Source organism: Novosphingobium sp. Chol11 (genome assembly GCF_900218065.1).
In the GTDB taxonomy this organism is placed as follows: domain Bacteria; phylum Pseudomonadota; class Alphaproteobacteria; order Sphingomonadales; family Sphingomonadaceae; genus Sphingobium; species Sphingobium agri.
On the sequence record NZ_OBMU01000002.1, the window covers coordinates 264232 to 321902 of the forward strand.

The 57671-nt window shown below is 62.1% G+C and carries 49 protein-coding genes (1 of these 49 running past the window's edge); 25 read left to right on the forward strand and 24 right to left on the reverse strand.

Features of this window, described 5'->3' with window-relative positions; genetic code table 11:
• Positions 1-188 precede the first annotated feature (188 nt).
• Both NCHOL11_RS13840 and NCHOL11_RS13845 read right to left on the reverse strand, forming a co-directional pair.
• The gene (locus NCHOL11_RS13840) at positions 189-1208 is read right to left on the reverse strand and encodes a zinc-dependent alcohol dehydrogenase (RefSeq protein WP_097093326.1); all 1020 of its coding nucleotides are present in this window, start codon (positions 1206-1208) and stop codon (positions 189-191) included.
• Positions 1209-1494: 286 nt separating this feature from the next.
• Positions 1495-2265: a TetR/AcrR family transcriptional regulator gene (locus tag NCHOL11_RS13845; protein ID WP_369680251.1), complete on the reverse strand. Its 771-nt coding sequence runs from the start codon at positions 2263-2265 to the stop codon at positions 1495-1497.
• Here NCHOL11_RS13845 and NCHOL11_RS13850 point away from each other — a divergent pair.
• Complete coding sequence (locus tag NCHOL11_RS13850) at positions 2159-3421, forward strand: amidohydrolase family protein (protein ID WP_097093327.1); 1263 nt, start codon at positions 2159-2161, stop codon at positions 3419-3421. The genes NCHOL11_RS13845 and NCHOL11_RS13850 overlap by 107 nt on opposite strands.
• Before the next feature lie 80 nt (positions 3422-3501).
• Here NCHOL11_RS13850 and NCHOL11_RS13855 read toward each other — a convergent pair whose 3' ends face one another.
• Positions 3502-4257: a TetR/AcrR family transcriptional regulator C-terminal domain-containing protein gene (locus NCHOL11_RS13855; RefSeq protein WP_176502284.1), complete on the reverse strand. Its 756-nt coding sequence runs from the start codon at positions 4255-4257 to the stop codon at positions 3502-3504.
• A gap of 503 nt (positions 4258-4760) precedes the next feature.
• Here NCHOL11_RS13855 and NCHOL11_RS13865 point away from each other — a divergent pair.
• From NCHOL11_RS13865 to NCHOL11_RS13875, 3 genes are all read left to right on the forward strand, one after another.
• Positions 4761-5174 (forward strand): VOC family protein, encoded by a 414-nt coding sequence (locus NCHOL11_RS13865; protein ID WP_097093145.1) that lies wholly within the window; start codon positions 4761-4763, stop codon positions 5172-5174.
• A 33-nt stretch (positions 5175-5207) separates the two neighbouring features.
• On the forward strand, positions 5208-6272 hold the full coding sequence (locus tag NCHOL11_RS13870) for a hypothetical protein (RefSeq protein ID WP_097093146.1): 1065 nt from the start codon (positions 5208-5210) through the stop codon (positions 6270-6272).
• A gap of 179 nt (positions 6273-6451) precedes the next feature.
• Positions 6452-8962 (forward strand): TonB-dependent receptor, encoded by a 2511-nt coding sequence (locus NCHOL11_RS13875; protein ID WP_097093147.1) that lies wholly within the window; start codon positions 6452-6454, stop codon positions 8960-8962.
• 77 nt (positions 8963-9039) lie between these two features.
• Here the strand turns inward: NCHOL11_RS13875 and NCHOL11_RS13880 are convergent, their stop codons facing one another.
• A complete protein-coding gene (locus NCHOL11_RS13880; protein ID WP_097093148.1) occupies positions 9040-9837 on the reverse strand; it encodes an SDR family NAD(P)-dependent oxidoreductase in 798 nt (265 codons plus the stop codon).
• A gap of 77 nt (positions 9838-9914) precedes the next feature.
• On the opposite strand from NCHOL11_RS13880, the gene NCHOL11_RS13885 reads away from it, so the two are divergent.
• A complete protein-coding gene (locus tag NCHOL11_RS13885; RefSeq protein ID WP_217991089.1) occupies positions 9915-10646 on the forward strand; it encodes an arylsulfatase in 732 nt (243 codons plus the stop codon).
• Positions 10647-10730: 84 nt separating this feature from the next.
• Here the strand turns inward: NCHOL11_RS13885 and NCHOL11_RS13890 are convergent, their stop codons facing one another.
• The 3 genes from NCHOL11_RS13890 to NCHOL11_RS13900 form a co-directional block, all read right to left on the reverse strand.
• Entirely contained in the window at positions 10731-12452 is a 1722-nt protein-coding gene (locus NCHOL11_RS13890; protein WP_176502285.1) for a PAS domain-containing protein, read from the reverse strand.
• On the reverse strand, positions 12452-12727 hold the full coding sequence (locus NCHOL11_RS13895; protein WP_097093149.1) for a hypothetical protein: 276 nt from the start codon (positions 12725-12727) through the stop codon (positions 12452-12454). The genes NCHOL11_RS13890 and NCHOL11_RS13895 overlap by 1 nt, the downstream gene beginning before the upstream one ends.
• Positions 12728-12884: 157 nt before the next feature.
• Positions 12885-15239, reverse strand: a complete 2355-nt coding sequence (locus NCHOL11_RS13900; protein ID WP_097093150.1) for a TonB-dependent receptor — start codon at positions 15237-15239, stop codon at positions 12885-12887.
• A gap of 337 nt (positions 15240-15576) precedes the next feature.
• On the opposite strand from NCHOL11_RS13900, the gene NCHOL11_RS13905 reads away from it, so the two are divergent.
• The gene (locus NCHOL11_RS13905) at positions 15577-17523 is read left to right on the forward strand and encodes a cellulase family glycosylhydrolase (RefSeq protein ID WP_097093151.1); all 1947 of its coding nucleotides are present in this window, start codon (positions 15577-15579) and stop codon (positions 17521-17523) included.
• A gap of 6 nt (positions 17524-17529) precedes the next feature.
• Here the strand turns inward: NCHOL11_RS13905 and NCHOL11_RS13910 are convergent, their stop codons facing one another.
• Positions 17530-18423 carry a LysR family transcriptional regulator gene (locus NCHOL11_RS13910; RefSeq protein WP_097093152.1) on the reverse strand — a complete coding sequence of 298 codons (894 nt, stop codon included), beginning with the start codon at positions 18421-18423 and terminating at the stop codon, positions 17530-17532.
• Positions 18424-18552: 129 nt separating this feature from the next.
• On the opposite strand from NCHOL11_RS13910, the gene NCHOL11_RS13915 reads away from it, so the two are divergent.
• Together NCHOL11_RS13915 and NCHOL11_RS13920 are read left to right on the forward strand one after the other, a co-directional pair.
• Positions 18553-19701, forward strand: coding sequence for an isovaleryl-CoA dehydrogenase (locus NCHOL11_RS13915; RefSeq protein WP_097093330.1), 1149 nt, complete (start codon positions 18553-18555; stop codon positions 19699-19701).
• Positions 19698-21299 (forward strand): carboxyl transferase domain-containing protein, encoded by a 1602-nt coding sequence (locus NCHOL11_RS13920; protein ID WP_097093153.1) that lies wholly within the window; start codon positions 19698-19700, stop codon positions 21297-21299. The genes NCHOL11_RS13915 and NCHOL11_RS13920 overlap by 4 nt, the downstream gene beginning before the upstream one ends.
• Positions 21300-21340: 41 nt before the next feature.
• On the opposite strand, the gene NCHOL11_RS13925 is transcribed toward NCHOL11_RS13920, so the two are convergent.
• Positions 21341-21658, reverse strand: a complete 318-nt coding sequence (locus NCHOL11_RS13925; RefSeq protein WP_097093154.1) for a GIY-YIG nuclease family protein — start codon at positions 21656-21658, stop codon at positions 21341-21343.
• 68 nt (positions 21659-21726) lie between these two features.
• On the opposite strand from NCHOL11_RS13925, the gene NCHOL11_RS13930 reads away from it, so the two are divergent.
• The 4 genes from NCHOL11_RS13930 to NCHOL11_RS13945 all read left to right on the forward strand — a co-directional run bounded on the left by NCHOL11_RS13930 (position 21727) and on the right by NCHOL11_RS13945 (position 26879).
• Entirely contained in the window at positions 21727-23571 is a 1845-nt protein-coding gene (locus NCHOL11_RS13930; protein ID WP_097093155.1) for an acetyl/propionyl/methylcrotonyl-CoA carboxylase subunit alpha, read from the forward strand.
• Positions 23571-24023, forward strand: coding sequence for a MaoC family dehydratase (locus tag NCHOL11_RS13935; protein ID WP_097093156.1), 453 nt, complete (start codon positions 23571-23573; stop codon positions 24021-24023). The genes NCHOL11_RS13930 and NCHOL11_RS13935 overlap by 1 nt, the downstream gene beginning before the upstream one ends.
• Positions 24024-24139: 116 nt before the next feature.
• The gene (locus NCHOL11_RS13940) at positions 24140-25774 is read left to right on the forward strand and encodes an FAD-binding protein (RefSeq protein ID WP_176502286.1); all 1635 of its coding nucleotides are present in this window, start codon (positions 24140-24142) and stop codon (positions 25772-25774) included.
• 97 nt (positions 25775-25871) lie between these two features.
• Positions 25872-26879, forward strand: a complete 1008-nt coding sequence (locus NCHOL11_RS13945) for a lysylphosphatidylglycerol synthase transmembrane domain-containing protein (RefSeq protein WP_097093158.1) — start codon at positions 25872-25874, stop codon at positions 26877-26879.
• Here NCHOL11_RS13945 and NCHOL11_RS13950 read toward each other — a convergent pair.
• The 10 genes from NCHOL11_RS13950 to putA all read right to left on the reverse strand — a co-directional run bounded on the left by NCHOL11_RS13950 (position 26862) and on the right by putA (position 40422).
• On the reverse strand, positions 26862-27884 hold the full coding sequence (locus tag NCHOL11_RS13950) for an NAD-dependent epimerase/dehydratase family protein (RefSeq protein WP_097093159.1): 1023 nt from the start codon (positions 27882-27884) through the stop codon (positions 26862-26864). The two genes, NCHOL11_RS13945 and NCHOL11_RS13950, sit on opposite strands and share 18 nt — an antisense overlap.
• Entirely contained in the window at positions 27881-29290 is a 1410-nt protein-coding gene (locus NCHOL11_RS13955; protein ID WP_097093160.1) for a GMC family oxidoreductase, read from the reverse strand. Before NCHOL11_RS13955 ends, NCHOL11_RS13950 begins: the two co-directional genes overlap by 4 nt.
• Positions 29283-29657, reverse strand: coding sequence for a hypothetical protein (locus NCHOL11_RS13960; RefSeq protein WP_097093161.1), 375 nt, complete (start codon positions 29655-29657; stop codon positions 29283-29285). Before NCHOL11_RS13960 ends, NCHOL11_RS13955 begins: the two co-directional genes overlap by 8 nt.
• Complete coding sequence (locus tag NCHOL11_RS13965) at positions 29647-30288, reverse strand: HAD family hydrolase (protein WP_097093162.1); 642 nt, start codon at positions 30286-30288, stop codon at positions 29647-29649. The genes NCHOL11_RS13960 and NCHOL11_RS13965 overlap by 11 nt, the downstream gene beginning before the upstream one ends.
• The gene (locus NCHOL11_RS13970; protein ID WP_097093163.1) at positions 30285-31274 is read right to left on the reverse strand and encodes a UbiA family prenyltransferase; all 990 of its coding nucleotides are present in this window, start codon (positions 31272-31274) and stop codon (positions 30285-30287) included. Before NCHOL11_RS13970 ends, NCHOL11_RS13965 begins: the two co-directional genes overlap by 4 nt.
• Positions 31267-32820: an ArnT family glycosyltransferase gene (locus NCHOL11_RS13975; protein WP_097093164.1), complete on the reverse strand. Its 1554-nt coding sequence runs from the start codon at positions 32818-32820 to the stop codon at positions 31267-31269. The genes NCHOL11_RS13970 and NCHOL11_RS13975 overlap by 8 nt, the downstream gene beginning before the upstream one ends.
• Entirely contained in the window at positions 32820-34307 is a 1488-nt protein-coding gene (locus NCHOL11_RS13980) for an aspartate aminotransferase family protein (protein ID WP_097093165.1), read from the reverse strand. The genes NCHOL11_RS13975 and NCHOL11_RS13980 overlap by 1 nt, the downstream gene beginning before the upstream one ends.
• Positions 34308-34409: 102 nt before the next feature.
• A complete protein-coding gene (locus NCHOL11_RS13985) occupies positions 34410-35066 on the reverse strand; it encodes a response regulator (protein WP_097093166.1) in 657 nt (218 codons plus the stop codon).
• A complete protein-coding gene (locus tag NCHOL11_RS13990) occupies positions 35063-36727 on the reverse strand; it encodes a sensor histidine kinase (RefSeq protein WP_097093167.1) in 1665 nt (554 codons plus the stop codon). Before NCHOL11_RS13990 ends, NCHOL11_RS13985 begins: the two co-directional genes overlap by 4 nt.
• A gap of 89 nt (positions 36728-36816) precedes the next feature.
• Complete coding sequence (gene putA / locus NCHOL11_RS13995; RefSeq protein ID WP_097093168.1) at positions 36817-40422, reverse strand: trifunctional transcriptional regulator/proline dehydrogenase/L-glutamate gamma-semialdehyde dehydrogenase; 3606 nt, start codon at positions 40420-40422, stop codon at positions 36817-36819.
• A gap of 177 nt (positions 40423-40599) precedes the next feature.
• Here putA and NCHOL11_RS14000 point away from each other — a divergent pair, with 177 nt between their 5' ends.
• Positions 40600-41583: an alpha/beta hydrolase gene (locus tag NCHOL11_RS14000; RefSeq protein ID WP_097093169.1), complete on the forward strand. Its 984-nt coding sequence runs from the start codon at positions 40600-40602 to the stop codon at positions 41581-41583.
• A 121-nt stretch (positions 41584-41704) separates the two neighbouring features.
• Here the strand turns inward: NCHOL11_RS14000 and NCHOL11_RS14005 are convergent, their stop codons facing one another.
• Positions 41705-42751 (reverse strand): hypothetical protein, encoded by a 1047-nt coding sequence (locus NCHOL11_RS14005; RefSeq protein ID WP_097093170.1) that lies wholly within the window; start codon positions 42749-42751, stop codon positions 41705-41707.
• 343 nt (positions 42752-43094) lie between these two features.
• Between NCHOL11_RS14005 and NCHOL11_RS14010 the strand changes: the two genes are divergently transcribed.
• The 12 genes from NCHOL11_RS14010 (at position 43095) to gdhA (ending at position 55139) form a co-directional block, all read left to right on the forward strand.
• Positions 43095-44369, forward strand: a complete 1275-nt coding sequence (locus NCHOL11_RS14010; RefSeq protein ID WP_097093171.1) for an MFS transporter — start codon at positions 43095-43097, stop codon at positions 44367-44369.
• 197 nt (positions 44370-44566) lie between these two features.
• A complete protein-coding gene (locus NCHOL11_RS14015; RefSeq protein WP_097093172.1) occupies positions 44567-45871 on the forward strand; it encodes an NtaA/DmoA family FMN-dependent monooxygenase in 1305 nt (434 codons plus the stop codon).
• Between the two features lie 138 nt (positions 45872-46009).
• The gene (locus NCHOL11_RS14020; RefSeq protein ID WP_097093173.1) at positions 46010-46636 is read left to right on the forward strand and encodes a response regulator transcription factor; all 627 of its coding nucleotides are present in this window, start codon (positions 46010-46012) and stop codon (positions 46634-46636) included.
• Positions 46637-46772: 136 nt separating this feature from the next.
• Positions 46773-47378 carry a hypothetical protein gene (locus NCHOL11_RS14025; RefSeq protein ID WP_141397874.1) on the forward strand — a complete coding sequence of 202 codons (606 nt, stop codon included), beginning with the start codon at positions 46773-46775 and terminating at the stop codon, positions 47376-47378.
• 60 nt (positions 47379-47438) lie between these two features.
• Positions 47439-47765, forward strand: coding sequence for a hypothetical protein (locus NCHOL11_RS14030; RefSeq protein ID WP_097093175.1), 327 nt, complete (start codon positions 47439-47441; stop codon positions 47763-47765).
• The gene (locus NCHOL11_RS14035; protein ID WP_097093176.1) at positions 47762-48799 is read left to right on the forward strand and encodes a hypothetical protein; all 1038 of its coding nucleotides are present in this window, start codon (positions 47762-47764) and stop codon (positions 48797-48799) included. The genes NCHOL11_RS14030 and NCHOL11_RS14035 overlap by 4 nt, the downstream gene beginning before the upstream one ends.
• 149 nt (positions 48800-48948) lie before the next feature.
• A complete protein-coding gene (locus NCHOL11_RS14040; protein WP_141397875.1) occupies positions 48949-49506 on the forward strand; it encodes a hypothetical protein in 558 nt (185 codons plus the stop codon).
• Positions 49507-49560: 54 nt separating this feature from the next.
• Positions 49561-49734 (forward strand): hypothetical protein, encoded by a 174-nt coding sequence (locus tag NCHOL11_RS18235; RefSeq protein WP_217991090.1) that lies wholly within the window; start codon positions 49561-49563, stop codon positions 49732-49734.
• Positions 49735-49874: 140 nt separating this feature from the next.
• The gene (locus tag NCHOL11_RS14045) at positions 49875-50633 is read left to right on the forward strand and encodes a fimbria/pilus periplasmic chaperone (RefSeq protein ID WP_255254845.1); all 759 of its coding nucleotides are present in this window, start codon (positions 49875-49877) and stop codon (positions 50631-50633) included.
• Between the two features lie 8 nt (positions 50634-50641).
• Positions 50642-53128 (forward strand): pilus assembly protein PapC, encoded by a 2487-nt coding sequence (locus NCHOL11_RS14050; RefSeq protein WP_097093178.1) that lies wholly within the window; start codon positions 50642-50644, stop codon positions 53126-53128.
• A 224-nt stretch (positions 53129-53352) separates the two neighbouring features.
• Positions 53353-53763 carry a nucleoside diphosphate kinase regulator gene (rnk, locus tag NCHOL11_RS14055; RefSeq protein WP_097093179.1) on the forward strand — a complete coding sequence of 137 codons (411 nt, stop codon included), beginning with the start codon at positions 53353-53355 and terminating at the stop codon, positions 53761-53763.
• Positions 53764-53789: 26 nt separating this feature from the next.
• Entirely contained in the window at positions 53790-55139 is a 1350-nt protein-coding gene (gdhA, locus tag NCHOL11_RS14060) for an NADP-specific glutamate dehydrogenase (protein WP_217991091.1), read from the forward strand.
• A gap of 56 nt (positions 55140-55195) precedes the next feature.
• Here gdhA and NCHOL11_RS14065 read toward each other — a convergent pair whose 3' ends face one another.
• From NCHOL11_RS14065 to NCHOL11_RS14080, 4 genes are all read right to left on the reverse strand, one after another.
• A complete protein-coding gene (locus NCHOL11_RS14065) occupies positions 55196-55801 on the reverse strand; it encodes an Hsp20/alpha crystallin family protein (RefSeq protein ID WP_097093181.1) in 606 nt (201 codons plus the stop codon).
• A 110-nt stretch (positions 55802-55911) separates the two neighbouring features.
• Positions 55912-56286 carry a group III truncated hemoglobin gene (locus NCHOL11_RS14070; protein ID WP_097093182.1) on the reverse strand — a complete coding sequence of 125 codons (375 nt, stop codon included), beginning with the start codon at positions 56284-56286 and terminating at the stop codon, positions 55912-55914.
• A gap of 27 nt (positions 56287-56313) precedes the next feature.
• Positions 56314-57495, reverse strand: a complete 1182-nt coding sequence (locus NCHOL11_RS14075; protein ID WP_097093183.1) for a cytochrome P450 — start codon at positions 57493-57495, stop codon at positions 56314-56316.
• Between the two features lie 146 nt (positions 57496-57641).
• On the reverse strand, positions 57642-57671 hold the end of the coding sequence (locus tag NCHOL11_RS14080; protein ID WP_255254846.1) for a flavin-containing monooxygenase. The gene runs 1917 nt beyond the window's last position; only the last 30 of its 1947 coding nucleotides appear in the window; its start codon lies off the right edge, out of view; it ends in the stop codon at positions 57642-57644.

Below are 57671 nucleotides of genomic sequence, written 5' to 3' on the forward strand. Positions count from 1 at the left end.
AAATTCAATCGGCAAGTTCCACCTGATAAGCTGACAAGTCTGTATTCGCATTGGCGCGCTGTTCGCTCGGACATTCCGGTTCCGGCATGCCCTTTGACAGGTTCAGCACGGATCAGCCTTCAGCGGGAAACTGATCGCGGCGACAATGCCGCATAGCCATGCTTTGTCGAAGTACGTCCCCGCAGAGATCAGGGTTTGATGAGCACCTTGCACTGGTCTGTTGGCTTTCGCAGCGCTTCGAATGCGGCAGGAAGCTCGTCCAGGCTGACGGTCGACGTGTGCAACGGCCGGGGTTCGACGGCTCCCCGGGCGAGCGCGTCGATGACGGAGGCGAAGTCGCTTTCCGTATAAGCCTGGCTGAACCGGATCGTCACTTCCTTGCCCATGGCAACGATCGGCGCAAAGCTGTCCTCCTGGAAGACGACGCCCGCGACGACGACACAGCCGCGTACCGCCACCAGGTCCACCGCTTGCCGTATCATGCCCGGCAATCCGACGCATTCGAAGACGACAGCGGGACGCGCCTCGCCAGTAGTCTTGCGAAACGCTTCCAGCACATCCTCTTGAGCAGGATCGATGACGGCGGTCGCGCCTACTTCCAGAACACGATTCCGGCGGACGTCCGACATCTCGCTGACCACGACGTGGCGCGCGCCGGCATGGCGCGCGAAAAGCGTCACAGCCGCGCCGATGGGGCCGCCACCGAGCACCAGAACCGATGCGCCGCGTGGCAGTTCGGCCATTCCGACAATGTGGTGACCGACCGCCAGCGGCTCGACCATGGCGCCTTCCGCGAAGCTCACGCCGTCGGGCAGCCGCTGCAACATCGAGCCGCGTGCCGCGACATATTGTGCATAGGAGCCTTGAGCAGTGAGAAAGCAGCCCGTAAACAGATTCTGGCTGCACAGTGCAGGAAGACCCTGGTCGCATGTGTCGCAGCTGTTGCAAGCGTTGAGCGGCAGCGCTGTCACGCGATCCCCAGGACGCCAGCCTTTAACTGCTGATCCGACGGCAGAAATCGTGCCAGCAAATTCATGGCCCAGAATGAGCCCAGCAGGCGTATGCGCGCCTTCGGTCATGTGGAGGTCTGATCCGCAGATACCGGCATTTTCCACCGTCAGAATGACCTGATCGGGCGCGGGGGTGGGATCGTCCACCGTCTGGATCGATAATGGCTTGCCCACACCTTCGAAAACAGCAGCTCGCACGATGATCCTCTCCTGCCACCGGTTCATGTCCGGAGGCTTGTTGGCCGACTATAGGTAAGCGCCGGCATTATGGAGCATGTAACGGCCCGTTACGCCATATGCAACGCAACGCAGGATAAGCCGTCGCGATCAGCGTGCCGTCGGCTGGTCAAAGCTCGCAAATAGCTTGAGCAGGAAACCCAGATTCTGCGGAATCTGCCGGGTCGATAGTTGGACTTTTGACATGGACGGAAATCCCGTTCCAGCCAATCACTGCCTGCACCAAGTAAAACTTCGGCAGTTTGCATCAGACATCCCTTTGTTCCGTCAGGCCGTTCCGAAGGATACCTAGGGAAAGGATCTCCGCCGAGGATTGCAGGAAACCCCGGCTGGCAATGGCGTCCGGCACGCGGCCGTCCGCATAAGCATCGCTTATTTCCCCGATAACATTGCGGACGTGCATGCGTGCCGCCACGAACAGTCTCCTATCATCGGGCGTTTCCGGAAACTGCGCCTCCAAATAGTGGACCAGCGGCATAACCTGGTCGCGGACAACCTCTTCCCGCATCATCCTCTCCAGGTCCGGTACGCGTTCTTTCTCTTTCTGCATCAGCCGCAGAAAAGCTGCTGTACGCGGGGCTGAATAATGGTCGAACAAGGCTTCGCCATATCGGACGAGCGCTGGGACTAGCGGCATGTCGGGCGGCAGGCTCAGCGCGGCCTTGGTGCCCTCTGACGATAGCCACTCCAATACCGCCAGGAACAAGGATATCTTGTCGGGGTAGCTGGCGTAGAGCGTCCTTTTTGAAACGTTGGCTGCGCTGGCGATCGTGTCCATCGTCACCGCCAGGCCATTCTCGATGAACAGCCCCATGGCCGTTTCAAGCAGCTTGTGGTGACGGTGTTCCAGATCCTGCCGTCTGGGCCGACCACGGAGTGACGGATCATTCCTTATCGATGACGCACGAGCCATGGGCAGGTCCTCGCAGAAACCGTCCAAACTGCAAGCCTGTTTACATGAAAACGAAATCGTACCATTATCGAAAGGTAGGAGAGGAACGACAGATATGCGAATCATCGACGTCGACAGCCATTTCAACGAGCCAGCGGACTGGTTCGTACAAGCCAATCCCAGCCTCGCTGCCAAGCTGCCTAAGATGACGGTAGCCGAACAACTGCTCGACATCGTAGTCGGAGATCTTTTCTCCTCCGTGCCGCCAGCCTTGCGTCCTGACCCGTTGAAATTGATCCCGCCCTATGTGCTCGACGCTTATGAGAAATCACTGGCTGGCGGTGAGCCGCCGCAAATCGCGGTGGATGCGGGTGCCTTCGCCCCAGAGGCGTGGCAGCCCGCGCCGCGTATTGCATGGATGGACAAGCGCGGCATCGAAAAGCAGATCTTGTTGCCGTCCAACGGATATCATCCTTATCGGCACGCCATGCGCAATGATCCATCCTTGGCTCTTCCGGCGCTGGATACGTACAATCGTTGGGCATTGGAGCAGATGCACGGTTACACCGACCGCCTGATCCCGGCCGTGGTAGTTGATCTGATCGACGTGGAATGGTCGATTGCGCAGGTTATCTCGGGCCGTGAAAGAGGATCGCGCGCCGTATTCGTCAAAGCCGATCCCCATGGTGGAAAAGCGCTCAATCACCCAGACTTCGAACCTTTCTGGGCTACATGTGAGGATCTTGGCGTGGCGATCCTTTTCCATGTTGGCGGCGGCCGCTCGGCCATGCATCCCGGCTGGGCAAATAATGGTGGGGACCTGAGCTCTTTCTACAGGCTCGCCAATTTGTCCCGCCGTCTTGTGCCGCAACTGGCGGTCGCGGCGATGATCTTTGGCGGTGTGCTGGACCGTTATCCCAATCTTGCTGTCATTGTATCGGAACTTGGGATCGACTGGTTACCCGACTTCCTGGAAACAATAGATAGGGAAGCCGATAACAGCCGCCCGCGAATGCTCAGCTTCGCACCTTACAGCCTGCCGCTCAAACCCAGTGAATATGTCCAGCGACAGGTACGCGTGTCGGTTGTGCACCAGCAGGACGTGTTACGCCCGACGATTGATCGCGTCCCTGAGGGGATTATCGTCTTTTCATCCGACTTTCCTCATGTCGAAGGACATCAGGAGGCAGTGGCGCTGTATGACGCACAGATGGAAGGGATGAGCCAATCGGCACGGGAGAGCTTCTTTGGAAGATCTGCTGCGGAACTGTTGAAATTATAGCCGCATCCCAGAACGCGTTCCGCTATCTGGTCCGCGTGTCCTAGCGAGGGAAACTTCCGCGAATCAATTCCCTGCTTCGCTCAAAGTGATGGCATGTCTGATGTCGGATATTCTTCGAAAGGCCGTTGAGAATCTCCGTCGCGAAGCGCCAAGGCTTGGCGGGCGACCGTGACGCCGTGTAACAGGATATATAACCCATATTCCCAATTGGTTTCCGTCACCTCACGGCCGAAGACATCGATAAACTGCCGCAGCAACACTGCCTCGTCAGGCGAACGGCTCAAAACAGATTTCTTTATAATGTTAGAACGTGAACGTCCTTCCCTGAGAAGCGTCTGGTCCCGTTTCGATGCAGCGGCCGCGCCAATGACAAGGTGAGCAACGATCCGGCGAAGCTGGAGCGCTTCCTCTCCGGTAAATCCGCGTTTGGTCATCGCCTGCAGCCATGACTCGCCGGAGTCGACTTCCAGGGTCGGCGATTGGACGCCATTGATCCAGGTTTCGAGCAGCTCCCCATCCATCGTGAGCACTTCGTACAAGGCCCGGGCGTCTTCGAGGATCCAACTGCACCAGTGCTGGCCATTATCTTCCGGGTTATGAAGCCGGCGGGACGCCCTGGCGGAGGCGATCCGGACCAATTCGTCGCGGTCCTTAACGTATCCATATAATACAGCCTTCGCGACACCCAGCTTTTCCGCAACGGCGGCCATCGTCAATTGGTGCAATCCGACGGCTAAGGCGGCGTCGATCACCTGGCCAAGTTCCAGTTTACGAGGGCGCCCCCTTGGCAATGCCTTCGCCGCCTCTTTGGCCTTCAAGCCAGTATCCTTGGTCATAATCCGGGTGTTTCGCGCCATATGGTTGCTTATCTTCCGATAGCATAGTTGGGTCTGCCGCCAACGCATCATCATTACCGATATTTATCGACCATGTGGTCGAAAAAGGTTGCGTCCCGAATAACCGGGATATATTCACCGTCCAAGCTACGCGAACCCTCCTTCAAGAAATCGCGAGCTGGGAGAGGTTGGCGATGGCGGACCCGGAAATATGTGAAGCAGATCGGCTAAGTTCGACGCCAGTATGCGCGTCCGGCTTCTTCCAAGCCGTGCTAATCTTCTGCTGCACAGATACTGAAAAGCTGCGTTCCCTGCTGCTCCTGACCCTATTCTGGATCAATGGGTCAACGCCGTCTGCGCCGATTGCGATGGCTGATTAAAACCATGCCGATCTCTTAGATACGTTGGTTGCCGGAGAGATTGCGTAGCCGTCACCTCTCTAATCGACATACCGCAGCATCAACGATGCGCAGCGTAAACATGATGTTTAAGGAACGATCCATATGACGGAATCACGTAAAGCAAGCTTTGGATTCACAAAGCTGATTGTCGACGACGAAGAAGCTCAAGCCGAATATTATCATCAGGTATACGGCCTCAATAAGCTTCATCGCGTCCAGAATGACGATAGTGGCGCGGGTGGATCGATACGCGAAGTCATCATGGGTCCAGGAGACACCATGTCGTCGGAGTCTTTGGTTATGTTCAAGATTATCGATCGTCCGGCCCCTCGCGACCAGGAAGTTATTTTGGGCTTTATTACCGATGACCTGGATGCGCTTGCCTCGCGGGTTTTGGCGCATGGCGGCAAGCATAACGGCCCCATCAAATCAATGCCGCAACATGGCGTGCGCGTACTCTTCACCACCGATCCAGAAGGGCGGCTGAGTGAAAATGTCGAACTGCTGGCAAAGTGAACATGTCAAACGTCCAACGCTGAGGAGCCTGCCATGAATGCACCTTTCGTCATTCGTCCCGTTGCAGAGCCGCGCATCGTGGATGGCGTCTATACGGAGGATCAGCATGCCCGGATGATGGATGTTATCCGCCGTGAAGGGCCGTGGAAGCTCGTGCTCGCACAGCATTTCAAGTCGGTCGAGGAACTGATCGCCACTGGCTCTGGATCAATGCCGGAGGGTGTGACGCCTACCTTGGACATGTTCGTCTCGCCACATTTTCGCGGCTATTTTGCCCAGCACGGCGTGTGCCAGTTCGAGGAACTTGAGGACATATTCTATAACAGCGGCAATATGGCGCGCGTGCGTTCCTACTGGGATGCGAAATATGCGGCGCCGGAGTCCATGAACTTCATTATCCAGGGCGCCGCGCATATGTCCGATCCGGCTCACCTAGATGCGACCGAGTTTCGCGGCATCACCCATCGCAACACGCCCATTTGGCTTATGAACACCATGACGAAATCTGGCTTGTTTCAGAAGTGGCTGGTGAAGAAAGCGCAGATCGTGTCCTGGTTCTACCGGGGCACCATTGGCGGCGGCTTCACTTACTGGCCCGACGGCCCGCAGGCGGCGCCCAAGCGAATTGCAGCGCCTATGTGGAACAGGGGCGTCGTCGTACCGAATGAAATGATGTTCCATCGCGGCGAAGCATGCGGCCCGCTGCACCGGCGCAAGCCTGAGGGGCTCGCATTCGAGTCCGTGATTTCAGCCGACCCAGAGGTCGCCGATGGTTGGCGGATCAAGACGGGTGAGCGCGTGATCGATCGCATTTCCGCCGACGAGGTGCGGTTGATGGTTCACTGGGGCGCTAATGTCTATGCCGACATGGACGAGATGAAGATGATCCTTGAACATAAGGATGATCTTACACATGAGCAGGTGCTGGACATGTTCTGCGCGGATCTGCGCGAACGGGGCGTGAGCTTCGGGATGCCGTCCGACTTCCTGCACGATCGTGACTTCATCCGTGTGCTTACCGCGACCTACGACATGGGACGCCCGAGCATCTATCCGCGCGAAGCGCCTGGTCCTCATGAGGAGCAGATCGCCGCGTAAACTTGCGGCTACAAAGGCTCACAGTGCTCATGATCGATATGAATATTTTCGGATGTCCGGAAAAATCAATCTTTCAATGAACCGCAAATCAATACTCTGCTCTTTCATAAAGTGCGGCCTCATAGGGGCCGACATACAATAATAATATCAAAAAATCAGATTAATTTTAGGGAGAGTGTATGAGAAGGGTAAAGAACAACTTCGATGTCTCGTTATTGGCAGGCGCGGCATTTCTAGGTGCAATCGTGCCTGCTCAGGCACAGACGGGAGCGTCGGATGCGGCCGCGCAAACGACGCAGATCAGCGACATCATCGTCACGGCGCAACGTCGCGAAGAGCGCGCGCAGGACGTGCCGATCGTCATCAGCGCCTTCTCGCCAGAACGAATCCGCGAACTGAATATCACCGAGCCGCAAAAGCTCTATGGCAACGTTCCTTCGTTGGTCGTCGGCACCCAGGGGCAGGCGAGCCGAGACGTGCAGAGCTTCTCCATCCGCGGGCAATCAACAGGCTTTCTCGCGCTACCGTCAGTTGCGACCTACTTTAACGAAGTACCACTCATCGCTTCGATCAGTCTCAGCCTTCAAGGAGGCCCAGGCCAGTTCGTCGACCTTGAGAATGTTCAGGTTCTTTCTGGCCCTCAGGGCACTTTGTTTGGCCGGAACACGACTGGCGGCGCGGTTCTGCTATCCGCGCACAAGCCGTCCACCGACCGGGTGGAAGGCTATGTGCAGGGATCATATGGCAATTATGACCTCGTGAACATCGAGGGCGCGCTCAACGTCCCGCTGATCGAGGACAAGCTCGCCGTCCGCGTCGCTGGCGCCTATTATGACCGCACCGGCTATACCCAGGACATCGTCTGGGACAAGGATCGCGATAACCAGCATTGGTATACCGGCCGGGTCAGCATCCTTGCAAAGCCGACAGAGCAACTGACCAATAATCTGATGATCTATGGTTCGAGATCGCGGAACAACGGCGCTGGCTATATCAATCGTGGTTTTCGGATCGGATCTTTGGTTACAGGAAACTGCGCAACGCCGGCCTGTGCGGCGATCTATAACCGACAGACGGAGATCTCTCAGCAGATCGGTCCACGCAAGACCCGCAATGATGCTGACAGCTACAGCAATATTGACGCCTGGGGCGTGATCAACACGACAGATGTGGAACTGAGTGAGGAACTCACACTCCGGAACATCATAAGCTATCAGAAGCTTAAATCTGATTACGGCAATGACAATGATGGTACGCCGTTGCAGGCATATCAAATCTCGCAGAGTGCGAACTTCCCGGACTTCCCCGTCGCTGGGCTGACTGATGAATTCGGTATACCCGTCAATGGATATAACAATGCGGTGAATCTTACGGGGCCGCGCGACCATCTGAAACAGTTTACCGAAGAACTGCAGTTGCAGGGGAGAGCGCTCGATAACCATCTCACCTATGCGATCGGCGGCTTTTATATAGACACGAAGCCAGCGTCGGTGTGGCAGAGCGCAGCTGTCCAGTTCTGCTCACCGGATAATACCGGCAACCCGGTCACTTGTGCGGGCACTCGTTCCCTGAGCGGGGTTACCAACAAGTCGCGGGCCTTGTACGCCCAGGGAACGTTAGATTTCGGGGCATTTTCTGCTTCGCTCGAAAATCTGCGATTGACTGCAGGTTATCGTTATACCTGGGATACGGTGAAGGGGTTCAATACCTCATGGTCACCCCGCGCCGACGGCACCGTGATTTGTTCGGTGTTGGGTCCGATCCCGCGCCCCAGCCCCGCGGATTGCCGCTTTGACGCGACTCTGAAGACAAAGGCTCCAACCTGGACCATTGGCCTGGATTACAAGCCAATCGATGGCTTAATGGTCTATGGCAAGGTGACGCGCGGGTACAAGGCAGGCGGATTCAATTCGGTGGCAGTAAACTCCGAATTCCGGACATTCGATCCTGAAAAGCTCACCAGCTATGAAGCCGGTTTCAAGTCCGACTGGAGCATTGGCTCGGTGCCGGGTCGTCTGAACGTCACCTATTTCTATTCCGACTATAAGAATATCCAACGCCCGGGTTCGGACTTCAACCGGACCACCTTTGCAGGCGGCGCCAAGATCTTGTCGGCGACTGCCACGATCCAAGGCGTTGAGGCAGAAGCATCAATCCGCCCGTTTGAGGGACTGGAGATTGGAGGCACGTTCAGCCACACCGACGCCGACTACAAAAAATATCAGTTCACCTCGCTCGGTGCGGATCGCACCTGCCTGCCAGGCGGCGGCTTTGCAGTCGTTCCCTTCGGCGGCACCGTCGATGCGAGCTGTATACCGTTCCAGTTCGTGACGCCTTACATCTACAATATCCGTGCCACGGCGAAGCTGCCGATGGGCGAGGACATGGGTGAATTGTCCTACCTCATCAGCTATTCCCACTTTTCCAAGCAGCATACGTCGCCCACTGGTGACCCGTCTTTTGAGCCTGGATCGACGCTGGAGCCGTATGGTCTGTTGAACATGTCACTCGATTGGCGGAATATCCGCCAGACGGGCCTGGACGCGAGCCTGTTCGTTACCAATGCGACGAACAAATTATATCGCGTTGCAAATGCTAACAGCTATAATGGTCTTGGCATCTTCGCGTCGCTTTACGGCGAACCGCGTATGTATGGAATTAGGCTGCGTTACAGCTTCGGCAACAACTAAATAGAATTTGAAAAATCGACGGACGCTCACACAGTGAGCGTCCGTTTCTTGCGTAACTGTTTTGGCAGTCCTGTATCTCAGGGACCAGTGAAGGCTGTAATTCCTCCATCAACGACCAATTCTGTGCCAGTGATGTAGTTCGCCTCGTCAGAGGCCAGAAACAGGGCGGCATGCGCTACATCCCAAGCGTCACCCATCCGCGCCATGGGGACTTGCGCGTTACGGCGAGCGACCATTCCTTCATAGTCGCCTGCATTATATTTGTCCGCCAGCCGCTGAACGATCGGCGTCATCATCAGTCCGGGAACGACGCAGTTCATTCGCACACCCTTGGCGGCATAGGAAACTGCGGTAACCTTGGTGAAGTGGATCAAGCCCGCTTTGGCAGCGGCATAGGCAACCTGGTCTTTGCCGACCCAGCGTTGTCCAGCGATAGAGGAGATGTTGACGATGGCGCCCGCACCCTGGCTTGCCATCACCGGCAGCGCGGCCTTGCTGGTCAAGAAAGCGCTCGTCAGATTGAGGTCGAGTTGGCGGCGCCAGACGGCTTCGTCCATCGTCTCGGGATTGCCAGGCTCCGAGCGTCCAACGTTGTTGATCAGCACGTCAAGGCGGCCAAAGCGGCCGACGCAGTCGTCAACGAGCGCCTGCACCTGCTCTCCGTTTGTCACGTCGCAGCTTGCCACGTGCATGACATGGCCTTCGCTTTTGACGATCTCGCAAGTCTCGGCGGCTGCATCCAGATCAAGATCGACGCCCAGCACCGTTGCGCCCTGACGCGCGAGCAGAACGGCTATCGCCTTTCCATTGCCCCAACCGGGAGCAAAGGAGCCGCAACCCGTGACGATGGCGATTTTATTATCCAGCCTTAGCATCCAACCCCTTCCTTTCCACTTGCGGAAGGGGGATGGCAGCGCCATGGCCCAATGACAACTTAATTGCGGAGAGTGCAATGTCCCAGCCACCGCGCGTCATGCTCATCAGCGCTCTTGCCCAATCACCGGGGCCTGCGATGGACGCAATTCGCGAAGAATGGCCGGAAGCCAGCGCCCACAATCTGATCGATGACTCGCTCGCGGCTGACTATGCGGCGCTCGGCGAGATCACGGACGATATCTACGAAAGATTTTTGACGCTCGGCCGCTATGCGGCCGCGAGCAGTGATGGGCGTGCGCCGACCCAAGGCATATTGTTCACCTGTTCAGCCTTTCGTCCTGCAATCGAAAAGGTGAAGGCGGATCTCGACATCCCAGTCATTACACCCAATGAAGGCGCTTTCGACGAAGCCCTGAGGCTTTGCCGCGACAAGCCGGAGGGCGGCCGCATTGGTTTGCTGCTCACATTTCAGGGATCCGTGGCGCCGCTGGTGGCCGAGATCAACGCCATGGCTGATGCGATGGGTCAGGCGCATCCGACTGTCGTACCGGCGCTCGCGGCCGGAGCGCTGGAGGCTCTCCAAGCAGGCGACGGCGATCGGCATGACGCCTTGAGCGCCGCCGCAGCCGCTACATTGCCGCCAGTCGATGTGATCGTCGTCGGGCAATTTTCCATGGCGCGCGCAGTCCCTCTCGTAAGAACACTGCGATCTGAACCAATATTGACGACGCCGCACATGGCGGTGCGCAAGATACGGCGCTTGATCGAGGAGGCAGAGCGGCTCACGGGACCCGAACCCTCTAATTGAATGGCTGAGAAGCGCCGTTACCAAGCTCGCGTCAAGAACGTTCAGGTAGGTTGGTCCAAATCCTCGTTCATTCCGGGTTCCGCATCATCCTTGCGCATGCCCGAAGTCGGATGTCTGGTGAGATTGGCGATCCCGCCCGCCACGCCTGATCGCCGCCTGGACGCGGGCGACCAGCTCGCTGCGACGATATGGTTTGCCAAGCACGTCTAGCGCTTCCGGCTGCGGTCCCTGAAGAGCCATCTCGTCATTATAGCCGGTCGTAAGCAGTACTGGGACTTCAGGCGCGCGCGCCCTGACCTCCTGCGCTAGGGCGAGGCCATTGTGGGTTCCCGGCATCACCACGTCGGAGAAGACGAGGGCGACGCCGCCATTTGCCGTCAGTTCCTCGAAGGCAGCCAGTCCCTGGTCATAATCATGGGCGACCCGGACATGATAGCCCGCCTCCCGCAGAGTCGCTTCGGCAATATCTGCGATCATCAGCTCGTCCTCAACGACGAGGATTGTCTTGCTGCTCTGCCGATCGACCTCATCAGGCCGGAAGCCTCCGGTGTCGGGTTCCAAAGCCATCTGCCGATCATCATCGACAGGGATGGGGAAGAAGAAGCGGACCGATGTGCCCTGTCCCTCGACGCTATCGATCTTCAGCGCCCCCCGCGACTGCTGCGCAAAGCCGTGCGCGGTGGCGAGGCCCAACCCTGTACCTGCTCCCTTCGGCTTGGTCGTGAAAAAGGGTTCGATCGCGCGTTGCAGCGTGTCTTGGGACATGCCGGTGCCGTCATCATCCACCCGCATCACGACATATTGGCCATGATCGAGGCCAGGCACGGGATGTTCTGCGTCCACCGTTTCCGTGCCGGTGGAAACCGTAATCACGCCGCCGGTGGCCACCGCGTCGCGCGCGTTGACGATGACGTTGATGAGGGCCATTTCCAGATGATTGGGATCGGCCTCGATCTCAGGCAGCCGCCGCCGCAGGTTCAGTTGCAGGTCGGCACGCGACCCCACCGTTGAATCCAGCAGTTCAGCAATGGAACTGATAAGGCCGGTCAGTTCGATCCGCCTTGGTTCGAGGCGGCTGCGACGGGCAAAGGACAGGAGCTGGGCGGTCAGCTTCGTCCCCCGGTCGGCCGCCTGCGTAGCAGCGGCATGATAGCGCCTGAACGTCCGATCATCGTCCCGCCGCGCGGCCATCATGTCGAGGCTGCCGCCGAGGACCTGAAGCAGATTGTTGAAGTCATGGGCAACCCCAGCCGTCAGCTGTCCGATGGATTCCATCTTCTGCGATTGGAAGCGGGTGGCCTCGGCCTCCCTGCGCGCGGTGACGTCGAGCTGACTGGCGAAGAAGTAGAGAAGCTCGCCATGCTCGTCATAGACCGGCCCGATGAAAACCCCGTTCCAAAAGGGGGAGCCGTCGCGCCGATAATTCAATATCTCGATGCTGATGGCGTGACGTGCCGCGACGGCCTCACGCAATTGCCGCACTACTTCACGGTCGGTCTGAGCGCCCTGCAGGAACCGGCAGTTGCGGCCGACCACCTCATCGAGGTCATAGCCGGTGAGATCGAGAAAGGCATTGTTTGCAAAAACGATCGGATTGTCGTCCTGCGCCGGATCGGTCAGGATCATTGGCATGCGCGTCATCTCGATCGCGGCGAAGAAGACGCTGCCACGTTCGTCGAGCGATGGGTTGGTGATGACGCTTTGCTTCCAGTGATGCTGCCCGCTTTGGCTGCCCAATATATTGTCGTGCGGCGTATCCATTTCGCCGCGCGATGGAATGCCGGTGGCTGCCTTGTCTTCCTCCATCAGTCGATCTCGCTCGCCATATCTGCACGTACCGGTGCTAAAGAGTGGCTGAGGTTCTTCGCTGGATCAACCGGTGCGGAAAAGATGACGCGCAAACCCGGCCGGTTGTCATCATCCTCGATCGTCCCTGACAGCCGTTTGACCATGGCATTCAACCTACGCAATCCAAATCCCTGCCTGTTGCCCACGTCCTTTTCCCTTGTCAGCGACAATAAGCCGAAATCGGGCGCGGTGCTGCTCCAGAACAACCAAAATGGGTCCTGGTGCCCCGCCATATGCATATTTCTGCGCGTTGATGACGAGTTCACCAGTATGAGTACCACGTTGACGGCATCGTTCAGTTAACACTTGAGCGGTCGATAGGACCTAAAATGAAAAAGGGGCCAGCAGATATCCTGCTGGCCCCGATCTCCGATAAAAGTTCCGTCGAAATTAGAAGCGGAACATTCCGGTCAAACCGAACTCACGCGGATTGGTGACGTTCGCGGTACGATAGCCGGATTCATACGGCAAACCGGGCACCGGCGAGCCGGGGATGCCGGTGTTGAACTGCGTGGTCCCCAGGCTGATATTGGTGATCCGCTTCTGATTCAGCACATTCTTAGCGAAAGCGGTGAGTTCAAAGCGATCGTCTTCAGTCCGGAAGCCCGCGAAGATGTTCAGCAGGGTGCGCGAACGATAGTCGTAATCGACCTGGTCAGCGTAGAAGCCAGGACGATAGTTGACCAAGGCCCGTACAAACGGGGTGACCTGACCCATCGGAAAACGGATTTCCGTATTGGCCGTCAGGTTGAAGTCCGGCGTCTGCGACAACCGTCCATTGGTCTCGCAATAGCTGACATTGCCGGGGCCCGTGACAGCGGGAGAAGTTGCATCCTGGTTCGGCGAACCAGTACCGGCATAGTCATTGCAGGGCACGACAGCATTATCGTAGCGTGCACGGACATAGGAAGCGCTTACACCCAGGTCCCAGTTATCGTTGACGCGGCCATCGATCGACGCTTCCACGCCCTTGATCTTTGCATCGCCATTATAGTTGAAATCGAAGCCACCCGTCGGCGGGCTGGCTGCAGCCGACTCATAATAGATGCCGGTGAAGCGGTTCAGGTAATTTTCCAGGGTCTGGTAGAAAGCCGCTACAGTGAAGTTCACACGGTTGTCCAGCAGCTTGCCCTTCAGGCCAACTTCAAAGGAGTCGGTTTTTTCGGGCTGCGTACGGATCAGGTCCCGGCTCACACCCAGCGGAACCGCCACGCCCGTGCTACCGGCGCGGTAGGAATGCCCATAAGCGAAATAGGCATTGAGCCGCGAGTTAAACTCGTAGGATACCGTCACACCGCCGGTCAGCGGCTTGTTGGTGAACCGCTGCAGGTCGGCCGGGACGCCTTGCTGCGGCGGAAGCACGAATGCGGGCGCACCGATCGCCGGATTGCCAGGCGACGACACGAAGATGTCGGTCGTCTGGACATTCTTGAGGATCGAATAACGCAGGCCGCCTTCGATCGAGAAGCCGTTCGAACGATACCGCAGATTGCCGTTAAATGACCAGGTCTGCGTATCCACGGGGGTGAGTACCAGGGTATCGATCGGCACATAGGCGCCAAATGCGATCGGGAGAGGAGCGAAGAACTGATCTGCGCGCTGATTGGTGACAACGGTGCCAGTCTGCTTCGTGTAGAATGCGCCTACGCCCCAACCGAAGCCTTCCTTGTTGTTGGAGGCAAGACGAACTTCAGCCGAGTCCACCTTGTAAGGCGAGCGGACCGTGGATGCGTACACATAATCCGGGATGGCGTTGCCCGCGTCGAGATCGCGCTCAGCAGTCAGCCTGCTGTACTGATGAGCTCCGACGAACGACAGGGTTGCCGGACCGAGATCATAGTCGAATGCCAGGTTAACGATGTGGCTCTCATTCTGGTTGCGGAAGCGGCCGTCCGAGACTGCGGCATAGTCCGAAGCGTCAAGCGCCGGACCCGACCGGTTGAAGCCATCTGCCAGAGCGCCGGAACCAACAACCTGCTGGTTCTGAAGATTGTCGGCGAACAGATACTGATAGCTCAGATAAGCGGTGAAATCGCTGCTCGGACGCCAGCCCAAGGTCACGCGCGCGCTTTCGGTGCGGCTGCGCGAGCGCTCGTCGCGCGTGATGTTGCGCACATTGTTCAGGCGGTTGCCATCGACGAGGCCAGCAACGCGGATCGCAAGCGTGTCATTGAACGGCAGCGAAACGCCTGCCTGGACGTTGTAGCCAGCGCGCGACGTCGCGGTCGCCTGTGCATAGCCTTCGATCTCGTCGAAGTTCGGGCGGCGCGTCGCGATGGTGATGGAACCGGCCGGGGCGGACAGGCCGCGCAGCAGGCCCTGCGGCCCACGCAGCACTTCGATCTGCTGAATGTCATACAGGGCGGTGTAGACGGTTTGCGCGTCGGTCGGAATTTCGTTGTAATAGACCTGCACCGCCGGGCTGGTGCCCTGGTCAGGATCGAAGGTCACGCCGCGCAGGGTCGTCGTGTTGTTGCGGCCTGAGGTGTTGGTGAGTTCAAGGCCCGGCGCGAGCTGCTGCACGTCCTTGGCATCGAAGATGTTGAACTTCTGGAGCTGCTCGCCCGTTGCCACGTTGACGGTCATCGGCACAGACTGGAGCGAGCGCGCCTCACGCGTTGCGGTCACGACGATCTCGTTTACGTCATTGCCTTCGCTGCCGGCGGCATCCTGTGCCAAAGCAGCTGCCGGTGCGATCAGAGCGGCGCTGCACAACAACGCAGCGAGGGTATTCGCCTTTTTCATGTCATCCTTTCCAAGGTTCAGGGATTAGGTCCCGCGAATGGTGCCGCCGCTAGACGCGGCGCGGCCAAGCCGCAATCCGGTTCAGCATCTGACAGCAATTTTCGAACGAAACCGTGCTTTATATGCAACAGATGGTCAGAGGATTTGACGGTTTATCCCATTAATCCTGCATATTAGCGCTGCTGATATGACGATTTGCAAATCGCGGGGTCGCCTGGCGGCTCGGCGGAGGGAGGACCGGAAAGGAAGCTAAGTAATGCGTTAAGGCTCGATCACGGACTTGCTATTAGTACATAATCGTTCGAATAATGAGGTATTTTAGAGAGAGGCCAGGATCATGAAAATGCCCCAGTCGTTGCTGGTGACCTTCGCCATGTGCATGGCGAGCACCGCTCTTGCCGCACCAGCCGAGCAGCGCATTGCTCAGCAAGGCCGCTGGTTCGTGGATCAGACTGGCCGCACGATCATGATCCATGGCGGCAATGTCACGCTTCCCGAATTCCGGGCTGGCGGTTCCGATGATCAGCGATGGAGTGCGGAGACGCCCTCCCGCATGGCGGAACAGGGCTTCAACGGCGTGCGGCTCGTCATCTTCCTGTCGGGTTTGATGCCGCGACCCGGCGTCATCGACACAGCCTATATGGAGCGCATCGCGAAAACCGTGGCGGCGTACAAGGAAGCGGGGATCTACACCCTCATCGATTTCCATCAGGATCAATATTCTGCGCTGGTTGGCGTACGAGGCATGCCGGACTGGGCGGTCTTTGCTGACGGTCATCAGCGTATCCCCGGCATGAATTTCCCGATGGGCTATTTCAAGGATCCTGCGGTCCAGCGTTCCTTCGACAATTTCTGGAAGAACCATCCGGTTTCCGGCACGGGGAAGGGTGTCCAGGATCTTTATGTAGAGGGTCTGGCGGCGGTGGCGCGGCGGTTCCGGGACGATCCGGCCGTGATTGGCATCGATGTCATGAATGAACCAGCGACTGGAAGCAGATGTGCGCAGCCTGATCCGGCCAAGGCGAACTGCCGGGAGCTGGAACAGGAACTGCTGAAACCCTTTTATGAAAAGGCGTCGCGGGCGATCAATGAAGCTGCGCCGCGGATGATCGTCTTTGTCGAGCCCTTCATGCTCCAGGGGGCTCTTGGCACGCCGATCAACACGCCCTTTGCCGCCGCGCAGGGGACGCGCGGCTTTTCCTTCCACAATTATGGTCCGGTCAAAGAAGTACGCGACCGGGTGAACGATGGCGCACTGGCCCATGCTCAACAGGAGAAGGCGGCGATCATCAATACGGAGTGGGGCTTCAGCAACGATCCCGCCGAGATAGCGGGACAGGCCGTCGACTTCGACATGCGCCACATATCCTGGCTTGCCTGGACGCGGGGCGCGTTCGAGGCTCTGGTCGATCCCAAGCTGCGTGATCGGGGCAATGGCAATCGCGTCGCCCTGCTGCGCGCCTATGCGCGCCCCTATGCAGAGGCGACGGCGGGCACGCCGGTGACGATGAGCTTCGACGGCGCTAAGGGCGTGATGCGGTATCATTATACCTCTGCACCGCCCGGTGGTGGCGCGGCGAAGGGCGAGACCATGATCCGCATCCCGGCGGTCAACTATCCGGGCGGCTACACTGTCACGGTAAGCGGCGGCACGGTCCGTTCGGCAAAGAACGCGCCGGTCCTGCGGATAGCGAATACGCGGGGCGCCAGGGACGTGACGGTCACGCTCAGCCGCGTCGGGGAATTGCCGCCGCTTCCGGCGGGCAAGGGCGAGCCGGACCGGAGCGAGGCCGCCTTGCGCGCGCTGCCGCCGATCCCGGCAGGTCCGCTCACGCGCAATTCCCTTCTGGGCCATATCGTCGTGACATCGGGCGGACGGGCGCTGCTCGACCGGCAGGTGCCGGGCATGCTCGCAGGGATGAGCCATGTCCATGGGTGGGAGAAGATGACACTCGCCAGCGTCCAGCAGTTCGACAGCAATACGCTGAACGAGGCGAAGATGAAGCAGATCGAGGCGGAGCTTGCCACGCTGAAGGTCGTGGCGGGGCCGGTCAAGGTTCAGGCGGCAGACCGGCTCAGCACCGAGTCCCTCACCAGCGACCTGCTCGCCGATCCGCGTGCGCGCGCGATCCTCGACCGGGAGGCTCCGGGCCTGTCGACCTCTTCTCAGCAAGGACTGTTTCCCCAGACGCGGCTGCGCGCGCTTCAGCCTGCCATGCCGGAAATCTTGACCGACGCCGCGCTCGACCGGATCGAAAAGGCGCTGGCGGGGCTGCCGAAATAAGGCAGCCTATGCGGGTCGGGGAAATCCCGTCCCGCGATCGGCCAGCCGTTGTTCGATGGCCAGGAACAGGGGAGGCGGCGCATTGAGCAGATGCTCCGCCTCCGCCGATGCAGCCCATCCCAGAGTGCGCTTGAGGTCGAACCCTGCGAGGAGGGGGCGGACTACGCCCTCTCGCCGGTAACAGAGCGGCATCACGGTGATGCCCAGGCCCGCGGCGATCAGGTTCAGGACGCGATCGTCGTCAGTGGACCGTAAAGCGAAATGCGGCCGCACGCCCCGTTCGGTGAAATGGCGGCTGGTGTCGGAGAGCGCCTCGCAATGACGGCGAACGATCATCACCTCATTGGCCAGTTCCTCTGCCGCGATGCTTTCGTGCCCGGCCAGGGGGTGATCCGCGGTCATCGCCAGGGCATAGCCTTCGGTGCAGACCGGCTTTTCCAGGAAGCGCTCGCCGCCGCGCTGGACCAGGGTCAATGCTATGTCGATCCGGCCTTTCGCCAAATGGCTGGTCAATTCCCGTTCGCTGCCGAAGATCAGTTCGAAGCGGTATTGCTTCATTGGCCGCGCCGCCGCGACAGCCTGCGCCACGAGCGCGCTCGGCACGCTGCCCAGAACGCCCAGCCGCAGGGATGGTGGATGATCGGCCGGGCTCATCGAACCAATGGCGAGGTTGAATTCCCGCTCTATTCTTCGCGCATGGACAAGGAAACGGCTCCCCGCTTCGGTCAGCTCGACGCGCTGGTTGGTCCGCACGAACAGCGGCGTCCCGAGGGTGCGTTCCAATTTCGCGATCCCGACCGACAGCGTGGGTTGCGACACATTGCAATGCGCGGCGGCGCGCGAGAAATTGCCCTGATCCACGACGGCCAGAAAATAGCGGAGGAGATAGCGGTCAAGCATCGTGGATATGGAGCGCGGACCTTGGAGCGAGTCTGATCATTATAGATAGCGTTAATAGCATGGATGGCGAAACTTCAATTTATCGCTTGAGCAAAGGGATGATAAAGCATGGCGGCAGGAGAGTTTTCCATGACCGATTTCGATTTTGCCCTGGGCGACAATGCCGACATGATCCGGGAGAGCGCCGCCCGCTTTGCCGCTGACAGGATCGCCCCGCTCGCGGCGGAGATCGATGAGAAGGACTGGTTTCCCCGCGACGAACTATGGACCGCTATGGGCGATCTGGGCCTGCACGGCATCACCGTTGAGGAGGAGTTTGGCGGCCTTGGCCTGGGCTATCTGGAGCATGTCGTCGCACAGGAGGAGGTGGCGCGTGCATCGGCCTCCATCGGCCTGTCCTATGGCGCGCATTCCAACCTTTGCGTCAATCAGCTGCGCCGTTGGGGCAATGAAGCGCAAAAGGCCAGATATCTGCCCAAGCTGATCTCTGGCGAGCATGTCGGCAGCCTCGCCATGTCGGAAGCGGGAGCAGGCTCCGACGTCATGTCGATGAAGCTGAAGGCGCAGAAGAAGGGCGATCGCTACATTCTCAACGGCACCAAATTCTGGATCACCAACGCGGCTTATGCCGACACGCTGGTCGTCTACGCCAAGACCGGCGAAGGATCGAAGGGCATCACCACCTTCATCGTTGAAAAGGGGATGAAGGGCTTTTCGATCGGGCAGAAGATCGCGAAGGTGGGGATGCGCGGATCGCCTACATCGGAACTGGTGTTCGAGGATTGCGAAGTCCCGGAAGAGAATATCATGGGCCCGTTGAGCGGCGGCGCGGGTGTGCTGATGTCGGGGCTCGATTATGAGCGCACCGTGCTGTCGGGCATCCAGCTTGGCATCATGCAGGCCTGCCTCGACGTGGTGCTGCCCTATGTCCGGGAGCGCAGGCAGTTCGGAAAGCCAATCGGCGCGTTCCAGCTGATGCAGGCGAAGATCGCGGACATGTATGTCGCGCTCAACAGCGCCCGCGCTTATGTTTATGCCGTGGCGAAGGCGTGTGACGCGGGCAGGACGACGCGTTTCGATGCGGCGGGCGCGATCCTGCTGGCGTCGGAAAATGCGATGAAGACCGCGCTGGAAGCGGTGCAGGCGCTGGGCGGGGCGGGCTATACCAAGGATTGGCCGGTCGAACGCTATATGCGCGACGCCAAGCTGCTGGATATCGGCGCGGGGACCAATGAAATCCGCCGGATGCTGATCGGCCGGGAGTTGATCGGGGCATGAGCGCGCCGGTTCTGGATACGAAGCTTTCGCGGGAAGGAGAGGGCTTTCGCGCGAACGCCGCGCATAATCGCGCGCTGGCCGAGCAACTGCGTGAAAGGGTCGCCGCCGCTGGCTTGGGTGGTTCGGAAAATGCCCGTGCCAAACATGTGGCGCGCGGCAAGCTGCTGCCCCGCGATCGGGTGGAACGGCTGCTCGATCCGGGATCGCCCTTTCTGGAAATAGGCCAGCTTGCCGCCAACGGCCTTTATCATGACGAAGTGCCCGGCGCGGGCATCATTACGGGCATCGGCCGGGTGTCCGGCCGTCAGGTGATGATCGTCTGCAACGATGCGACGGTGAAGGGCGGCACCTATTATCCCTTGACCGTCAAGAAGCATCTGCGCGCGCAGGAGATCGCGCTAGAAAACCGGCTGCCCTGCATTTATCTGGTCGACAGTGGCGGCGCGAACCTGCCCAACCAGGCGGACGTTTTCCCCGACAAGGAGCATTTCGGCCGCATCTTCTACAATCAGGCGAACCTGTCGGCGCGCGGCATCCCGCAAATCGCCTGCGTCATGGGAAGCTGCACGGCCGGCGGCGCCTATGTCCCCGCCATGTCCGACGAAACCGTGATCGTGCGCAATCAGGGCACAATCTTCCTCGCCGGGCCGCCGCTGGTGCAGGCGGCGACGGGCGAAGTCATTTCGGCCGAGGATCTGGGCGGCGGCGACCTGCATGGCCGCAAGTCCGGCGTGGTGGATCATGTCGCGGACAATGACGACCATGCGCTTTCGATCGTGCGCGACATCATCTCGACGCTTGCGCCGGACTTAACGCCCGTCGTCAATCTGCGCGGTGTGAAGCCGCCCAAATATGATCCGCGCGATCTCTACGGCATCGTGCCCCAGGATGTCCGCGCGCCCTATGACGTGCGCGAGGTGATTGCGCGCATCGTCGACGGCAGCGAATTTCATGAATTCAAGGCGCTTTACGGCACCACGCTCGTCTGCGGCTTTGCGCATATCTGGGGCATACCGGTCGCGATCCTCGCCAATAATGGCGTGTTGTTCAGCGAGAGCGCGGTCAAGGGCGCGCATTTCATCGAGCTTGCCTGCCAGCGGCGTATTCCGCTGCTCTTCCTCCAGAATATCTCCGGCTTCATGGTCGGGGGGAAATATGAGGCGGAGGGGATTGCCAAGAATGGCGCGAAGCTGGTGACGGCGGTCGCGACGGCGCAGGTGCCCAAGATCACGCTGCTGATCGGCGGCAGCTTTGGCGCGGGCAATTACGGCATGTGCGGCCGGGCCTATCAGCCGCGCTTCCTCTTCACCTGGCCCAATGCGCGCATTTCGGTGATGGGCGGCGAACAGGCCGCATCGGTGCTCGCCACCGTGCATCGCGATGCGGCCAAATGGTCGCCCGAGCAAGCCGAAGCCTTCAAGGCGCCGATCCGCGAAAAATATGAGCAGGAAGGCAATCCCTATTATGCCACCGCGCGCCTGTGGGACGATGGCATCGTCGATCCGGCGCAGACCCGCGACGTACTGGGCCTCGCCTTCGCCGCGACGCTGAACGCGCCGATCGCCGAACGGCCGCAGTTCGGCATCTTCAGGATGTGAAGGACGGTATGTTTACTCGTTATCGTCATGCTGAACGTGTTTCAGCATCCATCGGGCCGCAGCGGAGGAAGCCCGAGCGACGGCGCAAGGTCCGCCCAATGCGGGTTGTCGCTTTCGATCAGATTGATCTTCCACTGGCGGTGCCATCGCTTCAGCTGCTTCTCGCGCAGGATTGCGCGTTCCATGTCGCCGAACATCTCGAATCGGACAAGCTGATGCACCGCATAGCGCGCGGTGAATCCGGGAAGAGCGTTGCCAAGATGCTGGTGCAACCGGGACATCAGGTTGGAGGTGACGCCTATGTAGATCGTCCCATAGGGCCTGCTGCTGAGAATGTAGACGCAAGGCTGCTTTTCCATGACGGCCCTGGGCCTGCCGCCAAATGGATGCTGAAACAAGTTCAGCGTGACGAAGTTGGGAAATCCCTGTGATCCAGTCTCTTCTCATCGCCAATCGCGGCGAAATCGCTTGCCGGATCATCCGCACCGCGCGGCGGCTGGGCATCCGCACCGTCGCGGTCTATTCCGATGCCGACGCGGAAGCGCTGCACGTTCGCTCTGCCGACGAGGCGGTGCATATCGGGCCATCGCCGGTTCGGGAATCCTATCTGCTGGGCGAAAGGATCATCGCCGCGGCCAGGCAGACCGGCGCGGAGGCGATCCATCCGGGCTATGGCTTCCTTTCGGAAAATGCCGCGTTTGCGCAGGCCGTCATTGATGCGGGACTGATCTGGGTCGGGCCCAATCCGTCCTCGATTACCGCCATGGGGCTGAAGGACGCGGCCAAGACGCTGATGCAGGATGCGGGAGTGCCGACCACGCCCGGCTATCTGGGCGACGATCAGTCCCCGGAGCGGCTCGGGCAAGAAGCCGACGCGATCGGCTATCCCGTGCTGATCAAGGCAGTGGCGGGCGGTGGCGGCAAGGGCATGCGCAAGGTCGACAGCGCCGCAGACTTTGCCGACGCGCTGCTTTCCTGCCAGCGCGAGGCGGCGTCGAGCTTCGGTAATGACGCCGTGCTGCTGGAAAAATGGATCACCAACCCGCGCCATATCGAGGTGCAGATATTCGGCGACGTTCATGGCAATGTCGTCCATCTGTTCGAACGCGACTGCTCGCTCCAGCGCCGTCACCAGAAGGTGATCGAGGAAGCGCCTGCGCCAGGGATGGACGCGGAAACGCGCGCGGCGGTCTGCCGGGCGGCGGTGAATGCGGCGAAGGCGGTAAACTATGTCGGCGCGGGCACGATCGAATTCATCGCCGATGGTTCGGAGGGTCTGAAGGCCGACCGCATCTGGTTCATGGAGATGAACACGCGGTTGCAGGTCGAGCATCCCGTTACCGAAGCGATTACGGGCCAGGACCTGGTCGAATGGCAGCTTCGGGTCGCTTGCGGAGAAAAGCTGTCGAAGAGCCAGGAGGAACTGTCGATCGACGGCTGGGCGATGGAGGCACGCCTCTATGCGGAGGACCCGGCCAAGGGATTCCTGCCCTCGATCGGCAGGCTCGACGTCTTTGAGCTCAACGACCGGAACGTGCGCGTCGATACCGGTGTGAATCAGGGCGCGGAAATTTCCCCTTTCTACGACCCGATGATCGCCAAGGTTATTGCGCATGGTGCGACCCGCGATGCCGCCCGATCGGCGCTGGCGCAGGCGCTGGATGAAAGCGCGGTCTGGCCGCTCAAGACCAATGCCGCTTTTCTCATGAAGGCGCTGGAGCATCCCGATTTCGCCGCCGCGCGGCTGGACACCGGGCTGATCGAGCGTGCGGGCGAGGCGCTGATGCCGCCCGCCCGGCCAAGCGAGGAAGCGCTCGCCGATGCCGCCGCCAGCCTGTCGCGGGGCGGCGGCCTTGCTGGCTTTCGTCTCAACGCCCCGGTGCGGCGCGAAGGCATGTTCCTGCTGGATGGGGAGGCGGTGACGATCGCCTATGATCCCTGTCAGGGCGGCGACGGCGCTGACGATGTGCTGGTGGCGGAGGGTGGCCAGGTCTGGCGTCTCGCGCCGTGGCGCGCCGGTGGAGCGGCGGGGACGGACGCGGGGGACGGTGCGATCCTTTCGCCGATGCCGGGGCGCATCATCGCCGTCGCCGTCGCGGCGGGGGAGGCGGTCACCAAGGGGCAAAAGCTCTTGACGCTCGAAGCGATGAAGATGGAACATTGCCTCGTCGCGCCTTTCGACGGCACGATCGCGCAACTCAACGCCAGCGAAGGCGCACAGGTGAGCGAGGGCGCGCTGCTGGTGAAGATAGAGAAGGGGGATGCGGCCTGATGGCGGGCAAGTTTTTCGACCAGTGGCAGATGGGCGAGACGCTGCGCCACGAGATCCGCCGCACTGTGACGGAGACGGACAACCTCCTCTTTTCGACCATGACGCATAATCCGCAGCCGCTGCACATCGACGTGGAGGCGGCCAAGGCGAGCGAGTTTGGCCAGATCCTGGTCAACGGCACTTTCACCTTCGCGCTGATGATCGGCCTGACGGTTGGCGACACGACGCTTGGCACGCTGATCGCGAACCTTGGCTATGACAAGCTCGTCATGCCAAAGCCGGTCTTCATCGGCGACACGCTCCGCGCGGAAACCGAGGTGATGGAGCTAAAAGCCAGCAAGTCCCGCCCAGGCGCGGGAATTGTCACCTTCGCGCACCGCATGATCAACCAGCGTGACGAAATCGTGTGCCAATGCCTGCGCATGACCTTGATCAAGGGCAGCAATAGCTGACATTGCGCCATTTCCTTGCATCGCCAAAGGCCCTTACGTTAGGGGACTGCCAGAATCGATCGCGAGAGTGCGATTAGCAGCGGCAGGACCGCGAAAAAGGGGCAAGGCGTTCGATGATGGCGAAAGCGGATTTTATCGTGGTGGGGACGGGCGCGGGCGGCCTTGCGGGCGCGATTTCCGCCAAGCTCAGCGGCCTCAACCCGATCATTATCGAAAAGGCGTCCTGCTGGGGCGGCACCAGCGCTCTTTCCGGCGGCGGCGTCTGGATTCCCAACAACCACCTGATGCAGCGGGACGGGATCGAAGACAGTTTTGACGCCGCGTTCGCCTATATGGAAGCAACCATCGGCGATGTCGGCCCGGCCAGCAGCCGGGAACGCAAGACCGCTTATCTGAATGCTGGTCCGGACATGGTACGGGGCCTGGAAGCACAGGGGCTGGGCTGGCGCCGGGCGCCGCGATACCCCGACTATCACCAGGATCAGCCGGGCGCGCGCGTCGGCCGCACGCTGGAGGGAGTGAGCTTCGACGGAAATAAACTGGCGGGCTGGCTCAAGACCATGCGCACGTCCGGCATGCCGTCGATGGTGATGAGCACGGATGACGCCCCCCAGGTTCCGACCATGCTGCGGTCGTTCAAGTCCTTTTCCGCCGCCATGCGCATGATGGGGCGGACGCTGGCCTGGCGGGTGCGCGGGCGCGAACCCCTTTCGATGGGGCCGACGCTGGTCGCGCAGCTGATGGCGATCGTCCAAAGGCTGGGAATACCCGTCCTGCTTGATACGCCGATCAAATCGCTGATCAAGGATGGCGATCGGGTCGTGGGCGTGGTCGCGGGCGAAGGGCCTGCCGAACAACGGTTCATGGCCCCGCACGGCGTGTTGCTCGCCACCGGCGGCTTCGCAAAGAACAGCAGCTATCGCAGGCAGTTTCAGGAAGTGGACGGCCGATGGAGCCCGGCCAGCCCCGACGACACGGGCGATGGCCAGCAGATCGGGGCACAGGCTGGCGCCGATCTCGCGCTGATGGACGCAGCCACCTGGTATCCGGTATCGATCCTGCCCGATGGCACCATCAATGCCGGGATCTGGGAGCGCACCTTGCCCGGATCGATCATCGTCGATGCGTCCGGCCAGCGCTACACGAATGAAGCGGCGTCCTATGTGGATGCGGGCCGTGCCATGCTGGACCGTGACAAGAGCGTCAGCGCGGTGCCAAGCTGGCTCATCTTCGACAACCGCTATCGCAGCCGCTATTTCTTCGGCTCCACGCCTCCGGGAGTGAATGGCGAATTTTTGAAGAGCGGCTTCTTCATCAAGGCGCCGACGCTTGGCGAATTGGCGGAGAAATGCGGCATCGACGCGGATGGATTGAACCGGACGGTGCAACACGTAAACGCCATGGCGCAAAAGGGCGTCGACGAAGATTTCGGCCGTGGCGACAATGTCTATGATCAATATTATGGCGATCCCAACAACCGGCCCAATCCGTCCTTCGGCCCGATCGACAAAGCGCCATTTTACGCCACCCGCTTCTATCCCGGCGATCTCAGCACCAAGGGCGGGTTGATGGCGGACGAACATGCGCGGGTCCTTCGCGCCGATGGCAGCGTGATCGAAGGACTGTACGCCGCTGGCAACTGCGCCGCGCCGGTCATGGGCCGGACCTATCCGGGCGCGGGCGCGACCCTGGGGCCATCCATGGTATTTGCCTGGATCGCCGGGAAGCATGCCGCCGCAAAGGCGGGGTAAGCCTTCTCAAAGGGTGCGCGATAAGGAGAAGCCGAAACCTTTTGGGTAAGACTTTCGCGCCAAAGACATGCGCGGACCCGTCAACTATCACCGTTGAATGGCATCCGATACGACCTGGTGGAATCAGACGGGTTCACAGCTTCTGGCGCTTGGCGATTGGTGCGCCCGGGAAGGGCGGCGGGCACCCGTTCGCCTTGTCCTGCACGTCGCTGTCGGGGTTGCATTTCTCTGGCTCTTCTTGCGGCAAGTGGATCTGGGCCCCGCCCTCGCGGCCGCCGGCCGGGCGTCCATCCTGCCGCTGTCGATCGCGCTTGCCGCTTACGCCGCCGACTTCCTGCTACGCGCGGCCCGCTTCTGGCTGTTGCTGATGCGGGCGTCCGGGCAAAGCTTGCCCTGGGCCAGGGTGCCTGGTCCGTTCATCGCCAGCTTCGGGATCAGCGACCTGCTGCCCTTGCGCGCGGGGGATGTGTTCCGCCTGCTCTGGTTCCAGCGGAACATGGGGCTGCGGTCTGGAACCGTGCTTGGGGCGATGATGGTAGAGCGCTTTTTCGACCTGTTCACACTTCTGCTGCTGGGCCTTGGCATCTTCGCATGGCACGTTGCGGGCGACTGGCTTTTCTGCCTGATGCTGCTGATCCTTGTCTGCGGCGTGGCCGGATTGCTGGTGCTGATCGGGAGCCGCATGGCGGAAAAGGCGGGCAGCATGCGCCACAAATGGCTGGCATGGCTGGTGTCCGCCATCGGTTGTTTCCAGATGCTGCGGTCGCTGCGGCTGCTGGCCGGTCTGACGGCCATGTCGCTCCTCTGCTGGTTGCTGGAAGCGATGGTCATGATGGGCGCGTGGATCAGCCTGAACGGCGCTATGGAGCGGTGGGCGGCGCCCATGGCCGCCTTCGTCGGCAGCACGCTTGGCACCCTGTTTCCCGGTTTGCCGGGCCATTTCGGCACGTTCGAACTGTTCGGGCTGGAGATTTTTTCGCGCAGTGGCGTGGAGCCGGGATTTGCCGCCGCTGTCCTGCTGCTGGCGCATCTTCTGCTGTGGGCACCGACGGCGTTGTTCGCGATCCTGTGGCTGCCGCTCAGCGGGTCAGGAAAGACGGCGTAGCAGTCCGATCATATGTTGATCGACGGCCGACCGATGCGCGGAGGCGCCGCGTTCGGCAGCGTGATGCGTGCAGAACCAGTCATAGCTTTCCGCCAGCATGTCCGCATTCGAATAGCGGGCTGTCCAGCCAAGCTCTTCAAGCGGCGCGGTATCGAACCAGCAGTCGCGATGATAGGTCCGATATTGCCATGGGACGAGCGGCGATAGCCGCATCCGGCGAAGCAGGCCCAGTGCGGCCATGGCGGGCGTGGCCGGCAGGCCGACGATGCGCGAAGGGCTGCCAGCATGGGCGATCAATCCTTCAAGATCGTGCCGCAAGGTGCCGAAGCGGTTGGTTCCCACATTATAGGTGCCTGATTGCCCCCGAGTGAGGACCAGCAGGATGAAATCGACCAGATCGTCCGCATGGATGAACTGCATCCGGTTCGATCCATCGCCGATGATGAACAGCCGCCGCCCTTCCGCGATCCATTGAAAGAGGATCTGGTAGATGCCGAGCCTGCCTTTGCCCAAGGTGGCCCGGGGCCGGATGATGGTGAGCGCTATGCCCGCCGCGCCGCAAATGTCCGACACGATGCGTTCTGCCGCCAATTTCGACCGGCCATAGGGTTCGAACGGGCGGGGCATAGTCGCGCCAGTGATCGCGCCTTTGGGGGGCAAGCCGAAGATGGCAGTGCTGCTCACATGCACGAATGCGCTTGTTCCGGCCCGGACAGCCTCTTGCGCGACGATGCGCGACCCATCGACATTGACCTGCTGGTAGCGGCTGCCGGCGTTGGACTGCGCAACCAGGGCGGCATGATGATGCAGCACGTCCACGCCCCGCATTGCGCGGGCAACGGTGGCGCGATCGCAGACGCTGCCCTGATGAAATTCGATGTCCGGCGGCAGTCCGGGATCGCGGACGATATCCAGCACGCGCACCTTATCCCCGGCCTGATGCAGGCGTAAGGCGATACGGGAGCCGATGAAGCCCGATCCGCCGGTCACGAGGTGCGTGGTCAAGCGAACCGCCTTTCAATCGCATGAAGTGCGTTGCGATGGGCGATGGCCATGACCGATCCTTGCGGATTGGCGATGGTCGGGCCGCACATCAATGATGCGTCGGCGATGCGCAACCCGTCCACGCCATGCACCCGTCCCCAGCTGTCGGTCGCGGTGATCCGCTGATTGCCTCCCATCGGGCAGGAGGCGAAGACATGCACCGAAGAGAGCGATGCCGACTTGCGGGGCAGGCTCGCGGGGAGCGCGTCCATTTCAGCAGCCGATCGCAGCATGGGAAGGCCGGGCAGGCAGGGCTGAACCGCCTCTGCCCCGGCGGCGAAAAGGGCGCGCAGCAGATGGCGGAGCCCGTCATACAGCGCCTCCAGCTCATTTCTTTCATGCGCCACCGACACGAACGGATCACGCGCGCCCGGCAGGCACCTGACCCGCGCATGGCCGCTGCCGTTCTGCACATAATAGAGCCCCATCCGATCCGAAGCCTGCGCAATGTGGGCGCGCATCGCCGGGTTGCCCCCCAGCGCGAGCGCGAGGAGGGCGGGCGAACTGATCGAGCAGCCAATGCCGAAGCGCGGCTCGAATGCCTTGATCTGGTGGACGGGATCGGGATCGCCGGGCCGGTTCACCGCGTCGCTGAACAGGGCAACCGCCTTCAGCATCGGATGAAAGCGCAGGCTGTTCCCGACATTGTGCCGGATGCCGGACCGGCGCAGCAGCGCAGGCGTCTGGACCGCTCCGCACGCGACGAACAGGCCATCGGCCTCTATCTCCAGCGGTCGCCGGTCGCGGACGGCGCTGACCCGCCATCGCCGGTTGGTGCGGGCGATGCGCAGCGCCCGCGTTCCCGCCATCAGATCGCCGCCTGCACGGCGGAATTGCGGGATGAAGGTTTCGCTCATCGACTGCTTTCGTCCGCTGGCATAGTCGAACAGCCGGGGCGCCTGCATGCTGTCCCATCCAAGGGCCGCGCCGCCATCGCCCAGCCGCTGGGACAAAGGGGGCGCTCGTCCTGGGAGGCCCGCGACCCTGGCCCTCGCCTCGCAGGCGTCGAAATGCGGCGCGAGCGCGTCGGGCGTCAGCGCATCGACCTGATACTCGCGCGCCCACCGGTCCAGCACATAGGCGGGCGTGCGATGGTAGAGCCCGCGATTGACCTCGCTCCCGCCCCCGACGCAGCATCCCTCCATATAGCTGATCGATGGTTTACCGAAGGCGAGGCTGAGACCCCTGTTGCGATATTTGCGCACGATCTCTTCGCCGGAAAAATGCCTGCATGCGTCCAGCGGGAGGTCGGGCCCTTCCTCCAGCAGCAGCGTCTGGAAACCTGCCTCCGCGCATAGCGCTGCGGTGACTGATCCGCCGGGCCCCGAACCCAGGACCGCCACATCGACGCGAAGCCGGTCAGCCATAGCGCCTGTTCTCCTGCTGTCCGCTCTTCTCGTCCTGGTCGTCGGGCCACAGTCCGAACAGCGTCAGGCTGACATAGAGGGTCATGAGCATGCGGCACGGCCCAAGGACGGATCGCTCCCACGCATCGATCTGCCGCAGCCGTTCTTCGTGGCGCAGGCGGTGGAATGGCCGGCCCCGCGAGACGATCGGCCAGGCGTCGAATGCAAGCGTCGCCAGATGGAGGGGCGGGCGGAGATAGCCGGGCATGCCACCAAGGCTGTCCGTGACGAACCGGAGCGCCACGTCCGGTTGCGCGGCATCGCCTCTCTCCCGCCGCGCGACCGCCTCGACGAGTGCGCGAATGGCGGAGCGGGCATCAGGCATCATGGCGGAACATCGGCTCACGAAAATGACGGAAGTCCCGGCCACGGATCAGGGATTGCACGCCGATCCGCCGCGCCGCTTCCCCGTCCCGGTCATCGCGGTCGCCGATCATCAAGGTGCGGGCGGGCACGGTCTTCGCCTGATCGATCAGCCATAGCAGGCCTGCCGGGTCGGGCTTCAGGCGGCCGACATCCTCCGCCGTCACGCACAAATGCGCCGACAGGCCCAGGGCGGTCAGCTTTCCTTCGGGGCGATAGTCGGAAAAGACGGCCAGCACATGGCGCTCCGCCAGCCGGGCGAACAGCGATCCCGCTCCCGGCGTGCGGCAGTCGCGCAACAAGGGGAGCGGGCGCTGCTCCATCCAGTCGGCGACGATGGCGCGCACCCTGTCCGGTTGATGGCCGGGCAAGGCATATTGCGCGTCGGCGAAGTCGCTCGCCATGACCTCGCCCATGGCTTCGCGCTTCCTGCGATAGGCCGACAGCGTGCGCATCACATGCAGGCTGCGGCTGCGAATAGCCTCCCGCGCGAGCAGCCCGGCCATGCGCCGTCGCAGGCGCCGCTGGTCGTACAAGGTGCCGTCCATGTCGAACACGATCAGGTCGAACCTGTCCCAGGGAACGGCAGTCTTCACGGGCGGGCATAGACATGGCTGGGGGAGGACAGCTCGCCAATCGACGGAATGTCGATGAAGGACAGCCCCGCAAGGGCGGCGATGACGATGAAGGACGCCATCATCAACCGCCGCGACCGGAACAGCCGTTCGGGGCGGGACGCGACCGAATCCCGCCGCATCGCCAGCCAGAAATAGCTGGCGAACAGGACGGCGATGAACGGCAGGGCGAATATATATTCTTGCCGATAGCGGATCAGGAACGCCGCGACGAAGAATGCGGACAGCATGGCATAGAGCATGCAGGAGACTGCCAGATTTTCCGCATTGTAGCTGGCGAAGGACCGGCGATAGCGCGCCAACAGGTCAGCCCCGCCGGTTTCGCTGATATCGCGATATTCGGCCAGCCGCTTTGCCGCCATCAGGAACGCTCCACCCATCCAGTAGGCGAGCAGCAGGGTCGCGGGCGCGCGGCTGTAGGGTTCGATCATCGTCCAGCCCAGCATCAGGCGGATGGGATTGTTGATGCTCTCGCTGATCACGTCCAGATAGACGCGGTCCTTGGTACGCACCGGCGGCACATTGTAGATGAGGCCCGACAGGACGAAGGCCGCCGAAGTCCAGGCGAACAGCGCCCCCAACTGTACCGCAAGCGACAGGCCCACGACGACCAGCAGCAGATATTCGGCATAGACGATCGGTGCCGACAAGCTGCTTTGAACTGCGGTACGAGCGGATTTGAGCGGGTGAAAGGCGTCGAAGTCGCGATCCAGCCATTCATTGATCACATAATTGGCCGAAGCGATCGCCACGGCGCTGATCAGGCCCAGCAGCAGCGTGACAAGGCGCGGGTCCTGTGCCGGATCCCGCAGCACATAGGCCAGCACGATCCCCGGGAGGATGAACACATGCTTCGTCATATGGTCCAGCCGGGCGATGGCGACATAATCGCGCCACCGTCCATGTGGAGCCTGAACTGGACTGACCGTCATGGCTTCCTCACTCATTGTTGCCCTCCTTGCCCCACGCGCGTCGATAAATGGCGCCGTCCTCCAGCTTGGCGACGCGTACCAGGTTCAGGCGATCGGCAAGCTCGCGCTCCGACGCCATGTAAAAGCGGAAGTCGATCCCGTTCAGGAAGACGACATAGGCATTGCCGCGCGCCAGCGCGGCGCTGGCTGACGCCAGTTGCCTGGCATAGGGGAACTGCACGTCCTCCCGGCCGATGCGCAGGCTGATGTGCATGGGAATGTCGCGCGCCGGACGACGCAGCAGATAGCCGATGACATCGGGGCCGTTGGAGTAGATGACAGCATTCCGCGGCAAGCGCGCGACCGCCGCGATCGTGGGGGACCGGACCCAGTCCAGCGCCGCATAGCCCACGCCCTTGTGATAATCATTGTAGGTGCGGACGGTCGTGCGGGCGGCATGACTGGCCAGCATCATGCAGCCAATGCCGATCAGGATGAAGCGCGGCAGGCGTGCTGCCGTGGATGCGCGGTCCAGCTGCGCCACCGTGATCGCTGCCGCCATGACGCTGGTGCAATAGATCGGATAGGCATAGCGGCCATTCATGTGGAGATTGGCCTCTATCGATGTCGCGAGCACCATGAAGGCGAGGTAGGTAAAGAAGAACAGGGCCAGCGGCACGGCGAGCAGGGACACATCCGCGCCACCTGTCCGCCCGAGCGCGCGGCGGCCATGAAGGGCCACGGCGAAGAGGCCCGCACCCAGCGCCAGGAGGAACACGGCGCCACGCGCTGGTCCTGGAACATCGTCCGGCAAGAGCCACGCGGTCATCGCGTGGAAGCTCAGCCACCAATCGGCCACCGTCATGTTGCCCAGCCACTCCAGCGGACGGCCGGTCGACCTGCCATTCACCGCTTCGCCCAGCGCAACCCATCCAAAGAATATGAAGGCCGATGGGATGAGGATGCGGAGGATGTTTGCTAACCTGCCCGGCAAAGGCTGGCGTGGATCCATCAGCAGGAACAATGCGATCGCCGCGCCGAGCGCCGGGCCGGTGAAGCGTGCCAGAGAGGCAAGGCCAATGCCGATTCCCGCCATGATCAGCCAGCGTCGATCCGCATCGCGCAGATAGCGGGTAAGCGCGATCAGCGTGCCATAGATGGTGGTAAGGAACAGTGGCTCCGACATGGCGAGGCCATGCAGCGTTACCGTCTGCGGCGCGATCATGATGATCGCGGTGCCCAGGGCCGCCGCCGCTGGACTGCCGCTTGCTGTCCGTATCAGATACCAGGCGAGGAAGGCGTTGAGCGGCGCCAGCACCAGCCCGATGCCCCAGGCACCCCTGACGATGTCGATGCCCGGCATGGCCACCAGTTGCAACAAGGCAGGATAAAGCGGTGCGTCCCAAGGCTGGCTCGACAGGCTCATGTAGCGGGTGCTGTCCGGCCAGATGCCGATGCCGTGGTGCGTCACCAGCAGGAACAGCAGAAGCGCGAGGAGCGGCAGGCCGCCCGCGCTGATCCGGTCCAGCACGATGCCGGACCGGGCACGGGCCAGAGCCTCATCGGGTTGGAATGGATACATCACGGCTTTGCCCGGAAGCCAGCCAGGATGCGCTTCACATTTCCAGCGACGAAATGGAGCACCGAGTCCGGAATGCCGCGATCGAAGATATCGTCGAGCCCATCCACCAGCCGATCTATTTCTGCCTTGGTGACGGTGAAGGGCGGCATGAAGTGCAGCATGTCCCGCGCGCCGGGCTGGAAATGCACCAAGACGCCATGCCGGTCGAAAAGCTGCCGGGCGAGCGCGCCGATCAGCACGGACTGATAGGTGAGGAACAGGGGATTGTTGGACACGTCGACCAGCTTGGCCGCCAAATCTTCACGGAAATTGACCCGGATGGCGCGGAACAGTCCCCGGCCGCGCACTTCAAGGAGGGTGCGCGGATATTTGATGTGCAACGCTTCCAGCCTTGCCTCCAGATAATCCCCCATTTCTCGCGCATTGTCGATCAACCCGTCTTCATAGAGCGTGTTGAGCGTCTCGATCGCGACCGCGCAGCTTTCACCGATCCCGCTGAAGGTGGAGCTATGCAGGTTGCAGTCGTTGCGATTGCCATAGGCCTGTTCGAACAGGGCGCGCGAAGTCACCATCGCGCCGATCGCCCGCTTTCCGCCGCCCAAAGTCTTGGCAAGGGTCACCATGTCCGGCACCACATCTTCGTGCATGAAGGCGCAGAAACGGCCAGTCCTTCCGCAACCGACCTTCACCTCGTCGAAGATCGACAATATGTCATTATCGCGGCAAAGCTGGGCGAATTGCTTGAGATATCCGGCCGGGGGGACCTCGCAGGCCGTGCCACGGATCGGTTCGATAATGGCCGCGATGATGCTGTTGCCGTTTGCGCCGCTTTCCTCCGCGATCGCCCGGTGCATCGCGTCGATGTCGCCATAGGGGATGTAGATAAGATTCTCCTTGGGCACACCCAGCAGGAAACCGGTATGGACATTGGTTGCGGTCGTCAGCGACAGCGCGCCATGCGTCTTCCCGTGGAAGGCACCGCGCATGCAGAGGAATTTCCGTTTACCCTTTGGCGTCTGGATGCGCTCTGCCAATTTCATTGCCGCTTCATTGGCTTCGGCGCCTGAGGTGGAAAAGAAGCTGGTGTCCAGAGGATCGGGCAGGATTTGCGCCAGATTATAGGCCAAGGCCGCCTGCAATTTGTGGGGGGCGAGCTTGATGATGTCGAGCACCTGCCGGGCATGGCACAGTTGTTCGGCGGCGACGATGCGGGGGTGATTATGGCCGAGGCCTGCCGCGCCCATGCCGGTCGAAAAATCCAGAACCTCCCGTCCATCGGCCAGATGCAACACTATGCCCTGCGCTGCCCGCACATCGAGGTCATCGAGGCCCAATATGCCATAAAGCCCCAGCAGATGCCGGTTGAGGTGCCGGGCATAGAGGCGGTTGGCTTCGCTGACTTCCAGCGACAGCGATTGTTCAAGCGTCAGGATCGCCGGCTGCTCAAAGGGAGCGGGCAGGATTTCCTGTTTGAACTGGGTTGCCATTTTGACCGATTCTCCCGCCGAACGATGCCGATGGGACAATCTTTATGGACGCTGGAGAGGCGCGGGAATCCATGGATTTATATACTCCCAAGGGGCCGTGGCCTAGCCCTTCGGAGGCTCACCATTTGCGACCGTTACACCCTCGAAATAGATGGCGGCCAAAGCGGTGCGGTTGGTGATGCGCAGCTTCTGGAAAATATTGTGGAGATGGATCTTTACCGTGCCTTCGCCAGCGCCCAGTTGTCGCGCGATGTCGCGGTTGGAAAGGCCCCGGCATGCCTGCGCGGCGATCTCCATCTCGCGCGGGGTAAGCGCGGCCAGACCGAGCGACGGACCGTCATCGCGCCAGACGCGGTTGGCTTGACGCGCCATTTCCTGTGGCAGCCATTGGCACCCACGCGCGACGCTCCGCAGGCAGTCGATCAGCGTGTTGGGGGCTGCTTCCTTCAGCACGACGCCCCAAATGCCGTTTTCGATCGCTTCGGATAGCTGTTGGGGCGTAATCAAGGCGGTCAGGAAGACGGGCCGGACGGGCAGGTTTGCCATCCTTATGCGCCGCAACAGCGCCAGCCCGCTGATGTCGGGCATGTTGATGTCCAGCACCACGATGTCGGGTTTCAATCGGTCGATCGCCTGGAAAGCCGCCGTGCCGTCGGTCATGCTGCCGACGACGCGGAAGTCGGGCTCCATCGCAACCAGTTCGGCCAGGCCGCGCAGCACCACCGGATGATCATCCAGCAGGAAAACCGAATGCTTCATTGCAAAGGCACCTCGATCCGCATCGCCAGCCCGGGCGCGTAGCGCATTATGTCCATGCGGCCGCCCAGGTCCCGAATGCGCGCCCGCAAGGATCGCGGCCAGCCGGGCTTGCGGCCGGATGCCGGCACCATGCCGCAGCCATTGTCGGAGATGGTGAGGCGCAGGGCGTCATCCTGCTGGTTCAGTTCAACGGACAAGCGGGTCGCGCCGCCATGTCGCACCGCATTGGCTGTCGCCTCGCTCAGCAATTGCCTGAGTTCACGGTGAAGATCGCCTGACGCCTCCATGTCGGGCGGGTCGATCGACAGGGCGATATCGCATCCCCATTGGTCGGCCAGTTCATCGGCGCTCTGGGCGAGCGACAGGGAAAGAAGGCGCACGGGCGGCGCTTCTGTGTCGCGGCTGCCCTCGACGAACAGGCGGATGCGGCGCTGTTGTTCGGCCATGACGCTCGCGACGCTGTCCAGCGCCCCGCGCGCGCCTTCGGGCAGGCTCATGCCGGCGGCCTTCAGTTTCAGCGAGGCGGCGGTCAGTTCCTGCAGAACGCTGTCGTGCAGGTCGCGCGCCAGCCGGATGCGTTCCTGCCCGCGTGCATTGTCGGCAATCGCATGGATCAACTCCCATCGTTCCAGCTCATGCCCGATGCGAAGCGCGGTGATCTGCGTCAGATGCTGCGTTTCTTCGTGATGATTGGCGGAGCCGATGACGAACAGCCTGTCCGCGCTCCCGGCGCTCCCTACGGGAGCTGATCGCACTCCGGCCGGGTCGGCAGATAGTTTTTCCCACCCGGCGGCGGCGGCGATCGCGTCCAGCTCTGCTGCATCGCTGCGCCGGAAAAGCTCTTTCCATTCCCGCTTCGGGCTTCTGGCGCGCCAGAAGGAGGGATCATCGATTTCCGCAATCCTGAGGCCCCCCGCGCCCCACAATGCGACGGTTCCGCCGGAGCCTTTCTGATTTTGCCAGAGCAGCAGCACCTGGCTGACGCCGAGAAGCTCCGACGCATGACGCAGCATGTCGCTCAACAACAGCCGCCGGTCCGTCGGGGCGGGGGCCGGATACCAGCTGGCCAGTTGAGCGAAGCGGTGGCTGCTCCGCGCGCGGCATGCGCCGAAATAGCCGAGCATGGCCGCCGCCACGAGGAAATAGGCCGACCGCATGATCAACAGGTTGAGTTCGGACTCCCCATCCTGCAAATCCTGCCATCCCAGTGCTACCAGCAACAGCTGCATGACGACCGCGCCCAGCACGGCGCCCAGCATGTCCCAGCGGAGCGTCGTCGCCAGCAGGATGAACGGCAGAAAAGGGAAAAATGGACTGCTAAGCTCATCCGTCAGATAGACGAGCGCGCCAAGCGCCAGCAGGTCTATGCCGTGAATGATCAGATGCAGCTTGCTTTCCAGCGGCCAGCGCGGCGGCGTCAGGGCCAGCCAGAGCGAAAAGGCGATATAGCTTGCCAGCAGCAAATGCGCTTCGGCAAGGAAACCGGCCGGGCGTGTCGGGTCCAGGTAGATGGCCAAGGCGGCGAACAGCACCGTGACCAGCCTGCCCGCCGATATCAGCCATTCAGGATCGGCACCAACGCGCAATCGCCCCAGAAGAGAGCTTCTTCGTAATGCCGCCAACATGCGCGGCGCCGGTTCTGGCATTTTGCGCGTACGCATATCTTTGCGAGGATTGTCACGAACTTACATGATGCACAAATGCGATTATGGATAAGAGGCTGAAGGCAACGGCCAATCCCGCGCACACATCAGCCGATCATCATCAGACTGGCGTTTCCGCCAGCGGCAGTGGTGTTGATCGATATCGACACCTCTTCGAGCAACCAGTCGCAATGATAGGCGAGGGGCTGGTCCTGGTCGGCGGCATGGACCGGGATGATCGGCCCGGGCATGGCCGCGGCTTCGGCCACCGCCCGGGCGACCGTCATTCCGTCGCCTTCTACCAGCACGACGGAACAGGGGCCGTCCGCCCAAGCGGAAAAGGCGGCGGCGATATGGGGCGGCAGGTCGTCAGGCAGCGGCTCTTCGACCACGCCCCGGTTACCGGTCGCCAGCACCGCCGCCATCTGTTCGAACAAGCCATGCGGCGTCTGGGGCTTCATCCCTATCCGGCCACGGGGGTGAAGGCTGTAGAGGTTGCTTTCCCCCACCGGCCCGGGCAGCGCAAGCTTGGTTCCCAGCGCAGAGGCAGCGGCATAGTCGCGGGCTTTCGCCGCGCTGGCCCATTCACCCTTTGCTTCCAGCCATTCGGCGAAATCATGGATCGGCGAAGCGGCACCCCGTTCCCGGTGACGCAGGACGGGCGGCCGGACCACCAGCCTGCGAAGGTAGAGCGGCCCGCCCGCCTTTGGGCCTGTTCCCGACAACCCCCGCCCGCCGAACGGCTGGACGCCCACGATCGCGCCGATCATGTTGCGGTTCACATAGAGATTGCCCGCCTGAACGCGCGCCGTGACATGATCGATGGTCTCATCCAGTCGGGTGTGCAGGCCGAAGGTCAGGCCATAGCCAGTCGCATCGATCGCATCGATCAGCGCATCCAGCCGCTCGCGCCGGAACCGCACGACATGCAGGACGGGGCCGAAAACTTCCTGTTCAAGCTCTGCGATATCGCCGATTTCGATGATCGTCGGCGCGACGAAGCTGCCATGCGCCGCCTCGACAGGAAGGGCGAGTTGATCGATATGCGCGCCGCGCTCGCGCATCCTGGCGATGTGTTTTTCGATCCCGGCCTTGGCCTGCTCTGTGATCACCGGACCGATGTCGACCTTCAGCGCGTCGGGCCGGCCGACACGCATTTCACGCAGTGCGCCCTTCAGCATCAGCAGGATTCGATCCGCCACCTCTTCCTGCAGGCACAGCACACGAAGCGCGGAGCAGCGCTGGCCAGCACTGTCGAAGGCCGACACCAGCACATCCGCCACCACCTGTTCTGCAAGGGCGGATGAATCGACGATCATCGCATTCTGGCCGCCCGTTTCGGCAACCAGCGGGATAGGGCGTCCCGCAGGGGAAAGCCGCTTTGCAAGCTCGCCCTGTATCATCCGCGCGACAGCGGTCGAGCCGGTGAACATGACGCCTGCCGTGTCCGGCGCTGCCACAAGGGCGCTGCCCAACAGCCCATCGCCAGGGGTCAGCTGAAGGGCATGGGCCGGCACGCCCGCCTCGTGCAGCAGGCGCACGGCCTCAGCCGCTATCAAAGGCGTCTGGCCCGCCGGTTTGGCGAGCACCGGATTGCCCGCGACCAGAGCGGCGGCGACCTGCCCGGTGAAGATCGCCAGGGGGAAATTCCATGGACTGATGCAGATGATGGGCCCCAAGGGCTGCTGCTCGGCGCCGAAGCTGGTGCGTGCCTGCATTGCATAATAGCGCAGGAAATCGACCGCCTCGCGCACTTCCGCGATGGCGTTTGGAAGCGATTTTCCAGCCTCCCGGATCAGCAGGCCGAGCAGGATCGGCATGCGCGCCTGCATCGCGTCGGCTGCGCGCTCCAATATCGCTGCGCGCTCGTCCACGGGCTTGCTACCCCAGTTTGAGGAGGCAGCGTGGGCGACAAGGGCGGCGGCATCTTCCGCCGCCACTTCCATCACCGTGCCGACCCTGTCCCGATGATCGGCGGGATTGACGATCGCTCGCTCTTCGCCTGACCCGAAAGTCGGGGCCGCCGTCCAGCCGATCTCTGCGCTTTCACGAAGGGCCAGCGACAGGGCGGCGAGCGTTGTTTCGTCGCTCAAATCGAAACCCGCCGAATTGCGGCGATCGGGATAGATATGGGCAGGCAACGCTATCTGGTCATGCCTGACTCGTGGATGGGGCATGGCGCGGACCAGTTCGACTGGATCAGCGGTCAGATCTTCCAGCCGAACCGCCGGATCGCCGATGCGGTGGACGAAGGAGGAATTGGCGCCATTTTCAAGCAGGCGGCGGACAAGATAGGCAAGCAGCGTGTCATGCGTGCCCACGGGCGCATAAATGCGGCACGGCCGGTCAAGCTTGTCCTTGCCCACCACCTGCTCGTACAGCGGCTCGCCCATGCCATGCAGGCACTGGAACTCATATTGGCCGCTCCTGAAATCCGGCCCGGCGATGCGGTAGATGGTCGCGAGCGTCTGGGCGTTATGCGTCGCGAACTGCGGGAAAACTGCGTCAGGTGCCGCAAGCAGCTTTTGCGCGCAGGCGATATAGGCGACGTCGGTATGCACCTTGCGGGTATAGACCGGGAAGTCGGCAAGGCCGTCCACCTGTGCCCGCTTGATCTCCGCGTCCCAATAGGCGCCCTTTACCAGACGGACCATGATGCGGCGTCCGGAACGCCGGGCAAGGTCGATGATCCATTCGATCACGAACGGACAACGCTTGCCATAGGCCTGGATGACGAAGCCCAGGCCGTCCCATCCGGCAAGGTCGCGATCGGTCGCCAGGCTTTCGAGAAGGTCGAGCGAAAGTTCGAGCCGGTCCATTTCCTCGGCATCGATATTAAGGCCGATGTCATAGCTTTTGGCGAGCAGGGCCAGCTGCCTTACCCGGGGCAGCAGTTCGCCCATGACCCGTTCCGCCTGCGCACGGACATAGCGCGGATGAAGCGCGGACAGCTTGATCGAAATGCCGGGCCCTTCATAGATGCCGCGCCCACCGGCCGCCTTTCCGATCGCGTGGATGGCGCGTTCATAGTCGGCATGATAGCGGTCGGCATCCGCAGCGGTCGCCGCTGCCTCGCCCAGCATGTCATAGCTGTAGCGAAAGCCTTTCGCTTCCAGGTTGCGCGCCCGCTTCAAGGCTTGGGAGATCGTCTCTCCGGTGACGAACTGTTCGCCCATCATCCGCATGGCGAGATCGACGCCGCGGCGGATCACCGGCTCCCCGGCGCGCGCCACCAGACGCGTCAGCGCGGCGCCAAGCCCACGGTCATCGACGCTGCCGACCAGCTTGCCCGTGACGACCAGCCCCCATGTGGCCGCATTGACGAACAACGACTTGCCGCCGCCCACATGGGCGCTCCAGTCGCCGCCAGCCAGCTTGTCGCGGATCAGCGCGTCCCGGGTCGCGTCGTCAGGGATACGCAGCAATGCCTCGGCAAGGCACATCAGCGCGACGCCCTCTTCGCGGGACAGCGAATATTCCTGGATCAGCGCTTCCACGCCGCTGCCGCTGCGGTTGGCGCGGAGCGTCGTCACCAGCTGGCGGGCGATTTGTCTGATCGCTTCCCGGTCCGGCCCATCCAAAGTTGCGGTCTCCAGCAGCGGCGCCACGCATGCCGCTTCATCGCGGCGATAGGCGGCCGTGATCGCCTGCCGAAGCGGGCTTTGCGATCGGATCGGGGGCGCGAAGGCGTGGAAGACGGCGTGATGGGGCATGGCCAGCAAATTATCCAAAGATCTTAGGCGTCATATAGGGATAGAACGCCCTGAATTCCGACTTCCCGCAACGCAAAATGTACAGCAAGTGAGCTAGTCCCGCTTTGCGCATGCGAGCGCGAGCGTGTAGTTACCGGCGTCCGGGCAAGAAACTGCTGCCCTAGGGAGGAGAGGCCAATGGCTGAGTGGCGGCATCATTGGGCCGATATCAATGGCCTCACCATGCATTATGTCGAGCAGGGTCAGGGGCCGCTGGTGGTGCTGGCGCACGGATTTCCGCACAGCTGGTTCAGCTGGCGGCACCAGATCGCAGCCATCGCCGCCGCAGGATATCGCGTCGTCGCCTTCGATCTGCGCGGCATGGGGCAGACAAGCGCCCCGATCGAAGTGGAAGCCTATGACGTTCAGCATACGATGGGCGATCTCGTCGGCTTGCTCGACCATCTAGGCGAGGAACGGGCCGTGTTTGCTGGCCTCGATTTCGGGCTCTTCGCCATTTACGACATGGCCTATCACTGGCCCCAACGCATGCGCGCCATCATCGGGCTGGGCAATCCGGCCTGGCCTCATGACCGGGACCGCTCGCCGCTGACCGCCGCCCGCGACGTGGCGAAAAAGCATTTCTATCATATCGACTATTTCACGCGGCAGCCGGGCGTTGCCAAAGCCGCGCTTGATGCAGAACCGCGCGCGTTTCTGAAGCGGGTCTTTTACGCGCTCTCCGGCGATTATCATTATGTCGACGTTTGGAAGCACCCGCCCGGCACATCCTATCTCGATGCCCTGCCCGAACCACCGCCATTGCCATGGCCGTGGCTGAGCGAGTTGGAGCTTGAGTTCTTCGTGAGCGACTATGCCCGATCCGGATTTCTGGGCGGGCTGAACTGGTATCGGGCCATGGACCTGCGCTGGGCCTATCGCCGCCAGTTCGAGAACATGCCCAACCCCGTGCCCTTCTATTTCCTGACAAGCGAGAATGACACGGACATGGAAGCTTTCCATGGTGACGATCCATTGGCGAAGTTGCCAAGCCAATATGCCGACCTGCGCCGCGTCGAGATCCTGCCCAAAGCTGGACATATGCTCCAGATGGAGCGCGCGGCCGAAGTCAGCGCCCGCATGGTGGAGTTCCTGGCCGACATCGGCAGGTCGGAAGGCTGATGCCTGGGAGGGCATAGGCTTCAGGCGGAGCGGGTGTCATGTTGACTTTGAGCTAGGCCAATGAAAAGGCCTGCAGCGTGAGTTGCGGGCCTTGTTGCTGGTTCTTCGCTGCCCTTGATTCCTATTCAGCCGCCAGGCCATATTCCGGCGGCATGATCGTGGGCAGGCCGGGATCGAAATGGGCGGTCAGCAACTGGATGAACTCCCCGTCATGCAGCGGATCCGTCGGCATCTTGAACGGAACGCCGCGAGCGCGCAGTTCCGACAGGAAGATGCCGAACACCCGCTCATGCGACAAGTCATCGCTATGATCGAGCACCAGCGACATTTCATCTAGGTCCATGAAAATATCCGCTCCCCAATGGACCAGGAACCGGACTTCGTCGGCGGGCAACTGCTGGATGACTTTGCCATCGGTCTTGATCTGCCAGTCGCTGGATGACGGATCGGCCGCGATGACGGAGTCGATCGCCAGACCCTCGGGCCTGCGCAGGTCTTCCGGGCCGCAGGAGTTGGCGCCGTGATACATGACCTCGTTCTCGACGACGGCGGCGCGCCCCCACATCGGCGCATAAAGCTGCTTGGGCTGGCCCTGAGGACCATCGGGCCAGTAAGTGAAGCCCCCGCCGATCTGCCCCTTATAATACCAGGTTAGAACCTGCGCCTTCTTGATCTGCCACTCGCGGAACAGGCCCGACTTGGTCATCAGCCCGACGAGCCAGGACGGAGAATTCTGGATGGTGATGCCGCGAAAGTCGGCGCCATCGACGTGAGGCGTGCCGCCCGAACTAGAAGGACCCTGAATGTTGCAGAGCATCAGGTTCGGCGTCGCATATTTGGCGTTCCAATAGCCACGCACCAGTTCAAGGAACCTGGAATTGAGGAAGCAATCCTCGATTTCCGGGTAGAGGCTGGCATGGCCGCGTCCCAGGGTCGCCCGGAACACCGGGCTCAGGAACATGTCCCATGTGGGCACAAAGCCTTCGGGAAGGCTTCCGGACGTCGTGGCGATCACTTCTTCGGGGGAAGAAAACTCCTGCGACAGGATCGTCTTCCACGGTCCTTTGTCGCGCATGACGTTGAAAAGCCTTTGGCGCTGATCTTCGCTGAAGGCGGCTTCTACTAACTGCGGTTCTGCGACGGGCCGCAGAAATGCGTTATTGTTCATGGCTATTTCCTCACAGCCCGAAGGCTTCCTCTAACTGGCGCACCAGATGGCGGCGCTGCGGATCACCACGCCACGAAAGGGTGCATTTTAGCGAGCACGCCCCGAAGGCATAAATTCCGCGCCGGCAAAGTGTGGACAAAGTTCAACGATTGTCAATCCCGTGCTGCAAAGGTCATGTCCTGGCCGAGAGTGAAAAAGAGGGGCTTGACTAAAGGTTGACGTGGACCAACAATTCCGCGGGCTTCGGGAAAGCAGTGCGCGAGTTGAGTGAAGCGAGTGCCGTCTTCCGGAAAATGTTGGAACGGCCGCGGGATGCCCGCCGGTCGGATAAGGCGGTTACTGCATGATGGAACATGTGCGTGCGGATGCATTTGATACGGGAACGGCGCGACTGAGACGCGGCATGCTGGTTCGCGCCATGCTTGCGCAGAATACCGGCACCGGCTGCGCCTTTGGCGGGTTGGCCATAACCGTTCTCGCGCTGCAGGATCGGTATGGCGCATCTTTGGGCATGGCGGCGATGGCGCTCTCCCTTGCCGTTCTTTCCATGACTGCGTTCGGCCCGCTGATCGCCGGTGCCATCGCCCGCTGGGGTCTGCGCCGGATCATGCCGGCAGGAGTGCTGCTCTCCCTCATCGGATATATCTCCCTTGCCTATGCGCCGAGCATGCTGTTCGCCCTCGCGGCCTGTGGTCTTCTGATCGGACCGGGCGCGGCCTTGTTTGCCGCCCTTCCGCCAGCTGTACTGGCGGGCGGCTGGTATCCCGAAGCGCGTGGCAAGGTGATGGGCATCACCTATCTGCCCCTGTTTACGACAGTCATTCCGGTGGTGGGCGTCAGCATCGTCCAGACTTATGGGCTGAAGGTCTTCTTTCTCTCGCTCGCCGCCCTGCACCTGCTGTTGCTGCCCTTGATGCTGGGCGTGGTCGATCCGTCGATGGAGGCGCTGGACGATCAAGGGCCTGCCGAAAGCCCGGGCTTGGGTTCTCGCCATATCGTCATCCTTGGCGGCGCGATGTTCTGGATGATCGCGGTGGCAGACGGCATCCTGAACGGCACCGCTATTACCGGGGGCGCGCACATTTTGCCAATCGTCACGGAATATAAGGCGTCGATGGAGGCAGGAGCCGTGCTGCTCGCCGTTTCCGGCGCGTCCAGCATCATGGGTTCCCTGTTTTCCGGCTATGCCTGCGACCGCATCGGTGCTGCCAATACGCTGGGTCTGGCCGGAGTAGGCTTCGCCATCGCCTGGGTCCTGCTGGCGATTACCGGATGGATGCCTGCCCTGGTTGTTTCTTCGTTCCTCATAGGTCTGTGCGGTGCATCGGTGTTCCCGCCGCTCAACGCGCTGGTGGTGCAGATCTATGGGGCCGAGGCGCTGCCGAAAGTGCTCGGCCTGCTGGGCGTCATGACGCTTCCCTTCACCTTCCTCATGTCTCCCGCCGCTGGTTGGCTGCGCGACTATGCGGGCAATTATGAACCCGTCTTCATCGCAGTGGTGATAGCCAGCGGCGCAGCGGCCGCCATATTCTTCGGCATCAGCAGATATCTTGCGCGCAACGGTGGATCAGTGAGCGACATACCGGAAGCCGTCCTGTCGCCCGTCAACCCGACCTGAATTCTTCCAGCCATCCGGAACATTTCAGGCTGCCGGTCGACCGCTCGGCGCGCGCTTGATAAATGTTGAACAACGCCAACGATTGAGAATTTTGAGGAGCGGTAAAGCGCTAGTCATACGGCCTTGGCGGACCCGCCCTTCAGAAGATTGGAGGGAGAAAGTCGGATTGAGATAATCGCAAGAGAGGTTTTCCGGAGATGGCCCACAAGAAATTCCACCTCGGCTATTTCACCAAGTTCGGCGCCACCTCCTGGCCCGGCGACGGCACGGAGTTCGGTTCGCAATGGGCGGACGGGTCTTACCATAAAGAGCTGGCCCGGATGCTGGAGGCCGCGAAGTTCGACTTCATTTTCTTCGAGGACACGACGATCGTGGGCGACCGCTATGGCGGATCCATGGAGCTGGATCTCAAGAACGCCACCCTGGCGCCCAAGCTCGACCCGTTGCCGCTCCTGCCCCTGATGGCGCAGGATACGTCGCACATCGGCCTGATCGCGACCGCCTCCACGACTTTCTACCCGCCCTATCTGCTCGCTCGGCTGCTCTCCACCATTGATAGCCTGACGAAGGGGCGGGCAGGCTGGAACATGGTGACGTCGAGCGAGAAGAATGCCGCCCTGAACTTCGGCCTGGAAAAGCTGCTTCCGCCGAGCGAACGCTACGACATCGCCGATGAGTTCGTCGAACTGTGCAAGAAGCTGTGGGACAGCTGGGAAGAAGGCGCGCTGGTCGCGAACAGTGAAACCGGTGTCTATGTGGATCATACAAAGGTCCACACCGTCAACTTCGAGGGCAAGCATTTCCGCTCACGCGGCCCGCTGAACACGCTGCGATCGCCGCAGGGCTATCCTGTCCTGGCGCAGGCGGGCGCGTCCGATCGCGGGCGGGATTTTTCGTCCAAAAATGCCGAGGTCGTGCTTGGCATGATGACGGGCGGCGTCAAGGGCATGAAGGCCTATCGCGATGACATCCGGAACCGCGCCGAAAAGCAGGGCCGCAACCCCGACGACATCAAGGTCTTCTTCCTGACGCCGCTCAACATCCTCCCCGAAAATGGCGAAGTCCGCGAAATGACGGAGGCGGACAAGCAGGCCGCGTTCGAGCATAATATCGTCATGGCGTCGTCGTCGCTCGACATCGACTTCTCGCAATATGATCTCGACGCGCCCGTGCCGCAGGACATTGTCGCTGGCGGCCATACCAGCGCGCTTGAACATATGAAGAAGGCCGGGCGGGAGGAGGGCAAGTCCCTGCGCGACCTCTTCTCTACGGGGAAAGGCGGCAGCAATGCGCGCTTCAGGGGCACGGCGCAGCAGGTCGCGGACCAGCTGATGGCGGTGATGGACGAAGTGGGCGGCGACGGCATCCTGATCGAAGGATCGGGCTACAACCACCAGCTTCCAGCCCTGCTCGATGGCGTCATTCCCGCACTCCAGAAGGCGGGTGCCGTCCGCACCGAATATGAGGGCACGACCCTGCGCGAGATCCTGCGGGAATTTTAGTCTCGCGGCGGACTGGCCTTCGTTCAGCCAACAGCGGCCTGTTGCGACTGGCCGCTCGCCTCTTGCAAGACCATATTGTGCGTCTAAGGAACGGGATGATAATGCATTGAACTGAAAAAACACGATAAAGAGGTCGCAATGACGCGCATATTGGTGGCAGAGGATGATCCGCTGACATTAAGCGGCATCGGTATGCTGCTGGACAAGACCAACTTCGAAGTGGTCGCCACTGTGAACACCGGCACGGCGGCGCTCGACGCACTGCCCAAGGCGCGGCCGGACATGCTGATCCTCGACAACAGCATGCCCGAGCGCACCGGCCTCGACGTGTTGCGGACGCTGCGTCATCGCGGCGACAATCGCCCGGTCGTCCTGCTGACCGGCGGCATCAACGACCAGGCGACGAAGGAGGCCATGCAACTGGGCGTGGACGGCATCGTCATCAAATCGACCGCGCCCCGTGACCTTCTGACATGCCTGGAAACCGTGGCGCAGGGGCGGCGCTGGCTCGACCAGGAAGTCATGCAGCGGGCCATGCAACTGGCGATGTCGCCGGACGCGCCGCGCGATCCCTTCGCGGTGCTGAGCGGGCGCGAGCGGGCCGTGGCCTCGCTCGCCCAGCGGGGCCTGCGCAACAAGGAAATCGCCGACGAACTGGGCCTGACCGAAGGGACGGTTAAGGTCCATCTGCACAAGGTTTTCGAAAAGCTCGGGCTGCGCGGCCGGACCGAACTTATCCTGCTCGGCCAGGACCGCGAGGACTGACATTATACCCAAAGAGATAGGCGCTTTCATCCGAAGGTAAGCGCGCTTCTCGCCACGGGTTGAATGGCCGTCCCGTGGCACAGCGGGCATTTGCCGATCATGGCAGCGGTCGTGGACCGCGCATGATGGGCGAATGATGACGCGGTTTCTGATCCTCTGCATGGCGATGGTGGCGGCGCTCGGCTTTGCCGGCCAGCCCGCGCATGCGCAGGTGACCGCCTATGCCGCGGGTCAGGGATCGGTGAACAGCATCACCGTTGGCGTCGACGTGCGCGCTTCCGTGCGCGGCCGTTGCGGCTTCGCGACCGGCGGCGCGCCTTCGGGCAGCATCGACCAGGCGGATTTCGACCAGACCGGCTTCACCAGGGATTTCGCGATCCAGCTCAATTGCAGCGGCGCGTCGCGCATCGCCATCTCGTCGGCGAATGGCGGCATGGCGGGGTCCGCGACGGGCGGACAGGGCTATGCCGCCAAGGCGCCCTATCAGGTCGCGCTGCGCATGGTGGCGGATAATGGGACCAGCGCTTCTGCCTCCTGCGATGCTTCGGCGCTGGCTTCGGGCGGCGCTTGCAGCTTTGCCGGGGTGGCTGGCGAGACCAAGGGGCTGCGCCTTGCGGGCGCGTCGACGAAGGCGAACGGCTCCTATCTCCGCGTCAGCGCCCCTGCCTATTCCGGGGCCGACACGCTGGTCGCGGGCCGCTACAGCGACACATTGTCCATCACGGTTAGCGTTTCTCCTTAAAATGCTGATAAGTAGTTAGAATGAGTGATCTTTCACGATTGGAGAGCATTGTCATGATCGATGACGCGGACAATCTCCCCTCCGGCCAGCAGCCAGACAGTCAAGCGCCCGCTCGCCTGGATGGCGGCGATCCTGTTCCTCACGCCGGTTCAGGCGCAGGCAGGGGCGCAATTCGACGTGGTCGGTCATGTCGCGCCGCGATGCTGGGTTTCGAACGCGGCCCTGCAGCCGCAACCCGCCACGCAGGGAAGCGCGATCTGCAATCAGGCGCGTCCCGCCCTGCAATCGCGCGTTCGCGTCCTGGAGACTGCCGGAACAGCACAGCCGCTGGGCCCGCAGCTGTCAGCCCGCACCGCGTTGGAGATCATCGTCTCGCCGCAACTGTGATCGGCTGGAAAGCCGGGCTGATTATCGCCGCCCTGTCCGGCGCGATCCTGACGGCGGTCCCCGCAAAGGCGCAGACGCAAATATCCTCCGTCTGCGGCGTCACCGGCAATGCCACCGCGCCTGCCAGCATCACCTATGACCCTTTCTCCCCCACCGGCCTTTCCGAAGTCACCATCCCGCTGATCCTGCGGCGCAACCGTGGTCTGCTCACCGGCCGCACGAATGAGGTCAGCCTGGTCCTTACCGCGCCATCGGGCACGCCGCCGCTGGAAGTCACCTATCGCGGTTATCGCGTCCTCTATCCCGAAGGATCGACCGCCGGGCGTCCCCGCTCGCTCGATTCGAAGGATGGCGGCGCGGGCGCAGCGGGAGAGATCCGCTACGACTTCGGCGGTCTCTTCTCCTCGGATCTGTCGGCCGCGCTAAACCTGCGCGTGTCGGTGCCGCCGGGCACGGACCTGTCCGCTGGCGATCCGATCATCCTCGACATGCTCTACATCTGTTCGGGGGAAGGCGGGATGCTGAGCGTGCCGGTGCCCACGCGGGAAACGGGGTCGATCAGGATCAACGTCAACACCGTCAGCGCGCTCCAGGCCTATTATGCAGGCGCGGCGCTCGACTTCGGCGAAATCGGCGATGTGACGACCGCGCAGGTCCAGGCTGCGCCGGACCGTTACACCACATCATCGGCCAATGCGCTCAAGGTCCGCAGTTCGGGCGCCTATGAAGTGCAGGTGCGATCGCAAAATGATTTCCGCCTCACCTTCCCCGGCGGCAATCTGGGCGATGCCGCGCAGACGATCCGCTACAGCGCCCGCTTCCTGGGGCAGGAGGTCACGTCCAACGCATCCTTCGGCACGCGCACCTGCGCCCGCGCGGGCGTCGGCGGCGAAGCGGGCACGCTCCCCTTGCGCGCCACGCTGAAGGAAGGCGGCGCAGCCAAGACGCCCGCCACCAACTATGCCGACATCATCAGCATCACCTTCACCCCCATCGTGTCCGCCGCATCGGCGACCAACTGCGCGGGGCTCTAGGGTCCTCCCGCTATATCGTCCGGTATAGCGGCTTATCTCCTGAAGTTAGGGCGTTTTTCGCTGGCCGCTGAATGGGTTGGCCGCGTGAATGGCCGTATCTCCAATCTCGTCGGGGCGATCGCAACCCCAATCATTTTGGAGATATGAAGATGAAGAAGCTGCTTGTTTCCGCCCTGATGTTCGGTTCGGTCGCCACTGCCGCTCCGGCTTTCGCGCAGGCCAGCGGTTCGGTTGATGTCAGCGGCACCGTCGCGGCAAAATGCTCTGCCGTGACGCCGATCAGCGGCAGCATCACGCTGGGCGAACTTGCCAAGGCCGACGGCACCGTCGATCCCGCCTTCGCTGGCAATACGGGCGGGCTCAGCCGCACCTTCACCATCAAGTGCAACGGCGCCAACCCCAAGCTGACCGTGGAAGCCAAGCCGCTGGTGAACGCTGCGGCGACCAACTCGCCCAACGGCTACACCAACACTGTCCACTACACCGCAACGGTCGTCGCAACCGGTGCCAAGGGCGGCAGCGCCACCGTGGCTGATCAGTCGCTCAGCTCCGGCGCGACATCGGGCCAGGTCGGCGATCGTCTGGCGGCGGTTTCGAACAATCTCTCGCTCACCGTCGGCAGCGGCCTGACGGCGGACTCCACCGCGATCCTCGACGCTGGCACCTATGCGGGCAAGGTCGAAATCACGGTTGCTCCGGCCGCCTGATCCAGGACTTCGGGCAGGCCTGATCACCGGGCCTGCCTGATCTAGCTCAGGGGCATGGACTTGAAAGATCCTCTCGCACTGGCGACGGAACTCCGGATTAGGGCAGCGGATGCCCCGGCGGAGCAACGTGCCGATCTCCTGTTCCTTGCGGCTGAATATGAGCGGATGGCCGACATGGCTCCGCTTTCGCCGGATGGGGAGCAGGTGAGGGTCCGCCTGCCCCAATGATGCTCCAGTGCAACAGTGCATCCTTTCCGGATGAACATCTGGGCAATTCAGGCTTTTTCTGTCTTGGCGGCGGCGGCTCATAAGTTCATCACCTTGCCAGCCGCACCGGTGAACCGGCCCAAGCTGTTAGGAACAAGCCCTTGAAGTTTCAGCCTAGATCCTTCGTCACTGCGCTCCTGGCCTGCGTGGCGGCAGCCGGACTTGCCCCGGCGGCGGATGCGATGACGGTCCAGCCGGTGGTCATCGATCTCACCACCTCCGGCCGCAGCATGAGCCAGGTCGTGACGGTCGAAAACAGCTTCGACAAGCCGCTACCGGTGGAACTGCGCATCGAAACGCTGGACCTGACCGCCGATAGCGCGAAGCCGACCGGCAAGGATAGCGGCGAACTCGCCGTCTTCCCTCCGCAGGCGTTGATTCAGCCCGGCCAGCGTCAGAATTTCCGCGTCCAATATGTGGGTGATCCTGCCCTCGCGCGCAGCAAACATTATTTCGTGACCGTCGCGCAGCTTCCGGTGCAGACCAGCGACACCCAATCCAACATCCAGCTGCTCTATAATTTCCAGGTGCTGGTCAGCATCTCGCCTGATGGTGCAAAGCCCGCTCTGTCGATCGCGTCGGCCGAAATCGGGAAGAATGCGGAAGGTGCGCCTGCCCCTGTCATCACCGTGTCGAACACCTCCGTCGTGCATGGCTATCTGTCGCGCGGCCGGGTCCGCGTTGTCCAGTTCGGCCCCGATGGCAAGGAAGTGCTGCGCAAGCAGCTGACCGGGCCAGAGCTTCAGCAGACGATCGGCTATGGCGTGATCGGCGGCGGACAGACGCGCCGGGTGACGCTGCCCGTCACGCTTCCACAGCCCAGCGGCAGGGTCGAGGCGCAGTTCACGCCCGACAGCTGAGGCTACTCTTGTCCGTAAAGCCGACTGCCGCCGCCGGGGCGCTGCTGCTCGCCGCCTGCCTCATCCCGCCTGGCGCGCGCGCGCAGACTGGCACGGCCTTGCCCGCGCCGGTGTTGATCGATCCCGATGCGAACGCAACTGGCATAAACCCGACCGGCAAGCCCGTCATTCTCACCGCGCCGGTGATGGACGGGCAAGCCTATCTCGGCGATGCGACCGTCACCTTGGACCCCGGCGGGCGGGCAAGCTTTTCCGCCGAACGCCTGCTGACGCTGCTCGAAACGCGCATCGCCGCGCCCCTGGTGGCGCGCCTGCGCACCCGGTTTGGCGAGCGCGGCCAGCTGGACGGCGCGGACCTGCGCGGCGTCGGCGTCACCATCCGCTATGATTCGCAAGCGCTGCAAGTCACGCTGGATATCGCCGCGCCCAGCCGGGCGGCGCGTTCGCTCGATCTTGGCGATGCTAACAGGCGCGGTCCTGTCACCTATGCCCCTCCCGCCGATGTCAGCGCCTATCTCAACATCCGGGGGTCGTTCGACTGGGTCCAGCAGGGTTCGGACGAGGGCCTTGCCGCGCCCATCACCTATCTCGACGGCGCCATCCGTGCCGGTGGCGTGGTGCTGGAAAGCGAGGCGAACTGGCAGGCGGGCGTCGCCGGGCCGGACCTGCAAAGGCGGGGCACCCGGCTCGTCTATGACGACCGGCGCAACCTTGTCCGCTGGGCCGGAGGCGATCTTCAGACGCTCGCACGCGGCTTTCAGTCCGCGCCCGAAATTGCTGGCCTGTCCGTCTCGCGCTTCTATTCACTGCTCGATCCGCAAACCATCATCCGCCCGCGCGGCAGCCGCAGCTTCCAGCTTGAGCGCCGCTCGGTTGTCGAGGTGCGCGTCAACGACCAGCTTGTCCGCCGGATGGAACTTGACCCCGGCACCTTCGACCTGCGCGATTTTCCGTTCACCCAGGGGTCCAATGACGTCAAGCTGACCATCACTGATGATGCCGGGCGCAAGGAGACGGTGGATTTCAGCATTTTCCTCGACCAGGCGCAGCTTGCCAAGGGGCTTAGCGAGTTCGGCTTCTACGCGGGCGTCCGGTCGCCGCTTGGACGGCGCGGGCCAATTTACACTAACGATCTGGCGTTCAGCGGCTTCTACCGGCGCGGCGTCAGCGACCGGCTGACGCTCGGCGCCAATGCCCAGGCCGATGGCCGTGGCTGGATGGGCGGCGTCGAGTCGGTCGTCGCCACCTCCATCGGCACCTTCGGCAGCTTCGCGTCCGCGTCCCATGTGGAGGGTTCGGGATCAGGCTGGGCGTCCATCCTGACCTTCCAGCGCACGATCAGCCGCAGCAGCGACCGCGCTGACGCCCTGTCGCTTTCGCTGGAGGCGCGCAGCCGGAAATTCGCGCCGATTGGCACCATCACGCCCTTCAACCCCTACAGCTATATCGCGGGGGCAAGCTATAATAGCGGCATAACCGAATCCCTCTACGCCGGGCTCGACGCCCGCTATTCGCGCGGCCGCGACGGAGAGCCCGACGCGGGCAGCGTGCGCGTCACCGGCGGATGGCGGATTTCTCCCGCGCTCAACTTCACCGCCGATGTCGGCTATGAACGGGCGGGCCGCAAAAACCGTCTCGCGGCCTTCCTCTCGCTGACCTATCGCCTCGACCGCTCGTCCAGCCTGCGCACCGACTATGACAGCCGCAACAACCGCAGCCGCCTCAGCTACCAGAGCTATAGCGGCTCGGGCACCGGAGCCTATAATCTCAGCGCCGACGTCGAACGCAGCGATATCGGCGCAGGGGTAAGCGCCAGCGGCGTCTATTATGCCAACCGCGCCGAACTCGGCTTCAGCCACTTCGGCACGTTCGATCGTGACCTCAGCGGATCGACCGGCCAGCGCACTTCCCTCCGCTTCGGCACGGCGCTGGCGCTGGCGGATGGCGCTTTCTCCATCGGCCGTCCCATCCAGGACGCCTTCGCCATCGTCCGCGCCCACCCTTCGCTCAAAGGGGCGGACATCTTCATCGACGAAAGCGGCGACAGCTACACCGCCCGCACTGGCCGCCTGGGCACCGCGATCCAGCCCAGCCTCAGCAGCTATAGCGAGCGCAACGTGCTGACAACCGCGCCCGACGCACCGCTCGGCCTCGACCTTGGCGAAGGCTCCTTCCGCCTCCTGCCGCCCTATCGCGGCGGCTACAAACTCACGGTCGGCTCCGATTATATGGTGAGCGTCGTCGGCCGCCTGATCGGCGCCGATGGCCAGCCGCTTTCCCTTGTCGCGGGCCAGGCAGTCGAGGCAGCGCATCCGGACCGCGAGCCCATCCCGCTCTTCACCAACGCCGCTGGCCGCTTTGGCGCGACCGGCCTCGCGTCCGGCCGCTGGACCATCGTCATGGCCGACGCCGACAAGACCAGCTACGACCTCGTCATTCCGGCAGGCGCCACCGCAACCGTTACCGCCGGGGATCTGCGCCCCAAGGAACAATAGGCCCCGCCCATGCCGCCGCCCGGTTTGACTCGGGGCATTGCGCCATGCAATGAACCCATCATGCATTCACGCAGTGATCATGTGCGTTTTCGCTACCAGGGGGGTCAGCTTCTCGCGGGCATCTAGCCCCGGGTTACGGCGCGTCATGCCCCGGGCCCGGGGCAAATCGGTAGATTGCAGCACGCCGGACAGGTGTGCGCCCAGTCCTTTCGAAAGCCAGCGCCATGACCAGATCCTTGAGCCGGGGAAACCCGCCAGTTTATTTCATCGATTCCGAAGCCGACAGCCTCACCAACCTGGCTCTGGGCGTCGCCAACAGCATGCCCGACGTCAGCGACCTGCTGCTGAGCGAAATTACCCGCGCGAAGGTTCAGGCGCCCTCGCGCATAGCACCCGATGTCGTCACCATGCATTCGACTGTCGAATTTGTTGACGAAGCGAGCGGCGCTGATCGCACGGTGCAGATCGTCTACCCTGCCCAGGCAGATATCAGCGCTGGCCGCATTTCCATCCTCACCCCCATCGCCGCCGGGCTGATCGGCCTGCGCGAGGGGCAATCCATCAACTGGCCCGACCGCGACGGCCGCACCCGGACCCTAACGGTCGTCAAGGTGACGCAGCCCACCCGCATCTGATGCATCCACAAAAAGGAGAGAAGACATTGCCCCGTATCGACGAGAAACTCCTGCCGATATTCGAAGACGTGTTGAGGCGGAATGCCGGTGAAACCGAATTCCACCAGGCTGTCGAAGAAGTGCTGGAAAGCCTGGGGCTCGTCGTCGCCAAGCATCCTCAATATATGAACAACGCCCTCATCGAGCGCATCTGCGAGCCGGAACGTCAGATCATCTTCCGCGTGCCCTGGGTCGATGACAAGGGGCAGACCCACATCAACCGCGGTTTCCGCGTGCAGTTCAACTCGGCGCTCGGCCCCTATAAGGGCGGCCTGCGTTTCCACCCATCGGTCAATGTCGGCATCATCAAGTTCCTTGGCTTTGAACAGACCTTCAAGAACGCGCTGACCGGCCTTCCGATCGGCGGCGGCAAGGGTGGATCGGACTTCAATCCGCGCGACCGCTCGGATGGCGAAATCATGCGCTTCTGCCAGTCCTTCATGACCGAACTATACCGGCATCTTGGCGAATATACCGACGTTCCGGCCGGGGACATCGGCGTCGGTGCGCGAGAGATCGGCTATCTCTTCGGCCAGTATAAGCGCCTCACCAACCGCTATGAAGCGGGCGTGCTCACCGGCAAGGGCCTGATCTACGGCGGTTCCCGCGCGCGCACCGAAGCGACCGGCTATGGCGCCGTCTATTTCGTGGACCAGATGCTAAAGACCCGTGGCGAAAGCCTGGAAGGCAAGCGGGCGGTGGTGTCAGGCTCCGGCAATGTCGCCATCTTCGCAATCGAGAAGATCAAGGAATTCGGAGGCAAGGCGGTCGCCTGTTCGGACTCCTCCGGCTACATCGTCGACGACGAAGGCATCGACCTCGACTTGCTCAAGGAAATCAAGCTCGTTCGCCGCGAACGCATTTCCGAATATGCGCGGTTGAAGGGGGCAGGCGCCTATTTTGTCGAGCAAGGCGTCGTATGGGACGTTCCGTGCGAAGTCGCCCTCCCGTCCGCGACGCAGAATGAACTCAATGGAAATGATGCCGCGACCCTGATCCGCAACGGCGTCGTCGCCGTAGGAGAGGGCGCGAACATGCCCTGCACCCCCGAAGCTGTCCGCCTGTTCCAGAATGCGAACATATTGTTCGGCCCTGCAAAGGCGGCCAACGCGGGCGGCGTCGCCACGTCCGCGCTGGAAATGCAGCAGAACGCGTCTCGCGACAGCTGGACCTTCGAGGAAACCGAGGCCCGCCTCGCCGCGATCATGCGGCGCATCCATGACAGCTGCGCCGAGACCGCCGAAGAATATGGCGCGCCCGGCAATTACGTCCTCGGCGCGAACATCACCGGCTTCGTCCGCGTCGCCGAAGCGATGGAAGCGATGGGCGTTATCTAGGGACAGCGCGGGCTTTCGCCGGTCCAGGCGCGCATGCGTCGGACCGGCGAAAGGCGTCAATGCGGCTGGCCGGAGCCTTCACCGCCCTGCTGTCCTTGTGAAGCAGCGCCAGCTCCACCGCCGGGATCGCCGCTGCGTCTCCCCAGCACCTGGCCGCCCTGTCCATTACCGATCTGTCCATTGCCGATCTGGCCATTGCCGATCTGGATACGGCGGCTGCGCTCCTGACTGCCCTGCCTTGGCAGGCTGATCTTGAGCACGCCATTGTTGAAATCGGCATGGACCTGATCGGGATCTGGCTGGAACGGCAGCTGGATCGATCGGGAGAAGGCGCCATAGGAGCGTTCCAGGACATGTGCCTGCTTGTCCTCATGCTCCCGCCGCTTCTCTCCGCTGATGATCAGCATCTCGCCCTCCAGCCGAAGATCCACATCCTCCTGGGCGACGCCGGGAAGTTCGGCGGTGATCTCCAGCTTGTCCCCCGCCTCATGCACGTCGATGCGCGGCATGCCCATCATCGTGCCATGTCCGCCGGGGCTGCTGCCCATGGCTCGGAAGCTGTCATCGAACAGCCGGTTCACCTCGCGATGCAGGTCGAGAAAGGGGTCGCCGCGGTTCAACAGGCCGCGACCACCAAAAGGTGTCATGAAATGCGAAGCCATCGAAAGACCTCCTGTCCAGAGAATCAAGGCCCTGACGACGGAGCGGCCCGCCGCAGGGACCGCGCCAAAAACGATTGGAAAACAGGCTGGTTCCGCCGCAGCGCGCCGCTTCAGGATTTCCGTTCGCGGTAAAATTGCACGCCCAATTGCAGGCTTTCGGCGATCCGATCGGCCTTCTCCTGAAAGGCGGCCGCCGCTTCCGGCGCAAGCATGTCGCCGCTCGTTTGCCGCCACAGCGCCAGCCAGCGGCTGAAATTATCCGCTGTCATATGCGGTTCGTGCTGGACATGCGCGACCATGGGCTGCCCCTTGTACCGGCCGGTGCCCAGCATCACCGATGACCAGAATGCCTTCAGCTTCTCCAGATGCAGCGGCCAGTCGTCGATCGCCTGATCGAATATCGGGCCAAGCACCGGGTCGGCACGCACCCGATCGTAAAAGGCCGGGACGAGGCGGCCAATATCCTCCTCACTTATCTGGCTCATCTATCGGCAACCGGCAACGGCATGTCCTCAGTCACAGGAAATGGCGGCATTGCGCAGCTCATAGCCCGTGACGAGGGGATTCCACGTCAGCATCGGCGCGCGATCCAGCTTCAGGCCCGGCACCTGCAACAGCTGTTCCAGAAATATGCAGCTTTCCTGAAGCGCGACCTGGGCGCCGGGGCAGCGATGTTCTCCATCGCCGAAGGACAGGCCCGCATTGCCATATTTGGCGCTGACTTCCCGGCCCGGCACCAGTTCGCAAGGCCGCTCGCCAAAGGCCGCCATATCCGTGTTCGCCGCGCGAACATCGACGGCAACGGCCGCGCCCGGAGGGGCATCGGCCCCCGTCTCTTCGGCGGGGACGCGGCGATAGAGATAGCCGACCACCGGCTCCAGCCGCAGCAATTCCTCCAGCAAGGCGATCTTGCCTTTCTCATCGGCGGCGAGGAAGGCGGTCTTGACCTCCTCCCGCTCCAGCATGTGCCACGCGGCCATCACGATGAACTCGCGCGTGGTCGCCATGCCCGCCGCGCCATAGACCAGGCATTCGGTCAATATCTCCCGGCCATTATAGCCCTCGTCGATCAGGTGGGAAATGACATCGTCCCGCCGCTGCTTGCGCCGGGCGCGGATCGCCGGGGCGACATCATGATAGTAGAAGGACAGGACCCGATATTGGGCCTGCACGAATTTGATCAGCGCCGTGACCTTGTTCGGGTGGGCTCGAAAATCGCCGGTGAAGAACACGTCCAGCCTGCGGGCGAGCCCCTTGGGATCGCTGTCGGTCAGGCCGACGATATGGCTCGCGACCGCGACGGCCAGCTCCAGGCTGAGCTGGTCGAGGAAGCCGGTCTTTTCCTTTTTGAAACGGGATATGAGCTGGTCGCTGAGTTCGACCATCAGTTCGCGATAATGGGTCGTGACGATGCGCGGGGTGAAGAACCGCGCCGTGGCGCTGCGCTGCACACGATGGGCTTCGCCTTCCAGGAACAGGATGGGCTGGCGCGTAGCGCTGCCGATCCGGCCGACCTGTTCGGCCAGGAAACCCGCCTGCCGCACATTCTGGTTGCGCAGGATGGCGCGCGCTTGGGCAAAATTGCCCGTGCGCACATCGGGGTCTACGGTCCCACCCGCACTCGACGCGGCGGCGGACTTGCGATCATCGCCCTCGCGATGAAAAGGACAGGCGCCTGAAAGACGAGCCTCCATCAGCTTCGACCCCTCATATGTGCACGACGGGCTTCTAACTTAGGAGCACCCCGGTGCCGGTCAAGGCCGCGCCTGTCCTGATCTTCAATGCGGGAAGGTGGGGAAGCGTCTGGCCGCCAGGCAGCCCGGCGCCTCCCACTTCATGATCAGTTGAACTTATAATCTTCCAGAACGGG

Excerpts from the sequence above, each read along its gene's own strand:
- NCHOL11_RS13980 (WP_097093165.1), bottom strand. The coding sequence starts at position 34,307 with ATGGCAACCCAGTTCAAACAGGAAATCCTGCCCGCTCCCTTTGAGCAG.
- NCHOL11_RS13945 (WP_097093158.1), top strand. The coding sequence starts at position 25,872 with ATGGCATCCGATACGACCTGGTGGAATCAGACGGGTTCACAGCTTCTG.
- NCHOL11_RS13920 (WP_097093153.1), top strand. The coding sequence starts at position 19,698 with ATGAGCGCGCCGGTTCTGGATACGAAGCTTTCGCGGGAAGGAGAGGGC.
- NCHOL11_RS13925 (WP_097093154.1), bottom strand. The coding sequence starts at position 21,658 with ATGGAAAAGCAGCCTTGCGTCTACATTCTCAGCAGCAGGCCCTATGGG.
- NCHOL11_RS13960 (WP_097093161.1), bottom strand. The coding sequence starts at position 29,657 with ATGATGCCTGATGCCCGCTCCGCCATTCGCGCACTCGTCGAGGCGGTC.
- NCHOL11_RS14065 (WP_097093181.1), bottom strand. The coding sequence starts at position 55,801 with ATGGCTTCGCATTTCATGACACCTTTTGGTGGTCGCGGCCTGTTGAAC.
- NCHOL11_RS14025 (WP_141397874.1), top strand. The coding sequence starts at position 46,773 with ATGACGCGGTTTCTGATCCTCTGCATGGCGATGGTGGCGGCGCTCGGC.
- NCHOL11_RS13985 (WP_097093166.1), bottom strand. The coding sequence starts at position 35,066 with ATGAAGCATTCGGTTTTCCTGCTGGATGATCATCCGGTGGTGCTGCGC.
- NCHOL11_RS13895 (WP_097093149.1), bottom strand. The coding sequence starts at position 12,727 with ATGGCGGGGCACCAGGACCCATTTTGGTTGTTCTGGAGCAGCACCGCG.
- NCHOL11_RS13850 (WP_097093327.1), top strand. The coding sequence starts at position 2,159 with ATGGGCAGGTCCTCGCAGAAACCGTCCAAACTGCAAGCCTGTTTACAT.
- NCHOL11_RS13990 (WP_097093167.1), bottom strand. The coding sequence starts at position 36,727 with ATGCGTACGCGCAAAATGCCAGAACCGGCGCCGCGCATGTTGGCGGCA.
- NCHOL11_RS13865 (WP_097093145.1), top strand. The coding sequence starts at position 4,761 with ATGACGGAATCACGTAAAGCAAGCTTTGGATTCACAAAGCTGATTGTC.
- NCHOL11_RS14015 (WP_097093172.1), top strand. The coding sequence starts at position 44,567 with ATGGCCCACAAGAAATTCCACCTCGGCTATTTCACCAAGTTCGGCGCC.
- NCHOL11_RS13870 (WP_097093146.1), top strand. The coding sequence starts at position 5,208 with ATGAATGCACCTTTCGTCATTCGTCCCGTTGCAGAGCCGCGCATCGTG.
- NCHOL11_RS14075 (WP_097093183.1), bottom strand. The coding sequence starts at position 57,495 with ATGGAGGCTCGTCTTTCAGGCGCCTGTCCTTTTCATCGCGAGGGCGAT.
- NCHOL11_RS13880 (WP_097093148.1), bottom strand. The coding sequence starts at position 9,837 with ATGCTAAGGCTGGATAATAAAATCGCCATCGTCACGGGTTGCGGCTCC.
- NCHOL11_RS13940 (WP_176502286.1), top strand. The coding sequence starts at position 24,140 with ATGGCGAAAGCGGATTTTATCGTGGTGGGGACGGGCGCGGGCGGCCTT.
- NCHOL11_RS13915 (WP_097093330.1), top strand. The coding sequence starts at position 18,553 with ATGACCGATTTCGATTTTGCCCTGGGCGACAATGCCGACATGATCCGG.
- NCHOL11_RS14030 (WP_097093175.1), top strand. The coding sequence starts at position 47,439 with ATGACGCGGACAATCTCCCCTCCGGCCAGCAGCCAGACAGTCAAGCGC.
- putA (WP_097093168.1), bottom strand. The coding sequence starts at position 40,422 with ATGCCCCATCACGCCGTCTTCCACGCCTTCGCGCCCCCGATCCGATCG.
- NCHOL11_RS14000 (WP_097093169.1), top strand. The coding sequence starts at position 40,600 with ATGGCTGAGTGGCGGCATCATTGGGCCGATATCAATGGCCTCACCATG.
- NCHOL11_RS13905 (WP_097093151.1), top strand. The coding sequence starts at position 15,577 with ATGAAAATGCCCCAGTCGTTGCTGGTGACCTTCGCCATGTGCATGGCG.
- NCHOL11_RS14010 (WP_097093171.1), top strand. The coding sequence starts at position 43,095 with ATGATGGAACATGTGCGTGCGGATGCATTTGATACGGGAACGGCGCGA.
- NCHOL11_RS13900 (WP_097093150.1), bottom strand. The coding sequence starts at position 15,239 with ATGAAAAAGGCGAATACCCTCGCTGCGTTGTTGTGCAGCGCCGCTCTG.
- NCHOL11_RS13890 (WP_176502285.1), bottom strand. The coding sequence starts at position 12,452 with ATGGAGGAAGACAAGGCAGCCACCGGCATTCCATCGCGCGGCGAAATG.
- NCHOL11_RS14040 (WP_141397875.1), top strand. The coding sequence starts at position 48,949 with ATGAAGAAGCTGCTTGTTTCCGCCCTGATGTTCGGTTCGGTCGCCACT.
- NCHOL11_RS13855 (WP_176502284.1), bottom strand. The coding sequence starts at position 4,257 with ATGACCAAGGATACTGGCTTGAAGGCCAAAGAGGCGGCGAAGGCATTG.
- NCHOL11_RS14070 (WP_097093182.1), bottom strand. The coding sequence starts at position 56,286 with ATGAGCCAGATAAGTGAGGAGGATATTGGCCGCCTCGTCCCGGCCTTT.
- rnk (WP_097093179.1), top strand. The coding sequence starts at position 53,353 with ATGACCAGATCCTTGAGCCGGGGAAACCCGCCAGTTTATTTCATCGAT.
- NCHOL11_RS13970 (WP_097093163.1), bottom strand. The coding sequence starts at position 31,274 with ATGAGTGAGGAAGCCATGACGGTCAGTCCAGTTCAGGCTCCACATGGA.
- NCHOL11_RS13935 (WP_097093156.1), top strand. The coding sequence starts at position 23,571 with ATGGCGGGCAAGTTTTTCGACCAGTGGCAGATGGGCGAGACGCTGCGC.
- NCHOL11_RS13955 (WP_097093160.1), bottom strand. The coding sequence starts at position 29,290 with ATGGCTGACCGGCTTCGCGTCGATGTGGCGGTCCTGGGTTCGGGGCCC.
- NCHOL11_RS18235 (WP_217991090.1), top strand. The coding sequence starts at position 49,561 with ATGGACTTGAAAGATCCTCTCGCACTGGCGACGGAACTCCGGATTAGG.
- NCHOL11_RS13885 (WP_217991089.1), top strand. The coding sequence starts at position 9,915 with ATGTCCCAGCCACCGCGCGTCATGCTCATCAGCGCTCTTGCCCAATCA.
- NCHOL11_RS13975 (WP_097093164.1), bottom strand. The coding sequence starts at position 32,820 with ATGTATCCATTCCAACCCGATGAGGCTCTGGCCCGTGCCCGGTCCGGC.
- NCHOL11_RS14020 (WP_097093173.1), top strand. The coding sequence starts at position 46,010 with ATGACGCGCATATTGGTGGCAGAGGATGATCCGCTGACATTAAGCGGC.
- NCHOL11_RS13875 (WP_097093147.1), top strand. The coding sequence starts at position 6,452 with ATGAGAAGGGTAAAGAACAACTTCGATGTCTCGTTATTGGCAGGCGCG.
- NCHOL11_RS14005 (WP_097093170.1), bottom strand. The coding sequence starts at position 42,751 with ATGAACAATAACGCATTTCTGCGGCCCGTCGCAGAACCGCAGTTAGTA.
- NCHOL11_RS13910 (WP_097093152.1), bottom strand. The coding sequence starts at position 18,423 with ATGCTTGACCGCTATCTCCTCCGCTATTTTCTGGCCGTCGTGGATCAG.
- NCHOL11_RS13845 (WP_369680251.1), bottom strand. The coding sequence starts at position 2,265 with ATGATTCGCATATCTGTCGTTCCTCTCCTACCTTTCGATAATGGTACG.